Source organism: Nocardiopsis sinuspersici, assembly GCF_001998325.1.
GTDB classification, from domain to species: Bacteria; Actinomycetota; Actinomycetes; order Streptosporangiales; family Streptosporangiaceae; genus Nocardiopsis; species Nocardiopsis sinuspersici.
Genome location: NZ_MCOK01000001.1, coordinates 4,864,319 through 4,918,649, shown reverse-complemented (window position 1 = coordinate 4,918,649; position 54,331 = coordinate 4,864,319). Strand labels below are relative to the sequence as shown.

Below are 54,331 nucleotides of genomic sequence, written 5' to 3'. Positions count from 1 at the left end.
GGTCGACGCAGCGTACACACCCTCCTGGAGGCTGAGCCATGAACACCGCCCCGGAAACCACACCGGAGGAACTCGACTCCGTCCTGGAACGCGCCGCAGCGGCGGCCCCGCTCCTGGCCGCCCTCGCCCCGGCCGAGCGCGCCCGGCTGCTGCGTACCGTCGCCGACGCCCTGGACTCAGCGGCCGACGCCCTCGTGCCGATCGCGATGGAGGAGGCGCACTACCCCGAGGCGCGCTGCCGCGGCGAGCTGGGCCGCACCACCTTCCAGTTGCGCCTGTTCGCCGAGACCCTGGAGGACGGCTCCTACCTGGAGGCGGCCGTGGACCCCGCCGACCCCGGCTGGGGCACCCCGCGCCCGGACGTGCGCCGCCTGCTGGTCCCGCTCGGACCGGTGGTGGTGTTCGGGGCGAGCAACTTCCCGTTCGCCTTCGCCACGGCCGGAGGGGACACCGCCTCCGCCCTGGCCGCCGGATGCCCGGTGGTCGTCAAGGCCCACCCCGGACACCCCCGGCTGGCCCGGCGCACCACCGAGACCGTGGTCGCCGCGCTCGCCGACGCCGGGGCGCCCGAGGGCGCCTTCGCCCTGGTCGAGGGGTTGGAGGCCGGCAAGCGCGCGGTCACACACCCGCTCACCCGGGCCGTGGGCTTCACCGGTTCCATCCCCGGCGGACGTGCCCTGTTCGACCTCGCGGCCTCCCGGCCCGACCCCATCCCCTTCTACGGGGAGCTGGGCAGCGTGAACCCGGTGTTCGTCACCCGCGGGGCCGTCGCGGCGCGCGGCGACGAGATCCTCGGCGGCTACGCGGAGTCGGCCGCCATGGGCTCGGGCCAGTTCTGCACCAAGCCCGGGGTGGTGTTCCTGCCCGAGGAGGCCAAGCTCGACGCCCTCGTCGAGGACTTCTCCGGACGGGCGGCCACGCCCCTGCTCAACGAGCGGGTCGCCGAGGGCTTCGTCCGGAACCTGGACACCCTGAGCGCCCACCCGGCCACCGAGGTCCTGGTCCAGGGGAAGCGGACCGGTGACGACTGGACGCCGTCCCTGCTGCGCACCGACCTGGACTCCCTGCTGGAGAACGCCGACACCCTCCTGGAGGAGTGCTTCGGCCCGGCGACCCTCGTGGTGACCTACGCCGACGAGCGGCGCCTGCTGGAGGCGGCCGGGGTGTTCGGGGGCCAGCTCACCGTCACGGTGCAGGGCGAGGAGGACGACGAGATCGCGCCCGCCCTGCTGGCCCTGGGCGCGTCCCTGGCCGGACGGGTGCTCTGGAACGGGTGGCCGACCGGGGTGGCGGTCACCTACGCGATGACCCACGGTGGCCCCTACCCCGCGACCACCGCGCCGCTGCACACCTCGGTGGGCACCACCGCGATCCGGCGCTTCCTGCGCCCGGTCACCTACCAGTCGGTCCCGCAGTCGCTGCTGCCCCCGGAGCTGCGCGACGACAACCCGCTCGGCGTGCCGCGCAGGGTGAACGGCGGGGCGCCCTCCGCCTGACCATCATGGGGCCGGGCGCGCCGGTGCGCGTGCCCGGCCCTCCCGCCGTGGGGCCCGTGGGCCGTCCGGAACCGTTGAGTGTGCGGTGCCGGAGGTTCGGTCCGCGGTGCTCCCGTGCTCATCGCGGAACTCCGTCGGACGGCCGCCGGCGCCCGTCGCGACGATCCTGTTCCCCAGGGGCGGCGTAGGTCCGGTGGAAGCCGTGCCGAGGTCCGGTGGCGTAGTGGTCGTAGGCCGCACGCAGCGCCTCGGCGCAGCGCCTGTCGCGCGCCGCCACGGGCGGGTGCAGGAGCGCGGCCAGCGCGTTGCCGAGGAGGGTGAAGAAGAGGAACACGGAGTCCACCGAGACACCCTCCGTCACCAGCCACCACGTGAGCAGGACGGCCTGCACGCACGCGACCGAGGCCAGGAAGGCCGATGTGCGGCCGGGGAACCGGATCCCGTACTCCCTCAGCTTCTGGCCGGCCAGGATCCGCGCCAGCCGGTTGGTCTCGGGATCCCAGCCGAGCACTCCCTTCTTCACCGACTCCTCGGCCGTCAAGAGCCGGACCGGGTCGGTGCCGGGAGGCAGGGGATCACCGCCGACGACGGTGCGTGTGCTCCGGGCGGTGGTCTCGGCTGCGAGCACCGTCAGGCCGACGGCCGCGAGCAGGCCGAGACCGGCGTAGACGAGGGTTTCCCCGTGGGATTCGGTGAGCGCGACGGCCGCGACCAGGAAGAGCAGCCACCCGATGAGCACAAGGAGGCCGAAGACCAGGTAGGCGGAGGCGCGCGGGCCGTTCTGCGCGCGGATCACGTTCCGTGCGCGGAACACGGCGAAACCCGACGGGGGGTACGGGTAGTACGGGGAGTCCTGCGGAGGCTGGGGGACCATACTCATCACCGTATGCACGCCCGCTTCTGACGGACAGGCGTGAGCTTGTCCGGGAGGGGCTTTGGGGCGGTGCGCGTGCGCGCGTAGCCTCACGCCATGGACATCCACGCCATCCCCGCCGACGTCGAGGCCCTCGTCAGGGATCTGCCCAAGGTCGAACTGCACGTCCACCTCGAAGGCTCGATGCCCGCCGAAACCCTGTTCGAGCTGGCCCGCAGGCACGGGGTGCGGGACGTCCCCGGCAGCCTGGAGGAGCTCCGGGACTGGTACGCCTTCACCGACTTCCCGCACTTCGTCGAGGTCTACCTGGCCTCGGTGCGGACCCTGTGCGAGGAGGGGGACTTCGCCCTCCTGGTGTCGGCGGTCGCCGAGCGCCTGGCCGCGCAGAACGTGCGCTACGCCGAGGTACACGTCAGCCTCTACACCCACCTGATGCGCGGGGTGCCCGCCCGCGTGGTCTTCGACGGCATCGAGGAGGCGCGCCGCGCGGCCGAGGGCGAGCACGGCATCCAGTTGCGGTGGATCCCCGACTTCCCCGCCGACTTCGGGCTGGAGAGCGCCGAGGCGACCGTGGACGCGGTCCTGCGCGAGGCGCCGCCCAGCGTGGTCGGCTTCGGTGTCGGCGGGGTGGAGACCCCGCTGGAGCAGTACGCCGGGGTGTTCGGCCGGGCCCGCGCCGCCGGGCTGGCCAGCCTGCCGCACGCCGGTGAGCACGGCGGTCCGGAGCGGGTGCGCGAGGCCCTGGACGCCCTCGGCGCCGAACGCATCGGCCACGGCATCGACTCCATGCGGGACCGGGCACTGGTCGAACGCCTCGCGGAAGGGCGGATCCCCGTGGACGTCAGCCCCACCTCCAACCTGCGCACGCGCGCGGTGCGGCGGCTGGAGGAGCACCCGCTGCCCCGCATGCTGGAGGCCGGGCTGCTGGTCACCCTCAACAGCGACGACCCCACCATGTTCGGCACCGACCTGACCAACGAGTACCGCGCCGCCCACCGGCTGGGCCTGGACGCCGCCGACCTGGTCCGGCTCGCCGCGAACGGCGTGCACGCCTCCTACCTGGGCGCGGCCCGCCGCCACAGGCTGCTGGCCGAGATCGGGGAGGTCGCCGCGCGCCACGGGGTCGCCGCGGCGGGGATCCCCTCGCCGCTGTAGGGGCCGAATGTCCGCGGGCTCCTCCCCTTCCGGTGGAGGAGCCCGGCGAAGCCGTGTGTCCGGAAGGACCGCCTACGCGGGCGAGTCGGTCAGCGGGAGCCCGCACTCGGCGCGCATGTCCAGCCAGGTCTGCTCGGCCTTCTCGGCCGCGGCGCCCTCGTAGGGAACGGGGACACCGCCCTGGATCTGCGCGGGGGCCCAGTCGGCCTGGGTCACGCCGCCCTGGTCGAAGGTGAGGGTGAGCACGCCCGTCTCGGCGGTGGGGCCGTCGAAGTTGTAGAAGACGAAGTTGCCCAGCCCGTAGTGCACGTAGGAGTCGTCCATGAATCCGCCCGGGGACAGCACGTGCGCGTGGCCGCCGACGACGGCGGACGCGCCCGCCGCGACCAGCTCCTCGGCGAGGGTGGGCGCGTGCGGGAGCGGGCAGTGCGCGCCCTCCAGGCCCCAGTGCAGGAAGACCACCACGTTGTCGTACTCGGCGGCGGCCTCGGAGACCGCGGTGATCATCCGCTGCTTCATCTCGCCCTTGGTGGAGGCCATGCCGGGCTTGCCCTCGCCCGCCGTCCAGGCGTCGATGAGGTGGTCGTCCAGGACGTCGGCGGCACCGAACATGGCGACGCTCTGGCCGTTGACCTCGGCGACGTGGGGCTTGTACGCCTCCTCGATGTCGAGCCCGGCGCCGACCAGTTGGACGGGGGAGGCCTCGCCGTTCTCCAGGGTGTCCTTCAGGCCCTCCACGCCGTAGTCCATGCCGTGGTTGTTGGCGACGGTGGCCACGTCCACGCCGGCGGCCTCCAGGGCCTCCAGGGAGCTCGCGGGCGCGCGGAACGTGTACGCCTTGCCGGGGGCGGGGGTGCCGCCCTCGGTCACGGCCGTCTCCAGGTTGACCATGGCCAGGTCGGCGGCCGAGAGCTGCTCGGCGACCGGGCCGAGCGCGGTCTGGGGGTCGGCCAGGCGCGGTTCGAGCACGCCCTCGAACATCACGTCGCCGCCGAAGGCGACGGTGAAGGGCTCACCGGCCGGCTCGGGCTCGGTGCTGGGCGAGGGCGAGGCCGGGGTGGTGGCCTCGTCGCTGGGAGCGGCCGCACCCTCGTTCTGGGACGGGGCCTCCTCGCCCGCGGAACACGCGGCGAGGAGAAGGATCAGGGTCGCGGCGCCGACGGAGAGTGTCGTGCGCGTGCGGGGGCGCGGGGATACGGGGTGCATGCATGCTCCAGTAGGGCGGGGGAAACGGGGGGCATGTCCTGGTGTTAGGACGCAAGCCATACGTTTCCGGTTGGCCGTCGTGACTGGATGGATGCCGGTTGGCATCCTGAGCCGTCACCGGAAAGGGACACGGGCGTTCGACGCGGTGCCGGGAGTCCTGGTACCGGGGCACCGGGCCTCGGCCCCGGCCTCGGGCCTCGACACCGCCGGAACGCCGGCTGGGACGGCCCACCGGTTCGGCTGGGGACGGCCCACCGGCTCCAGGGTACGCGCACATGACCAGCGCTTTTGCTGCTTTTGGCGTGAGCGGTGATGTGCGTGGCGTGAGCAAGCGCCTGTGGCCGAGGGGATCCGTGTACACCCGGAGGGGGTACACGGGCGCCGGGACCCGGTGGAAGAGGTGCCCGTCGGACCGATGCCGCGGCGGGGCCATGCGGCATCCCCCCGTCATCTCCGTTCATCACGCGGAAGGTACGAGGAGTGAGCGCTTCCTACAGCACGGACGACGCCGGCATCCCGATGCCGCACGACGGTCTCTCCCGGTCGGTGGGCCCCAACGGTCCGCTGCTCCTCCAGGACCACTTCCTGCTCCAGAAGATGGCGCACTCCAACCGCGAGCGCGTGCCCGAGCGTGTGGTGCACGCCAAGGGCGGCGGTGTCGCACGCGGCCTGGGCGTCCGGTCCCGGAGGCGCCCGCCTCCCACGTGTGCCCGCCACGGAGACGGGGCACGGCCCGGTGACCCCCCGGCCGGATTCCCTCGGAGCCGGCCGGGGTCTTCTCTTATCGGCCTTTGACCGCATTCCTGGCATAAAGGACGTTCTCCGCATGTGGGGAAAGTCCGGCATGAAGGTCAAAGTGTCCGCGCAAGGCCGTGAAGTGAATATACGAACCTGCTTAGTTGGCTCGTTTGGCTGGTTTACCCGGAAATTTTTCTTTTCGTATTTCCACCTCCTGTGTTCAAGTGGTCGCCCTGTGTTGCGAGTGTCACTTCTGTGAACTGTGATCATTACGGTATGTGTCTGTATGCTCTCCAAGAGTATTTGCACGGGAGAAGAGCATTTTCCGAAAACGCCTGCGGGCCCACGGTGGCTTGCTAACGTTCGGTTCGTCGGCGGTTCCACGGAACGCACTCCGAACGGGACCGCGACTTCACACACGCGGGTCACCCCGCCGTCGCACCGTTTTCTCCGGTGCCGGACCCGCCCCGCCCGTGGTCCACGGGACCGCGTCCACGTGACGTGGGCACCGGTCCCGCCATGGCACAGCGTCACAACCGACGCGATCCCCAGGCCGTATCCGCGAAAGGTCACATCCGCACATGCGCAACACACTCCGTTACTCCTTCGCCACCGTCATGACGGCGGGGCTGGTCATCGCCCCCGTCACGGCGGCCTTCGCCGACACCTCCACCGGCGGCTCCGGCGGCATCGGCAGCGGAAACCAGGTCGTGGTGCCCGTGGACGTCGAGGCCGACCTGTGCGGCAACTCGATCGCCGTCCTCGGCATCTCCAAGGCCACGTGCACGCAGGTCTCGGAGGTCCTCTACGAGGCCAGCGGCAAGGGCGGCGACACCACCACCGACGGTTCGGGCGGTGTGGCCAGCGGGAACCAGATCATCGTTCCCGTGGACGCCGCCATCGACGCCTGCGGCAACGCGGCCTCCGTCGGCGGTGTCTCCAAGTCCGAGTGCGTCGAGGTGGTCGAGGCCCTGGAGGAGGAGAGCGCCGACGCGCCCAGGACCACCACCGACGGTTCGGGCGGTGTGGCCAGCGGGAACCAGATCATCGTTCCCGTGGACGCCGCCATCAACGTCTGCGGCAACTCGGTGGCGATCCTGGGCGCCGCCAGCTCCAAGTGCACCACCATCATCAACATCATCCAGTCCTCCCCCGAGAACGAGGGCGGCGGCGACACCTCCACCGACGGCTCCGGCGGCATCGGCAGCGGGAACCAGGTCGTGGTCCCGGTCGACGCGGCCGTCGACATCTGCGGCAACGCCGTGTCCGTGCTCGGCCTGTCCGAGGCCTCCTGCCTGGAGGTCATCTCCGAGGAGAAGCCGGACGAGCCGGAGGGTGAGAACCCCGACGAGCCCAAGGAGCCCGAGGAGCCCAAGAACCCCGAGGAGTCCGAGGAGCCCGAGGACGAGAACCCCGAGGAGCCCAAGAAGCCGGAGGAGGAGAAGCCCGAGGAGGACGACTCCAGCACCGGTGACGACAAGCCCGCTCCCGACCAGCAGGCCGACGAGCAGCTCGCCGTGACCGGTGGCGCACTGACCGGCCTGGTCGCCGCGGGCATCGCCGCGGTCGGCGCCGGCGGCGCGGGCCTGTACTTCGCCCGCAAGCGCAAGGCCGCCGCCACGGTGGGCGACGAGGAGTAACGGCAGGGGTTTCACCCGGATCCACGCGGGGCCGCCGGACCGGCGGCCCCGCACGCGTGTGCGGGAGTGGTGGAGAGCCACGAGGGACGTGCGGGAGCCGGGAGTGATGTCGGCCGGGATGGGGGCGGGGCGGTGCGAGGTGGCCGAAAGCGTCTCCTAACCTCGAAGACGTGCTCAAAGTCCTGCTCTCGCAACGCATGCTGGCCTTCCACGCGCTGGTGCTGGTGATCGTGCCCGGCTTCGTCTGGCTGGGCTTTTGGCAACTGGACCGGTGGGAACAGCGCAGCGCCTCGGTCGAGCTCCAACAGGGCAACCTCGCCGCCGACCCCGTGCCGGTCGCCGAACTGGCGGACGTCGGCGAGGACGTCGATCCCACTGACCGGTGGCGCACCGTCGAGGCCACCGGCACCTGGGACGCCGAACACGAACTCCTGCTGCGCAACCGCGACGGGTCCGGGGGCGTGGGCTTCCACGTGCTGACCCCGCTGGTCACCGAGGAGGGGCCCGCCGTCCTGGTCAACCGCGGGTGGGTCGAGCGGGGTGCGACCGCCCTCGACCAGCCCGAGGTGCCGCCCGCGCCCGGGGGCACCGTGGAGGTGACCGGGCGCATCCACTACTCCGAGACCGAGGAGAACACCGGGCTGAGCAACCGCGACGGCCTGCCCGAGGGGCAGATCATGATGGTCGACGTGGGCATGATCGCCGAGGGGCTGCCGTACCCGGTCTACGGCGGGTACGTCGATCTCACCGGCCAGGAGCCGGCGCCGGACGCGGCGCCCGAGCCGGTCGACGTGCATGAGCTGGACTCCGGCATGAGCCTGTCCTACGCCGTGCAGTGGTGGGTGTTCACGCTCGTGGCCGTCGGCGGGTGGATCTTCCTCGTCCGCCGCGAGATCAGTGACGCCCGCGAGGCCGAAGCCGGAGCGCGGTCGGCCGGGGACACCGGCGGGCCCGGGAGCACGGGGATGTCCGGGGGCGCCGGCAACCCGGAGGACACTGGTACCCCGGAGAACACCGGGAAAACGGTCTAGGTTCTGTTCGGCGGATCCGGTCCTGTGCCGCTGCGGGGGGTGGCGAGGGCGCCGACGGGGTCGCCGCAGGGACCGAGGCCGCCGTACCTCCGGCGTCCGAGCACGAGGCGAGGCGCGGCGGAGCCTCAAGGAAAACGGTCTGGGGGCGGGCGATGCACGACGAGAACGGCTATCCGGATCCCGGGTACGTCGAGCGCCGCGCGGTGGACGCCCGGGAGAGCGCCCGCGCCGGACGTATGTGGTGGGACGGTGCCGCCGACGCCTACCAGGAGGAGCACGGCGCCTTCCTCGGCGACGCCGAGTTCGTGTGGTGTCCGGAGGGGCTGACCGAGGCCGGGGCGCGGCTGCTCGGGGACCCGGAGGAGCTCCGGCGGGCCCGGGTCCTGGAGGTCGGCTGCGGCGCGGGCCAGTGCGGCCGGTGGCTGCGCGCCCAGGGTGTGCGGGAGGTGGTCGGGTTCGACCTGTCGCACCGCCAGCTCCAGCACTCGCGCCGGATCGACGAGCGGACCGGGCACGCGCTGGCCGTCGTGCAGGCCGACGCCCAGAGGCTGCCGTTCGCCGACGCCTCCTTCGACGTGGTGTTCTCGTCGTTCGGGGCCTTCCCCTTCGTTCCCTCCGCCGAGGACGCCCTGGCCGAGGCCGCGCGGGTGCTGCGGCCGGGAGGGCGGCTGGCGTTCTCGGTGACGCATCCGATCCGGTGGAGCTTCCCGGACGACCCGAGCGAGTACGGGCTCACCGTGGACCAGTCCTACTTCGACCGCCGCGCCTACGTGGAGGAGGACGAGGACGGCAACGCGGTCTACGTGGAGCACCACCACACGGTGGGTGACTGGGTGCGCGGGATCGCCCGCGCGGGCCTGGTGCTGCGGGACCTGGTCGAGCCGGAGTGGCCCGAGGGGCTGGACCGGGTGTGGGGCGGCTGGGGGCCGGTGCGCGGCCGGATGCTCCCCGGTACCGCGGTCTTCTCGGCGGACAGGCCCTGAGCGCCCCGGCCGGGTGGGGCGCCTGGTCACGGGCCGCCCGGTGGGGAGGTGCTGTTCGGGGCGGTCCCGGTAGCCCGGTAGTCCCGGCGGCACGGCCCGCGCGCACGCTACCGGCTGCCGCCGCGGCCTTCGGTCCCGCGGTGCCCGACGGGCTCGCCCAGGTACTCCGGGGGCACGGCGGCCACCAGCCACACGCCGTTGCCGGTCATCCGGAAGACGTGGCCGTCGTCGTGCATGCGTCCGGCCGCGACGGTGAGGACCACCGGTGTACCGCGCCGGGCGCCCACCGCGCGGGCGGTCTCCACGTCCGGGGACAGGTGCACGTCGTGCCGCTTCATCGGCCGCAGCCCTTCGGTGGCGATGGCGGGCAGGAAGCGGCCCACGGTGCCGTGGTGGAGCAGGGCCGGGGGCGTTCGGGGCTCCAGCCCCAGGTCGACGTCGACGGAGTGCCCCTGTCGGGCACGGACGCGGTCGCCGTCCGCGCTGAGGACGAAGCGCTTCTTGTCGTTGGTGTCGACGATTTCCTGAAGGGCCGCGCGGTCGAGGCGCGTCCCGCTCCGCCGACAGCCGGCGAGGAGTTCGTCCACCCCGACCCAGCCCTGCGGATCGAGGCGTATCCCGGCCCTGCCGGGGTCGTGGCGGAGCACGCGCGACAGGAACCGGGAGGCGCGTACGAGTTCTCTCTGGTTCATGGCTTCGATGGTCCCGCGCGGGAGCACCGGCGGGCCAGGGGTTTTCGGTCGGAGGCCGGTTCCCGGCACCGGACGGGAAAACACCTCGGCACGTCAGGTGCGGTCGTCGGCCCGCGTTCCCGGCGGGCCCGCTGCGTCTGCGGGGATTCGGCGGTGTCCGACCGGGTATCGCGCATCAGGCGCCGCACCGGTGCCCCCAGACCGAAGGAGTACCAGCGTGGCCGACGTCCGTGTCCGAACCGCCTTCCCCTCCGACCACCCGCGCGTCGTGGCGGTCTGCGACGACTGGTGGGGGCGTCCCGTGGCGCACATCCTCCCCCGGCTCTTCCTGGATCACTTCCACACCACCAGCCTCATCGCCGAGGTGGAGGGGGAACTGGCGGGCTTCCTCGTCGGCTTTCCCTCGCCGTCCGTGCCCGGGGAGGCCTACGTGCACTTCGCGGGAGTGGCTCCGGAGCACCGCGGAGCGGGGTTGGCGAGCAGGCTGTACGACCGTTTCACCGGGGGAGCGCGGGCCGAGGGGCGCACGGTGGTCCGGGCGGTCACGTCACCGGCCAACGAGTGCTCGATCGCCTTCCACCGCTCCTACGGATTCGAGGTCACCGGCCCGCACACCGACTACGACGGCCCGGGGACGGACCGGATGGTCTTCACGCTGCGCCTCGGGGAGTGAGCCCCGGGCCCCGCGTATGATCCGGGCTATCGGACGCGGAGGAGGCACGGTGCGGCTCAAACTCGACCTGCACGACATCTTCAACAAGGGCCGCGACATCGACCGGGCCCTCAACGACATCATGGACGAGGCCGAGCGCACCAAGGCCAAGACCATCGAGGTCATCCCCGGCAAGGGGTCCGGACAGCTCAAGAAGCGGGTCCTGCGCTTCCTCGACCGCAAGGACGTCAAGGCCCGCTACCACCGGGTCGAGAAGGACTCCAAGAACTTCGGCCGCCTGTTCATCCACTTCCGGCACTGATCCGGCGGGTCGGTCAGTCCCGCCACCCGGCCAGGGTCGCTTCGGCCCAGGAGCGGACACGCCCGGGGTGGCCGTCGGCGGGGAAGCCGCCGTCCACGGCGACCCCGGCGACGGTGACCGCGAACCCGGTGGGGACTCCGGTGCGCAGGGCGGGGGCCGTGCGTTTCGGTCGGCGGACCCTGTGGGAGTTGGCGCGGCGGGCGTGTTCGGTCATCTTGCGTGCCGCTTCGGCCCCGCCCTCGACGTAGGTCTGGAGCAGTTCCAGCAGAAGGACGTGCGAGCCCTCGGTGAGGGACGCCGGGTGCTGGAGGCGGTAGCACGCGACGGCGACGCCGTGGAGCGGCCCCCACGGCTCCTGGCGGGAGTGGTCCAGTGACAGCAGCCGCTGGAACAGCTCACCACACGCCGGGCCGCTCGCCGCTCCGCACTCCGAGCACGTGTCCATGCCGTGATACTCCCACCCGCGGGAGCGGAGGACCACACCTTTTCGTGCAGGCGGAACACGCTCCCGCGAGTGGACGTGCGCGCATGCTCCGACCGCCGGTTCGCCCGCTTCCGGCACCGAGTCCTCCCGAACCCCTCCCCGTCCTCCCGAGCCCCTCCTCGCCCTGCCTCCCCGGTGCCGGCGGGCACGGGTTCCGGCCCCGCCGCATCCACAGGGGGAAGGCCCCGACCCGTTCGAGGGCCGGGGCCCGGCACCGCCCGTGGCGTGGGCCTACCACCAGGGATAGTCCGTCCGCAGCGCGGCCCCGCGGGAGTCGCGGGCGTCCTCGGACAGGAGGTAGCCGTCGTGCCGCGCCCGGTTCACGGCCCGGTTCACCTGCGAGACGTACCCGCCGCGCCGCGGGTACAGCTCCTCAAGGGTCTCCTCGCCGAAGGGGACGTGGGTGCCCTGGAGGAAGCAGAACGGGTCGCCGGTGTTGTCTCCGTGGTTGAGCGCCGTGGCGACCTCGTGCTCGGCCAGGCGGATCCCGCCGAGCTGGTTGCCGTGCTCGTCGCGGCTCGCCGTCGTGGCGTCGTCCCACTCCAGCCGCGGCGCCTCGGGGGGCGCGTCACCGTCCTCGACCCAGTCCACCATGTGGTCGTAGGCCGCGTTCAGTACGTGGTGGAACGGGATCCGGCTGAGCGGGGGCCGGTCGCACCGCTGCGGCTCGGTGCCCGGGTTCTCGCGGGCGATGAGCGGGGCGAAGGCGAGGTACTCGGTGAGGCCGACGTGCGCGGTTCCGGCCACCTCCCAGCGGCGGAAGTACTCCGAGTCCGGTTCCTCGCTCTGGGACCGCAGGCGGACGTCGGTCTCCGCCATGAGCCGCATGACGGGCGTGGTGCCCTCGTCCAGCGCGGTGGGGGCGCCGTGGATCATGAAGGCGTCGACGACCCCGTGGTCGGGGTGGACGGAGTTGTGGTAGGCGGAGAGGTACCTGGCCGACTGGGAGTGGCCGGTGGCGATGACCGTGTCGACGTCGAAGCCGGGCAGCGGGTCGACGCCCTCGGGTGAGCGCAGCGTCCGCGCGGTCTGGGAGTAGATGTCGAACGCCGGGGCGTCGGCCAGCGCGGGACCGCCGACGGTCAGGTCGCCGTACCGCCCGGGGTCCCAGTCGCGCAGCGCGTCGACCCCGACCCGCTGGGCGGAGAGCCCGACCCAGACGTGGCCCTCGCGCATGAGGTAGTCGTGGGACAGGAACCAGTCGATCTCGATGTCCTGGCCGAAGCTGACGTTGTTCCACTCAAGGAAGGCCGTGCCGCTGAAGTCGCGGGTACGGGCCGGCCGCCGGACCACCATCCGGGTGGTGTAGGGGGAGGCGCCGGTCACCTCGCCGGTGCCGAGGTCGCGGTGCTCGGCGGTGCCCTGGAGGAGGAACTCCTCCTCCACGTAGCCGTGTTCGCCGAGGTCGGCCTCGATGGGCTCGCCCGCCTCGATCGGGGGCACGTCGGGGCCGTCGGCGGACATGAAGGGGTAGGAGTCGCCGGTGACGGGGACCGGCCCGGAAACGGTGGCGGCGGGCCCGTCGGTGGGCTCCGCCTGGGAGGGTGCCGCGCCGATCAGACCGGAGAGAACGGCCAGCCCGGTGGCGGCCACGCCGCAGCGCAGGGGGGTTCGAGAGCGCATCCGCACCTATGACCTCTGAGTAGCCCAGTGTTGCGGGAATGCTAGGGCGGGCGAACCGGTGCGACAAGGAGTCCTGGCCCCTGTTCGCCGCCGCGGACGGAGAACACGTGAATCCACCGATGGGTGCGGTGCGGTGAGGGGCCGCGTGGCGGGACGTGTGCGCGGTGGCTCCGGCGGACGCCCTTTGCCATGCTCTGCGACATGAGCCAACGGCAGAAGCGGATCAGGACCGGGCGCCTGGCCCTGCACCCCCTCGAACCCGGGCACGCCGACGCGGTCGCCGACCTGTTCGCCGCACCGGAGATGAGCGCCCACTTCGGAGTGGACCTCTCGGACCGGTCCCTGGCCGAGGCCATGGTCGGGAACCGGCTGGCGTACGCGGGGCCGCCCGAACTCGGCCACTGGGTCCTCCTCCTCGGCGGACGGGTCGTCGGACTGGCCCACCTGCGGCCCTCGCACGAGCTTCCGGGCGGCCTCGCGGAGATCGGCTGGTACCTGGACCCCCGGCGCTGGGGCGCCGGTCTGGCGACCGAGGGCGCGCGGGCCCTGCTGCGCCACGGGCTGGACGAGCTGCGGCTCGACTCCGTCTGGGCCCTGGTCCACGTCGACAACACCCCCAGCCTCCGGGTGGCCGAGCGCCTGGGGTTCCTCGACGTGGGGGAGGGCCGCCACTACGGCGGCCCGCACCGGGTCCACGTGGCCCTTCCGGGGCGCGCCTGAAGGCGGGGCGGACACAGAGCGTGCACGGCCCGTGCGCGTGGCAGGCGCGGTGCGGAGGCGGGGTGGCCGTATCCCGCCGCCCTGGCCGTGCGCTCCGAACTTCGTTTTCCGAGGTCATGGCAATGGTGAGTTGTGTGAGACTTTGCCGCGCCGATCCCCGAAGGGCCCTCAGGAGGGGAAGGACTCCGTAACGGTGTGTGCACCTACGGAGGAGGACAGTGATGATCACCACCGACTTCTTGCCCGGATCGCCCTGCTGGATCGAGGTGTCCTCACCCGACATCGAGGCCTCGGCGGCCTTCTACCGCCGGCTGTTCGGATGGGAGGCGGTCTCCCCGGGCCCCGACAGCGGCGGATACATGATCCTGCGCCTGGACGGCTCGGCGGCCGGAGGGCTGGGGCCGGTCCTGGGCGAGAGCGAGCGCCCCGGGTGGACGGTCCACTTCGCCACCACCGACGTGGAGGACGTCGTCCTCACCGTCGAACGACTCGGCGGAACCCTTCTGGTGGAGCCGTTCGACGTGTGGGACTTCGGACGCACCGCACAGTTCTTCGATCCCCAGGGCGGCCACTTCGGCGTCTGGCAGGCCATCAACATCCGGGGCCTGGAGGTCACGGACCGCCCGGGCAGCCTGTGCTGGGTCGAGATGTGGACCCCCGACGGGGACGGGTCGCGCGAGTTCTACACCAACCTCTTCAAGTGGGGCCTCACCGCCTTCGACCTGCCGGACGGGTCCGGGACGTACACGATCCTCACGCCGGCCGGGGAGAGCCAGGAGCGCGCGCACGGCGGGCTCATGGCGGTCGATCCCGCGCGCCTGACCGACACCGACGGGTCGGCGGAGTGGCATCCGGTGTTCGCGGTCGCCGACTGCGACACCTCCGTGGAGACGGTGAGGGAGGAGGGCGGCCAGGTGTACATGGGACCGGAGGACGCTCTGGGCGTGGGACGGCTCGCCGTGTGCTCCGATCCCTTCGGGGCCGGTTTCGTCCTGCTCCGGCCGTCCCCGGAGTGATCCGGCGGGCATGCGCGGTCCGGACAGGTCGGGGAGGGGCCTTCGCGGACTGAGCACCGCGGGGGACGGGGCCTTCGCGACCCGGCCGCCGGGGGAAGGGGCCTCCGCCCCTGGGGAAGAGGGGCGGAGGCCGATGTCACCGCCGGAACACGGCTGGGACCGACGCTACTGCCGTGACACGGCGGACGCGCCGCCGCGCAGCACGAACTTCTGGATCTTTCCGGTGGCCGTCTTCGGCAGTTGGTCCACGAACTCCACCTGGGTGGGCGCCTTGAAGTGCGCCAGGTTCTCCCGGGCGAAGGCGATGAGCTCCTCCTCCGTGGTCTCCGCCCCCTCGCGCAGGACCACGGACGCCTTCGGGGTCTCGCCCCAGCGCTCGTGCGGAACGCCCACGATGGCCGCCTCCAGGACGGCCGGGTGCCGCAGCAGCACCCCCTCCACCTCGACGGAGGAGATGTTCTCGCCGCCGGAGATGATGACGTCCTTGATCCGGTCCTGGATCTCGACGTACCCGTCCGGGTGGGTGACCGCCGCGTCGCCGGTGTGGAACCAGCCGTCGCCCATGGCCCTCTCCGTGGCCTCGGAGTCGTTGTAGTAGCCCTTCATCACCACGTTGCCGCGCACGGTGATCTCCCCGACGGTCCTTCCGTCCCAGGGCACCTCGGCGCCGTCGGCGTCCACCACGCGCAGCTCGCCGGAGGTGATCAGCTCGACCCCCTGGCGGGCCTTGACGGCGGCGCGCTCACGCGGGGGCAGGCCGTCGTGCTCGGCGCGCGGTTCGCACACGGTGATGAACGGCGTGGTCTCGGTCAGCCCGTAGACGTGGGTTACGGTCCAGCCGAAACCATCCTCCAGGCGTTCGATCGTGTCGGCGGCGGGCGAGGCCCCCGCAGTGACCACGTGCACGCCGGACGGAACCTCGCCACGCACCTCCTCGGGGGCGTTGGACAGCATGATCAGCACGGTGGGCGCCGCGCACAGCCAGGTGACGTCCTCGGTGCGGATCAGCTCGTACACGGTGGACGGGTCCATCGCGGGCAGGCACACGTGGGTGGCGGCCGCGGCGGTCACCGTCCACGTGTAGGTCCAGCCGTTGGCGTGGAACATCGGCAGCGTCCACAGGTACCGCTCGCCGATGCCGATCCTCAGGTGGAGCAGGGTGCCCACCGAGTTCATGTAGGCGTTGCGGTGGGTGATCATCACACCTTTGGGGCGCGCGGTGGTGCCGCTGGTGTAGTTGATGGTCAGCAGGTCGCCCTCCGCGATCTCGGGCCGGGTGAAGTCCGGGCCGGCCTCCGCGAGGAGCGCCTCGTAGTCCTCCCATCCCGGGCGCGCGCCCTCCAGGGCGACGAACCGCTCCACGTCCGGCATCCGGTCGCGGACCCCGTCCACGGTGTCGAGCTGGTCGGCGTGCACGCACAGCACCTTCGCCCCGGAGTGGTTGACGATGTAGACGAAGTCGTCCGCCGAGAGCCGGAAGTTGACCGGTACCAGCACCGCGCCCAGTTGCGGCACCGCGTAGAAGGACTCCAGTTGGGCGTGGGTGTTGGGGGCGATGTAGGCGACGCGGTCGCCCTTGGCCACCCCCATGCTCTGTAGGACCGACGACCAGCGGTCGCAGCGGTCGAAGAACTCCTCGTAGGTCAGCCGCAGGTCCCGGTCGACCACCGCCTCGCGCTGCGGGTGCAGCCTGCGTGTGCGGCGGGCGAACTCCAGTGGGGTCAGGGCGAGGTCCATGGTGCCGTGGTGCCTTTCTGCGTCGGCGGAGTCGGGGCGGTGTCAGAGGCCGAACAGCCGGGCGGCGTTGCCGTACAGGACGGCGCGCAGCCAGTCCGCGCCCAAGTCCAGGCCGGCCAGGGCCTGGAGCTGTTCGAGGTAGGGGTAGGGGATGTTCGGGAAGTCCGTGCCGAGCAGGACGCGTTCGGCGACGTCCTTGAGCCGGGGCAGTTCCTCGTCGGGGAAGGGCGCCCAGAGTTCGGTGAAGGCGGTGAACACCATCGTGGTGTCCAGGTGGACGCGTTCGTGGCGCTCGGCCAGGTCCAGGAACGCGCCGTACTCGGGCGCCCCGGCGTGCGCGATGACGGCGGTGAGGCGGGGGTGCTCGCGCATGACCTCGGTGAAGGGCCCCGGGCCCGTGAAGGGGCCCGCCTCGGGGCCCGAACCGCAGTGGACGACCACGGGGGTGCCCGCGTCGGCGAGGGTGCCCCACACGTCGGAGAGCAGGGGGTCGCGCGGATCGTAGCGGCCGACCTGGAGGTGGGCCTTGAACACGCGGGTTCCCGCGTCGACCGCGGCGGCCACGTAGTCGCGGGCCCCGGGCTCGGGGTAGAAGGTGGCGCTGCGCAGGCAGTCGGGGTTGCGGTCGGCGAAACCGCACGCCCACTCGTTGAGCCAGGCGGCCATGCCGGGACGGTGGGGGTAGGAGAGGGCGGTGAAGTGCCGGACCCCGAACCCGCGCAGGAGGGCCAGGCGCTCGTCCCCGTCCCCCCGGTAGGTGATCGGCCACAGGCCGCCGAGGGCGTCGAAGTGGTCCCACACCTTGTTCAGCACGTTGTCGGGCATGAAGTGCGTGTGCACGTCGATGAGCCCCGGGAGCCCGAGGTCCCGCCAGACCGCGCGGACGGCGGCGGACTCGGAATCGGCGTCGGTTGAGACTCGTGTCACATCGGACACGATACGGGCAGGTCCGGCCGCGGGCCACGGGCGGCCCCGGGTGTGTGCCGTGCGGGCTCAGGCCCGGCGGCGGGTGCGTCCGTTGGCCGGGGCGATGCGGTGGTTGTGCAGGTGCTCGTAGACGATCGACGCGCGCACGTCGGCGACCTCGGGGCGCTCGGTCAGCTTGTCGATGACGAACGCGTACAGGCTGTTGTTGTCGGGCAGGGCCACGTGGACGAGGAAGTCCTCGCTGCCCGAGGTCACGAACACCGACAGGGTGTCGGGCAGCGAGCGCACCCAGTCGCGGAAGGCCTCGATGTTGTGGCGTGAGGGCTTCACCACGCTCACGGTGATGAGCGCCTGGACCGGACGGCCGATCTTCTCCAGGTCCACGTCCAGGAGTGAGCCCCGAATCACACCCCTTTCCCGCAGCGCACGGGTCCGATCCAGGGTCGTCGTGGGCGAGGCGCCGACCGCGGCGGCCACATCGCGGTTGGTTTTCCGTGCGTCTGACTGGAGTTCGGCCAGGATCGCCGTATCAAGTTCGTCAAGATCAGGCATGCGGCCATTGTACCCGTATTAAGTACGGAATGTTGTTTATTCGTCCGCTATATGCATAGGATTTGAGAGAAAAGGTCGTATTTGGCTCGCCTGGAAGCGATCCTTCCGAGGCAGGCAGTGTCGCCCCGCCGTTCGGCCCCGCTCAGGTGCGATGACGCACCACCGCAGAACACAAGGGACGTCCTGATCATGAGACCTTCCCCTGTCGCGGCCGCCACCGACCGACCGTCGGTCCGCCCGCGCCTCAGAGGCCGCACCCTGGCCTTGGCCGCCGTCGTCTGCGCGGCCCTGAACCTGCGCCTGGTGGTCACCTCCCTGTCGCCCCTGCTGACCACGATCGGAGGGGAGTTCGGGTTCACCGCCACCGTCGTCGGCGTCCTCGGCACCCTGCCCCTGGTCGCCTTCGCCGTCTTCGGCCTGGTCACTCCCGCGATCATGCGCCGCCTGGGGGCCGAGTCCACCGCCGTGCTCAGCATGCTGCTGGCCGGCGTCGGCCAGGCCCTGCGCGCCTTCGCACCGGACACCGGCACCCTGCTGGTGCTCACCGGCGTCGCCCTCACCGGCGCGGCGCTCGGCAACGTGGTGATCCCGCCGCTGATCAAGCAGTACTTCCCCGACCGCCTGGCCTCCCTGAGCACCGTCCAGATGGTGGCCATCCACGTGGGCGCCCTGTTCCCGCCGCTGGTCGCGGTGCCCCTCGCCCAGGTGGCGGGGTGGCGCTTCGCCCTGGGCTGCTGGTCGGTGATCGCACTGGCCGCCTCCCTGCTGTGGGCGCTCCAGCGCGGCCGTCCGCACCCGGCGGCCGCCGCCCTCCCGAACGGCGGCCCCGCCCTGGCCCGCCCGATCTGGCGGGTCGGCATGGCCTGGCGGACGGCCCTGCTCTTCGGCATGGTCACCTGGAACGTCTTCACCCTGTTCACCTGGCTGCCCACCCTGATCACCGACGCCGGACACAGCCCCGCCATGGCCGGGAGCATGGTCTCCCTGATGGTCGGCACCAGCCTGCTGTTCGGCCTGGTCGCGCCCACGCTCACGCTGCGGTCCTCGAACACCTTCCCGATCATGGCGACCGGCCTGACCGGGTACGCGGTCGGCTACGCGGGCATCGCCCTGGCTCCCCAGTTGACGCCGCTGTGGGTGGTCTTCCTGGGGCTGGGCACCAGCCTGTTCGTGGTGACCATGACGATGATCAACGCGCGCAGCACCACCTCGCGGGGCGCCGCGGACCTGTCCGGGTTCGTGCAGGGCGTGGGCAGCGGTTTCGCCCTCGGCGGCCCACTGCTGTTCGGCCTGCTCAGCGAGCTGACAGGGACCTGGACCGCCTCCTACCTCCTGGTGGCCGGCGGTTCGCTGGCGGTCGCGTTCGTCGTGGCCTACATCGAGCGCGTTCCGTGGAGCATCGAGGCCGCCGCCGCTGGCCGCCGTCCCGCCTAGCGCGGCGACCGCCGGGACCGGCCGGGTCGGGCTCCAGGCAGCGGTCGCCGGGGTCCCTCCCGGCACCGGAGGAGGCGGGGAGCCCTCCGGCGGGCCTCGTGGCCGGACCCGGCCATCCCCGCCAGGTGTGCGGAGCCGGCCTCCCGGACCTCCTCCGCCGTCGTTCCTGGCAGTCGCCTTCCCTTCTCGCGGGCACCATCGCTCCCACCGGTCTCGGCAGGACCGTGGCGTCCGGCCTTCCACATGCGGCCAGCACAGGCTCTTTCGCACCGTCGTGCCTGCTCAGAGTGCCTGTGAATTCCCGTGGGCGGCGACGGCCCGCCCGTTCCCACCCCTGGGAAGAGCAGCCGTCTACACCACGTCCGGAGCGGATTTTCCAGTCGATCTCCGCCGTGCGGAGCACAGAACCATCAAAGCCTCGCCAATACGGGCAAGAAGCGCATAATGACGACATGACCCCTCGACAGGCCACCCGTCCGGGTATTCGGACGGGTCAGCCGGTCGTGACGACGGCACAGACGGCACAGCAGTCCAGCCCATCACGGCCCTCCCAGGAGCCCCCGGTCGACAGTGCGGAGCAGTTCGTTCCCCTCATCCGCAACCGCGACTTCCAACTCCTCTGGACCAGCCGGTTCCTCGCAGGGCTCGGCAAGGAGAGCGGTGAGGTCGCCTACCCCCTCCTCGCCCTCCTCCTCGCGGGGTCGGCCACGCAGGCGGGGATCATCGGCGCGTCCCAGGTCACCGTCGCCATGGTCACCGCCGTCATCGGCGGATCGCTCGCCGACCGGGTCGACCGCAGAACCGTCCTGCTGTGCTGCGACCTCGGACGCCTCACGCTGCTGTCCCTCTTCGTCGCCCTCCTGGTCACCGAGAACGTCACGTTCCCCCTCATCGTGGCCGTCGCGGTCGGCTCCGCGGCGATGATGGGCGTCTCCAACCCCGTCGCGATGGCCTCCATCAAACAACTGGTCCCCGCCCCGCAGGTGGCCGAGGCCTCCGCGCAGAACCAGATCCGCTTCTTCACCACCACGGCCCTCGGCGCGCCCGTCACCGGGACCCTCTTCAGCCTGGGCCGGGCCTTCCCCTTCGCGGCCGAGGCCTTCAGCTACCTGGCGTCCGCGGTGCTGGTGCTGTTCATCCGCCGCCCCATGCAGAGCCGCGAGTGCGAGCCGCCGGACCGGTGGACCCTGCGCGACATGGTCAGCGGGTTCACCGTGCTGGCCAGGAACCCGATCCTGCGCCCGATGATCCTGTGGATCGTCGGATTCAATCTCACCTTTACTCAGACGGGCGCCTCACTGGCCCTCATCGCGACCGCCGAGAGCCAGGGCGCCAGCAACTTCCAGATCGGGCTGACCGTCTCCCTGGCCGGGACCGGCGGCCTGGTCGGAGCCCTGTTCGCCGGGGTGGTCGTCAGGTGGGTACGCCCGTCGGCCACCTTCCTCGCCGCCGCGTGGTCCGCCCCCGTGTGCGCGCTGGCGCTGCTGGCCGCGCCCAACGTGATGACACTCGGTGTGCTGATGGGCTGCGTGTTCGCCATCGTGCCGTGCGTGAACGCCGTGTTCCACGGCTACGTCGCCGCGTCGGTCACTGACGGCTACCAGGGACGCGTGCTGGGCGCGGTCACGTTCATGGCGCTGGTCTCGCAGCCGATCGGCATCCTCGGGATCGGGGTGATCTTCGACCTGGCCGGACCCACCTGGGTCTTCCTGACGATGGCCCTGGTGTCGGCGCTCGCCGCCCTGTTCAGCCTCTCGCCGGTCATGCGGGACCTTCCCCGGCCGGAGGACGTGTCCGTGTCCTGACCGGGGATCCTCCCGGGCCCGGCGTCCGCGACGCGGGTCGGCCGCCGCGGACGCCGGAGCGGTCAGCTCTCGAAGGGCACCGCCACGAGCGGATCGGAGGTGGGCTGTTCGGAACCGCCCTCGGGCTCGACGGTGACGGCCACGCCCTCGGTCGCCTCGTCCTCGGGATCGGCCAGCACCGGGAGTACGAGACCGGACTCGTCCACGGCGAGCACCCCGGCCGAGTACACGCTGCCGTCGTCGCGGGTCAGCCAGAGCTGGTAGTCCTCGCCCTCCAGTTGCTCCAGGCCGTGTGCGCTGAACACCAGTCGTCCGGCGCGCTCGGAGTGCACGACGGTCACGGACACGCCCTCCACGGGCTCGGCCGAGACGTGGTCGGCGTCGGGCGCGGAGAGCACGGCCGCGATCTGCCGTTCGTTCTCCCGCAGCTCTCGCACCTGGCGGACCTGGTCCAGGACGACCACGCCCAGGGCGACCACGACGGCCAGGCAGGCGGCCAGCACCAGGCCCAGGCCCCGGGTCCAGAGGCTTTCGCGCGCAGCGGGCAGGCGTTCGGGCGCGGGGGCGAGCTGCCGGGTCCGCGCCACCTCCTCCAGCACACGCCCGCGCAGGTCCGACGGGGGCGTGGTCGCCGCGGCGGAGCCCAGCAGGGCGGCGGTCTCGTTGAAGCCGCGGATCTCCTGTACGCAGGAGTCGCAGTCGGCCAGGTGGTCCTCGAAGCGCACGCTCTCGCCCGGTGGCAGGGCGCCGAGGGCGTAGGCCCCCGAGAGGATGTGCGGGTCCTGGTTCAGTCTCCTCCTCACCACTCCACCCCCAGGCAGTCGCGCAGACGGATCAGACCGTCGCGCATCCGCGTCTTCACGGTGCCCAACGGCGTGGAAAGCAGGCGGGCCACCTCACGATAGGTGTATCCGCCGTAGTAGGCCAGGCGTACGGACTGGCACTGGAGTTCCGTCAGGGTGTCGAGGCAGCGGCGCACCCGTTGCGCCTCCAGCCGGTCGGTGGCCTCCTCGGCCACCTCGTCGTAGGGACGCCGGGTGTCCGAGGCCGCCGCTCGCGCCTCACGGTCGGTGGCCGCCTGTTCGGAGCGCACCCGGTCCACCGCCCTGCGGTGCGCGAGCGTCATCACCCACGCCTGGGGGCTGCCCCGCCTCTCGTCGTAGCGGCAGGCGGTGCGCCACACCTCCACCATCACCTCCTGCGCGACCTCCTCGGACTGGGCGGGGTCGCGCAGCACGCGCCGGACCAGCCCGTACACCGACGGACTGGTCAGGTCGTAGACCTCCGCGAACGCGTTCTCGTCCCCGCGCGCCACCAGGCGGAGCAGGCCGGTGAGCCGCTGGGCGGGCGGCGTCGGCGGTTGCGCCCCGACCCCGCGGGGACCACGGGGTATCGCGGCTTGCTCGTCCATCCCGCTCCTCTTCCTGGTGTTCCCGCACTGCCTTGTGCGTCCCGTGAGGTCCCGCGCGCACGGACGGCGGGACGGTGGTCCCGGACGGCCCGGCGTCAGCGCTCGGGCCGCCCGGGGGTCGAACCGCCCTCGGGCGCTCCTAGGAGGGCATCAGCACACCGTCGATGATGTAGACGGTGGCGTTGGCCGTCTGCACGTTGCCGCAGATGACGCCCGCCTCGCCGTTGACCGTGAACTCCTCGCCGGAGCCCTCGGTGGTGACCTCCCCGCCCTGGAGCGAGGTGAACGTGCCGTTCTCCAGGTCGGACGGGGTCTGGCGCCCCTCCACCACGTGGTAGGTCAGCACCTCGGTCAGTTGCTCCTGGTCGGCCAGGAGGGCGTTGAGGTCCTCTTCGGGGATCTCCGCGAAGGCGGGGTCGGCCGGCGCGAAGACGGTGACGTCCTCGGCCGAGTTGAGGGTATCGACCAGGTCGGCCTCCTGTACGGCCGTCACGAGGGTGGACAGCACCGGGTTGTTGGACGCCGCGGTGGCGACCGGGTCGTCCGCCATGCCCTGGAAGCTGCCCTCGCCGTCGGCGGGCACCTCGGCGCAGCCGGAGCCGAAGTTCTCGCCCGCGGTCTCGGTCGTGGCCTCGCCGCCGTCCGTGTTCGCGCCGCTCTCGCTCTCACCGGTGGTGGGCGTCTCCTCCGTGTTCTCGGCGCTGTCTCCCGCACCGCCGCCACAGGCGGTGAGTCCGAAGGCGAGCGCGGCCGCGGCGGCTGTGGCGGTGAGGGTGGTCTTGCGGATCATGTCTTTCTCCTTCAACTTGAATAACTTCGTTTAACTTGTGTCACCGCGCTTTCGCGGGTGAGGGCTTTACCGGGGGCCTCGTCCCTACTCGGCGATGAACTGGACCTTGTGCCGGCCGGTCGCGCCGTCGGGGATCGGTTCGACCCGCTCCGAGGGCTGGGCGAATCCGGTGGCGTCGGTGGCCCGGACCTCGACCGAGTGCCGGCCCGGTTCGACGGCGGTCTCGGCCACCCACTGCACCCAGGTGTCGATCCCGGGCACCGCGGCCAGCTCGGCGAGCCGCCACTCGCCCTCGTCCACGCGCACCTCGACGGCGTCGATCCCCCGGCGTTGCGCCCAGGCCACCCCCGCCAGGACGACGTCGCCGGAGCCGACCCTGCCGAGGGGAGCGGGTACGTCCACGCGGGACATGGTCTTGACGGGAGCGCGCACCGCCCAGCCGCGCTGTGCCCAGTAGGGCTGCTCGTCCTCGAAACGGGTGAGCTTGATGTCGGTGACCCACTTGGTGGCACTGACGAACCCGTAGAGGCCGGGGACGACCATGCGCGCCGGGTAACCGTGTGCGTGGGGGAGGGGCTCGCCGCCCATGCCGACGGCCAGGAGCGCGTCGCGCCCGTCCATGACGACCTCGGTCGGTGTCCCGCAGGTCCAGCCGTCGTCGGAGGTGCTGAGGACCTGGTCGGCACCGGACCGCACACCCGCGCGCCGCAGCAGTGCGGCCAGCGGAAAGCCCAGCCAGCGGGTGTTGCCCACCAGATCACCGCCCACCTGGTTGGACACGCAGGTCATGGTGATGTCGGCCTCCACCAACTCCATGGCGAGCAGCTCGTCCATGTCGATCTCGAACGGGCGGTCCACCATCCCGTGCACCCTCAACGTCCACCTGGTGGAGTCCAGCCGTGGAACGGTGAGGGCGGTGTCGATCCGGTAGAACTCCCGGTTGGGCGTGGTGAAGGGGGGCAGTCCGGGAATCCCGAGGTCGGTCGCCGCGGGCAGCGGGGGCAGGGGGTCGGCCGCTGGAGGCAGCGCGAGGGAGGACCGGGAGCCCGCGCCGCCCAGTGACGGCAGCACGCGCCCGAGGGCACCGGCGGATCCGGACACGGCCAGGACTCCTGCGGCGGTGAGCACGAAGCCGCGCCTGCCCGGGCCCCGGTCCGGTCCGGTCGCGAGAGGGGCGTCCTTCTCAGCGTCCGCCGGTGTCCGCGGGTCCCCCATCCTCCCCGGCTGGAAGGTCCTACGGGCACTCCACAGCAGGAGCGCCAGAGCCAGGGCCCCCGCCACCGCTCCGACGACCACGGGCACCGGGGTTCCCGGGTCGTCGGAGCGGTGCGGAAGCACGGCGGCCAGCCCGACCGCCGCGAACACCGCCAGCCCCGCGTACCCGGCGATCGGACGTCGCAGCGCCGCCACGCCGAGTACGGTCCCCGCACCCAGGAGGACGGCGACGATTCCGGAGACGAGCACGACCTTGTCGGCTCTGCCCAGCAGATCGATCGCCGCCTCCACGAGGGCCGGCGGTGAGGCGTCGACGACCGTGTCGCCGACGGCGACCACCGGTGAAGCGGTGCGGAGGAGTCCTGCGGCCAGCTCCGCGGCGCCCAGTGAGGCGGCCACGGTGAGCAGCCCCACGACTGATCCGACGACGACCCGTCGCCTGTCGCGTGGCGGGGTGTTCCCGCGTGTCTCGGTGGTCACGTCGGTTATTCGGGACCGGTGCGGGAGCGGATGGGTCTCTTGGAGGAATTCTTTTCCGTGCGGCCACGAGAGGGGCGCGAACCGTGTGGAGGCGGTGGGTCGGCCGGACCTTCGGGTGCGGATCCTCCTCCCATGCCGGGACACGGCCTCCCGAAGGGTGCCGTATCCAGCCAACAGGGGACGGGGCGGTCGGTTCGACCCCGTGAGTGCAGGAGGATGTTGCCCGTACGTCTTCTCAACGATCGGAGTTCCCCCACATGGCGCGGAAGACGCCCCTCACCGTGGTCGCGCTGATGGTTTCGGGCAGCCTCCTACTCAGCGGCTGCACGGTCACCGCGGACGTGTCCGACTGGTGGTCGGAGACGTTCGGAGACGCCTCGGGACCGCCCGAGGTCAAGGAGGAGTTCCCCTACGTACGCGAGGGCCGCATCTTCCAGGACACCGGCCAGGACACCGAGATGCGCTTCGCCGTCACCGGCCTGGAGCGCACCGACGAGTACACCGTCATGTACTACGAGATCACCTATCCCGGCGAGTTCTCCGGACCCAACCGGAACCTGAGCATGGCCCACACCCTCGTGGACCCGCTCACCGGCCGGGTCTACCGGCAGTTCCTGGACGAGGAGGGCCTCAAGTACGGCTCGGAGAGCCCCAACCAGGACGGCCTGTACCCGGTCCACGACGGGGTCACCAACGAGTACGTGCGCTACTTCCCGCGCCTTCCCGACGAGGTCGCGCAGGTCACCTTCGTCGGCAGCGGCCTCGGCGCCATGACGGGCATCCCCGTCCAAGACGTGGAGGAGGAGCGTCCGGCTCCGGATGACCCCAACGGCGCCGACCACCTCACCCCGGACGACCCCCCGCCGAGCGGCGAGAACCTCACCTTCGCCAATCGCCGCCCCGACGAGGAGGCCGTGGCCGACGAGGGCTGGGTGCAGAGCTTCGTCGACTCCGAGATCGCCTCCACCACCCGTGACGGCGACCGCGAGATCATCTCCCTGCACTCCGACGTCATGTTCGAGTTCGACCGCTCGGACCTGACCGCCGAGGCCGAGGACGTGGTACGCCGCGCGGCCACCACCCTGGCCGACAACGTCGACCCCGACGAGCCCGTCATCACCGTCATCGGCCACACCGACGGCGTCGGCGAGGAGGCCTACAACGACAACCTGTCGGTGAAGCGCGCCGAGACCGTGCGCGACCTGCTCGCCGAGGAGCTCGGCACCGACTACACCCTGGAGGTGGAGGGCCGCGGCGAGGACGAGCCGATCGCCCGCGAGGGCGGCCCCGACGACGACGCGGCCCGGGCCCGCAACCGGCGTGTGGAGTTCTCCTACGTCTTCGACACCACCACGGAGGCCACCGAGGAGGAGGAGTACGACGACGACGGCCTGGGCGCCGCCCAGCGCAGCGCCACCTGGCCCGCGCCCTACAGCGACGACCCGGGGTCCGTGGTGGCCGAGGGCGAGCTGGAGGGGGTGCGCCTGGAGGTCTACCCGCTGCGCCGCGACGGCGCGTACGTCATCGGGACCGTGTCGCTGACCAACACCACCGACGAGCCGACCATCCCCGGACTGGGCGGCCAGGAGGCCGTCCAGGCCGGTGCCCCGGAGCAGTTCAGCAAGGGCACGCTCGGCGGCTTCCAGCTCCTGGAGCCGGAGAGCGGCCTCGTGCGGTACGTGGCGCGGATGGACTTCGGCGAGGGACGCCAGAGCAGCTTCGCCGACGAGGTGCACATGCTCCAGCCCGGCAACACCTACAACCTGGTCGCGGTGTTCCCCGCGCCGCCGGTGGACGTCGAGGCGCTGACGCTGAGGGCCGGTCCGTTCGGCGAGTTCGAGGAGATCCCGGTGGAGTACTAGGCAGCGCTTGCTCTGGGGCTCCGCTCCGCACGCCCGTCACCCTCAACGGACGCCTGCGGCGCGGAGCCCTCCTTGTCCAGGCGCCCTGTGGGCGGGAACCCTCGGATCCTCCGGTGTGAGGGTTCGGCCCGCGCCGGCGCCCGCCACCGCCCTCGAACGACGGCCTCCGGCCGCAGTACCTGTCGTCCCGCTCACGCATCCTCCAGAACCCCGCCGGCGCCCGAACGACACCCCCAGGGGTTGACCAAGCACTCATCCGGCAAGTGAGGGGGCCACCGCCCGGTGGCCCCCTCCGCCGTCCGTGGAGGACCCGCCGTCCGCGGGAGGCTCCTCAGCCGCGGATCTGCTCGGCGGCCAGCATGACCACCCGCTCCAGGTCCTCGCGCGGCACCTCTTCGGACTGGGCGATCGCCGTGACGTACAGCTCTCCGGGCAGCGACAGGTACAGGTGGCGGCTGGAGCCGTCCACCGTGCCCACGTACTCCAGTTCGCCGCCCAGGGAGTCGGCCTTGTCGGTGTGGTAGTTGTCCACGTCCACGTCGATGTCCACCTCCCAGCCCATCTCCTTCTGCTCGCCGGGCACCCGCACCACGTCCGGGTTGACGCTCGGGTCGGCGTTCAGGGTGAACACGAGGGTGAACGAGGGGGTGTCGGGCCCGGTGCCTCCGTCGCTGAACGAGCACACCACCTGCTCGGCGCCGTCGATCCCCTCCACCTCGCCGACCTCCTCGGTGAGGACGGTTCCCGGCGCCAGGTCGCCGACGACCTCGGCGGCACCGGCGTCCGCGCACGACTCGGGCAGGCCGTAGCCCGCCGCGGTCTGCTCCTCCTCCGCCTCCTCCTCGGGGCTCGCACCGGCGGAGGGCTCCTCGCCCGGGGACTCCTCGCCGCCTCCCCAGGAGAAGCCGTCTCCCCAGGAGAAGCCGTCTCCCCAGGAGAGGCTGAGGTCCATGTCGGACTCGTCGATGTCGACCACGTCGAAGCCGACGAGGACGACTCCGCCGACGACGATGACGGCGGCGGCCGTGCCCAGGCACGACAGGGGGGTGGACGGGATCAGTCGCATGGGTGGCTTTCGGGTCGGGGGAGTGCCGGGCGACGGGAGGGACCCCGGCGGGGGACACAGGAAACCTAGCAAGTTCCCGGTGTCCCCATCGCGCGGGCGGCGCTTCCCGGGATCCCGGCCCTCACATGTTGATCATGTGACCGGCGAGGCCGTGCACGGCCTCCTTGACCGCCTCGCTGAGCGTCGGGTGGGCGTGGATGTTGCGCGCGACCTCGTGCACGGTCAGGTCCCACTGCTGGGCCAGGGTCAGCTCGGGCAGCAGCTCGGTGACGTCCGGGCCGATCAGGTGGGCGCCCAGGAACTCCCCGTACTTGCCGTCGGAGAGGATCTTGACGAAACCGCGCGTGTCCCCGAGGCCGTGCGCCTTGCCGTTGGCCATGAACGGGAACTTGGCGACCTGGACGTCGAAACCGGCCTCCCGCGCCTCCTTCTCGGTGTAGCCGAAACTGGCGATCTGCGGCTGGCAGTAGGTGGCGCGCGGGATGAACCTGTAGTCGATCTCCTGCGTCTCCGCGTCCGCGATGGTCTCGGAGGCGACGATGCCCATGGCCTCGGCGGTGTGGGCCAGCATGAGCTTGGCGGTGACGTCGCCGATCGCGAAGATGTGCGGGACGTTGGTGCGGCCCCGGGAGTCGATGGCGATGGCGCCCCGCTCGGTCAGCTCCACGCCGGTCTTCTCCAGGCCGTAGCCCTCCACGTTGGGAGCGAAGCCGATGGCCTGGAGGAGCTTGTCGGCCTCCAGGGTCTGCTCCTTGCCGTCGCTGCTGACGGTGACCCGGACGCCCTGGCCGGTGTCCTCGACCGACTCCACGCGGGTGGAGGTCATGAGCTTGACGCCGAGCTTCTTGTAGGCCCGGGCCAGCTCCTTGGAGACCTCCTCGTCCTCCGTGGGCACGATGCGGTCGAGGAACTCGACGATGGTGACGTCCACGCCGTAGTTGGCCAGGACGTAGGCGAACTCCACGCCGATGGCGCCCGCGCCGGCGACGACGATGCTTTCGGGAAGGGTGTCGGTGAGGATCTGCTCCTCGTAGGTGACGACCCGCTCGGACAGCTCGGTGCCGGGCAGCAGCTTGGTGGAGGAACCCGCCGCGATCACCGCGTGGTCGAAGGTGACGGTCTCGGCGCCGTCCTTGCCGTCGACCTGGATCGTGTGGTCGTCGGTGAAGGTGCCGCGCCCGTCGATCTCGGTGATCTTGTTCTTCTTCATGAGGTAGTGGACGCCCTTGACGCGTCCGTCGGCCACCTCACGGCTGCGGCTGTGGGCCTTGCCGAAGTCGAACTCGACCTTGCCGTCGACCCTGATGCCGAAGAGGTCGGCGTCGTTGTGGAACAGGTGGGCGAGTTCGGCGTTGCGCAGCAGGGCCTTGGAGGGGATGCAGCCCACGTTGAGGCAGACCCCGCCCCAGTACTTCTCCTCGATGACGGCGGTCTCCAGGCCGAGCTGTGCCGCGCGGACGGCGGCGACGTAGCCACCGGGCCCCGCGCCGAGAACCACCAGATCGAAGTGTCGCTGTCCCATGACGGGATCTCCTTGAGTGTGTTTGTGACGCACCCAGCGCAGTCGGCTTGCCCGGGTTGTCGGATTGCCGAACGCCAGCCTAGTCGTGTGCCCGCCGCACGTGGGTGACCAGGCGCTTTCCCGCACTCACTTTCCGCGATGCCGCCCGGTCGCCGCAGGTCACACCCGGTCGGGCGGGCGGCGCGGTCGGGGGGCGTCCCCGTTCCCGGCCCCGGTTTCCCATGGTGCCGGTCCAGCGCGGTCAGCCCCGCGCCGCTGCCTTGGCGGCCCGGTTCTTCTTGATCGCGGGGACGAAGGCCATGAGCAGGATGATGCCGATGGAGACCCAGAGGGCGTACTTGTCGACCATGAGGACGATGTCGACCCCGGTCTGCCCCGCCGCGTAGCCGACGGACGCCACGGTCGCGGTGAGGAGCAGGGCGCCGACGACGTCCAGGGCCATGAAGGCCGCCAGGCGCATCCCGGTCCAGCCCGCGATGACGTGGACGAGGGCGGAGGGGACGCCCGGCACGTAGTTGAGGAGGAGGGCGACCCTGATGATCCAGGGGTTCATGCTCTGCGCCCCGTCGGCGAAGCGCTGGGCCTTCTCGCCCGGGGCGAGGAGGTTCACGATGCCGCGGCCCCAGCGCCGGCCCACCCACCAGAACAGCCAGTCGAGCTTCACCTTGCCGAAGACGCCCGCCACCACGACGAGCCACATCGGTAGGTCACCGACCCGGGAGAAGGCCGCGGCCGCACCGATCGCCGAGGTGCTGCCGGTGACGAACTCCAGCAGAACCGGGTGGTGGGCGATCAGGAAGGGCTTGAACGGCGTCATGGCCATGAAGAAGAGGGGGAGCCCGAAGAAGGCGGCCATCAGGGCCTTGTCCTGCCGTGTGGCCTTCCCCTGCCAGGGCTTCAGGGCACGGAGGGCGGCCTGGGCCTCCTCCTTCTTCCTCTGCTCCCTCTCCCTCTCCCGCTCCTCCTTCGTCGGGAGGTCCCCGGCCTCCCGTGGGGACTCCGGTCCTGTCTGCCGGACCGCCGGGTCCTCGTCCGTGCGGTCGCCGTTCTCTGTCGTCGCCATATGACCGAGTCTCATGGATCGTGCGCTCTGCGCGTAGTCGTGGGAATCAGCGGATCGGTGTGAGAGTCAGCAGCTCGGCGGCATGACACATGTCATGTGGAGGGCGGGGTTTCGGTCAGTGCTCGGAGTCGGGCTGTGCGGGCCGTTTCCAGCCGGGCGCCCACGACCAACTGTCCGAGACGCCCGGGGGCATGGGCGGCAGCAGGTGCGCGCCGGGACGCCGGTCGTCGACGTCCTCCGGCGGTTTCGCGGAGTGCCGTGCCCGGTGCCCCGGCTCCGCGTCCCCCACCGGTCTCGTGGAGTGCCTCGCCTCGTGCCTCGCCTCCGGGGCCTCCACGGGCTCGGGGGGAGGGGCCGACGGCTCGGCCCACGGATGTGGTTCGGGTGCCTCCGGGGACCTCCACGGGCTCAGCCCGGGCTCCTCCGCCGCGGCGAAGTCGTCCCGGTAGCCCAGCGGTGTTCCCGTTCCCCACTGCTCGGGTGCCTCGTGCGTCGCCACAGGCTCGTCCCGGTGCTCCGGCGAGGGCGGATGGACCGGCGGCATGCCCCACGGGCTCGGGCCGGGCTCCTCCTCCAGGGCGGCGGACTGGTCCTGGTGACCCAGCGGTGTTCCCCACGGGCTCGGTCCAGGCCCTTCCTCCGCCGTGGCGGGGTCGTCCCGGTAGCCCAGCGGTGTTCCCGTTCCCCACTGCTCGGGTGCCTCGTGCGTCGCCACAGGCTCGTCCCGGTGCTCCGGCGAGGGCGGATGGACCGGCGGCCACTCCGGAGCGGCGCCGGCCTCGGCCAGGGGGTCCTCCTCGGATTCCGCGTCCAGGGCCTTGAACGCCGCCGACATCGGCCCCGAGTCCACCTCGGCGAAGTGTGCGGCCACCCCGAAGTGGCGGGGCGCCCGGTGGGTTCCGGTCTCGTCGTGCTCGATCGGCGGCGCCATCGGGTGCCGCACCGCACCGGCCGGGTGGATCCGCGACCACCAGGCGGCCACCTCCCCGTGGCTCAGCTCCTCCACGACCTCCAGCGACCCCGTGATGTGCGGGTGCCTGCGGCCGGCGCGCCAGGAGTGGGTCAGCGACTGCGGCTCCAGCACCAGCACGCGCTCGCCGTCCACCACCGGGATGTCCCCGGGGTAGGCCTCGTTGCCCACCCACGTGCCGTCGCCGCCGACCAGGTCCCACTCGCCGCGCACCACGTCGGCCAGCGGGTCGGCGGGGGCGTCCAGGCACGCGGCGGTCCACCGGGGGTCGGGCCGGGTGCCCGGCACCATCCGGCCCTCCTTGCCGATCAGCGCGTCCGCGAGCAGCGTGTGCAACTGGAAGTTGTCGCCGATCCCGTCGAAGCGCACACGGAACCCCCGCCACGAGGCCCGTTCCATCACCAGGAGGGTGTCCGCCTCCGCCATCCGCAGCAGTTCGTTCAGCTCGACGAACTCGCTGAGCTGCGTGGAGAGGGCGTGCACGATCTGGGTGAGCCCCTCCAGCGCGCTGGAGTCGGCGCGCACGGCGGCGCGCATTCCGGGGTCGCCCAGCATGGCCTTGGCGGCCAGCCCGTAGCGCAGCGACGTCCACCAGCCCGCTGTGGCCAGGGGAGCGTTGTCCCCGAGGACCTCCTCGACCCGCTGCTCGTCGGCTTCGGACACGTCGTTGGGCGAGGGCGGCGGTCCGCCGCCCGTCTTGTCCCACGCGTGCATGAACGCCGCCGCGGCCTGGCCGTAGCTGCCGAGCTGGCGCAGCACCTCCAGCCCCACCTGCCCTGCGGGCGCCCCGGACTCCACCAGGGCGCCGGCGAGGACGGCGAGATCGGCCGCGATTCCCGCGAGGGGTTCGGTGTCGCTCAGAACCGGCGCCAGCGCCTCCAGGGCGGTGGCGAGTTCTTCCACGGGCACCTGGGAGGACAGCCGGAACACGTCGTGCACGGCCGCCGGAAAGTCGGGTGCCTGGTTGGCTGCGGTGTCGAGCACACGTTGGAACGCGGCGCGGAACTCTTCGGTCACTCGTGAATCCTTCCATACCCACACGTAGTGTCCGAGGTCTGGCTACATGCCTCCATGGTGGACACCGGAAAAAAGGGTATAAACCGGGCTTGTTTCAGTGGGTGGGCGCGACCCGGGCCGGTCCGTGAAAGCCCGACGGGGACGGCCGGGGGCATTCCGGGGCGCGGCCTGAGACGTCCCGGGACGATCCGGGTGAGAGGGCCCGGGTGAGAACGGCCCGGGACGCCGGCCGAGGGGCACGAGGCGCTTCGAGAGCGGCGGGCGGGGGCGGTCCGGGGCGGCTCCCGTGAAGGTGGACCCGGGAGTGCGCGAGCCGACCCGTGAGCCGGCCCGTGAGTCGGTCCGAGCCGATCTGAGACGGGCCTCGGACGACCGGGGGAAGCGGCGCGGCCCCAGGGGTCAGGCGGGCCGGGCGAACCGGACCTCGTGCCCCTCGTGGTCGGGCACCAGGAACCCCAGCAGCCCCAGGCCCTCCGACTCCGCCTCCTCGCGGCCGGCGCTCCCGAACGGCGCGAAGGGGGTCACCTCCAGCGCGGCCCTCCCCCTCTCCCGGACCACCTTCCACGCGCCGCGCACCTCGCCGTCGACGAGCACCGTGGCGGGCGGCATCCCGTTGCGCGAGGTGAGCCGCCTCAGGTTCTCGGCGGAGACGACCCGGCTACGGTCGGCGTGGCCGCGCAGCAGGTTGTCGAAGTCGTAGAGGAAGCGCACGGGCGCACGAACGTCCGGCCCCGGGCGCGGGGCGCCGGGGAGGTCGAACAGTTCGGCGCCGTCCTCACCGCGCAGGACCACGAGCCTCTCGCGCAGGCGGTCCACCACCCCGCGCAGCCGGGTCAGCCCCGACCACGCCTGCACGTCCCTCACGGTGGCGGGGCCGAACGCGGCCAGGTAGCGGAGCACGAGCGTGTCCGGGTCCGGCTCGGCGTCCATGGGCAGCCCGGTCCAGACGTCGGCGGGCGCGAGCGCGGGCGCCCCGGAGGCGCCCCACACCCCGCGCGGGGGCACCTGGACGGCCGGGAGCAGGCAGCGGACCACGTACGCGAGGTCGTTCGCGGGCGTGTCCGTCCACCGCTCGGCCAGGCGGGCGCCCAGCTCGGAGGGGGTGAGCGGCGCCTTCTCCAGGAGGGCGCGGCCGGCGTCCACGACGGCGTCCAGGTCGACTCCCGCGGTGGCCTTCCCGTGGCTGCTGCGCGCGAGGTCCCCGGCGATGGCGTCCTGGACCGTGGAGCGCAGACGGCGGCAGTCCTGCGGCGTGACCAGGTGGAGGGTGGAGCGCATCAGCGGGAGACGGACGAGCTCGCCGTCGGTGAGCAGGCCCCCGACCGTGTGGGGGTCGAGGTCCTCGATCCGGCTCTGGAGGCCGACGTACCAGGTGTGCGTGGTCTGCGCCTGGAGGCCGACCAGGTGGTCGACGACCTCGGTGACCGGCCGGTCCACCCGCCGGAGGAGGAACTGGCGTGCGAGGGTGGCGCGGTTCAGCGCACGCCGTGAGAGGACGGTGTCGGTGGCGGCCATCGCTCGGTTCCTCCAGGGCTACCGGTCAGTGGGGGAACACTACCGACCGGGTCCGACAGGACGGACCGCGGCGCCCGACCGGGACGGGACGCCCCCGCGAGCTCCGCTCCGGTGCGCTTCTCCGACCGGCTTCGACCGGCTTCGACCGGCTCCGACCGGCTCCGACCGGCGGCGGGCCGGGACAGGCCGGACTGGTCGGATCATGTGAGGTGCCCCACCTGCCTACCGGTTCGTTGCTCGACACTACAATCCACAACGGACATAACGACGTATACCGGAGGAGTGCCCATGTCGTGGTCCGAGCAGTCGCGAGTCCAGTTGGAGACCGAGCACGTGATGCTCACCCCACTGGTGGAGACGGACCGCGAGGGGTGGCGGGAACAGGCCATGGACCCCGACATCTGGACGCACTTCGTCACCCGTGTGGAGGACGAGGCGAGCTTCGTCCGGTTCTTCTACTCCTACCTGGCCGCCAGTGACGGCGGGAAACGCACGACGTTCACCATCACGGACAAGGCGAGTGGGCGCGTCGCGGGCAGCACGAGCTACAGCAACATGGCCGAGGAGGACCTGCGCCTGGAGATCGGCAGCTCCTGGCTGGGACGCGAGTTCCGCGGGCGCGGGATCAACCACTGGTCGAAGTACCTGCTGATGCGGCACGCCTTCGAGGAGATGGGCGTCGAACGGGTCGAGTTCAAGACCGACGTGCTCAACGAGCGCGCCCGCCGGGGCCTGCGCGCCATCGGCGCCACGGAGGAGGGCGTGCTGCGCGGCTACAACCCCATGCCCGACGGGCACCGCCGGGACGCGGTGTACTACTCGGTGCTCAAGGCCGAGTGGCCCGACGTGCGGGAGATCCTGGAGGAGGGTCCGAGCTTCCGCTGAGGTTCGGCGCCGGGCCCTCGGGCGGGCTCCACACGCGGCCTGGTGCCGCTCGTGGCCGTCCGCGGGTCACGGCCGCCCAGGCACCGGGAACCCGGATGCGCGCTCATCCGCCGGGACGCCCGTGAGGAGTCCGGGGAGGCGGGCGCGGTCCACGGGGGCTCGGAGCCGGTGTCCCGCCGTGCGCTCCGCGCCGTCCGCGGGACTGGTGCGGTCCGCGCTGCCGTGCGCGGCGCCGCTTCGCGGGGAGGCGGGCCGTACACGTGGATGGCGGGGGTAAAAATACTCCCCGCCACTCTTAACTTATAGCGCACCCCGGGGCTTGCGGCAAGACCCGGGTCGTGCCGCAGAATCGTCGATCACAGCCAGGAACCACTGACGTGTGAACCGCGGACCGCGGGTGCCGCCGTCGACGTGCGGTGCGCACGGGGACGGCGGACCATCCGTGGGACTCGTGGTGCGGCCGCGGGCGTTCGGCGCGAAGGCGCGGGCGGGTGCGCGCGGCCGGCCGCGGGGAGCGGCTGGCCCGAACTCAGCCTTTGTGAACGGGGAATCCCATGATCGACGTGATCATCGCCGGCGGCGGGCCGACCGGCCTGATGCTGGCCTGCGAGCTGCGGCTGCACGACGTGCGCGTGGTCGTGCTGGAGAGGCTGGCCGAGCCGACCGAGCAGTCCCGCGGGCAGGGACTGCACGCGCGCAGCGTCGAGGTGATGGACCAGCGCGGCCTGCTGGACCGGTTCCTCGCGGTCAGTGAGAAGTTCCAGGTCGGCGGCTTCTTCGGCGGCATCGTCAAGCCGTGGCCGGAGCGGTTGGACACGGCCCACCCGTACGGCGTCGCCACCCCGCAGCCGGTCACCGAGAAGCTGCTCAACGAGCGCGCCCTCGAACTCGGCACCGAGATCCGGCGCGGCCGCGAGGTGGTCGGGCTGAGCCAGGACGGGGACGGGGTGACCGTCGAGCTGGCGGACGGCACGCGGTTGCGCTCGCGCTACCTCGTCGGGTGCGACGGCGGACGCAGCGTGGTGCGCAAGCGGCTCGGGGTCGGTTTCCCCGGCGAGCCCTCCACGGTCGAGACGCTGCTGGGCGAGATGGAGGTGACCGAGGACCCGGAGACGATCGCCGCCGTCGTCGAGGAGGTCCGCAAGACCCAGTTGCGGTTCGGTCTCGCCCCCTCCGGGGACGAGGGGCTGTACCGCGTCGTCGTGCCCGCCGAGGGGGTGGCCGAGGACCGCACGGCCGAGCCGGCCCTCGACGAGTTCAAGCAGCGGTTGCGGGCCTTCGCGGGCACCGACTTCGGCGTGCACTCGCCGCGCTGGCTGTCCCGGTTCGGCGACGCCACCCGGCAGGCCGAGCACTACCGGGTCGGCCGGGTGCTGCTGGCGGGCGACGCGGCGCACACCCACCCGCCGACCGGCGGGCAGGGGCTCAACCTCGGCGTGCAGGACGCGTTCAACCTCGGGTGGAAGCTGGCCGCGGCGGTCGACGGCTGGGCGCCGGAGGGGCTGCTGGACAGCTACCACACGGAACGGCACCCGGTGGGCGCCCGCGTGCTGGACAACACCCGCGCGCAGATCACGCTGCTGGGGTCCGAGCCGGGTCCGACCGCGCTGCGGGAGCTGTTCTCGAAGCTGATGGACTTCGAGGAGGTGAACCGGTACGTGACCGGGCTCATCACCGCGGTCGACGTCCGCTACGACTTCGGCGAGGGGCACGAGCTGCTCGGCGGGCGGATGCGCGACGTCGGCCTGAAGCGGGGCGGCCGCCTCTACGAACTGACGCACGGCGGCCGCGGGCTGCTGCTCGACCAGACCGGCCGGCTCTCGGTGGAGGGCTGGGCGGACCGGGTCGACCACGTCGTCGACGTCAGCGGGGAACTGGACGCGCCCGCCGTGCTGCTGCGGCCGGACGGCCACGTGGCGTGGGCCGGTGAGGAGCAGGGGGACCTGCTCGATCACCTGCCCAGGTGGTTCGGCGCCGCCGTCAACTGAGCGAGCGGCCGTGGCCGCCGACGGACTCGGCCGGGTCGCGCGCGGGAGGCACCCGGACCGGGCACGGATGGGGCATGGGGTTGATCGAGGACCACAGGCATCCCGGGTTCGGACAGCTCCAGAAGCCCTCGGGAGCACGGGTGGCGGAAGCCGCGGCCAGTTCCCGCTCCACCTGTTCCAGCCGCTCCGACAGGCCCTCGGAGGTGGGTGCGCTCTGCCACGGCACCGCCTCCGGGCCCAGGTAGAAACCGACGTAGGCGCGCAGCGCCGGAGCCCACATCACCATCCAGAGCCGTCCGCGGCGGCTGCTGAGCCTGCGTGCGGCCTGATACCGCTCGTGGTCGTCCGCGTAGTCCCAGCCCATCGCCGCCTCACCCACCGACGGCGGAGCCGGGAAGGGAGCCGCGACCGCGGGCGGGCCGCCGGTCCAGCTCGAACCACACCGTCGTTCGGCCGTCCTCGTGCAGTGTCCCCCACCTGCTGGCCTGCGCCGCCACCAGCCGCAGCCCCCTGCCGCCCTCGGAAGAGGCGTCCAGGGGCCGCAGGTGCGGCGTGGCCGCCCCGGGAGTGTGCGGCCCCTGGTCGGTGACCCTCACCTGTACCCGCCCCCGTAGACGGTGCAGCGTGACGGCCACTTCGCCATCCTTGCACCCGCTGCGCGAGTGTGTGACCGCATTGTTGAAAAGTTCGCTGACGAGTTCCTGGACCAGCTCGGCCGACCGGGGCGGGAGCGAGGCGGCCGAGGCGATCCGGCGCCGGAGCACGGCGGCCTGCCCGGGAACCCCGGCGAGGGTCAGGGAGTGGCCCGGGTCTGCGGGGGCCGGTTCCACCAGGATCGCCGCGCGGTCGCGGGGGTCGGTCGTGCGGCGGGGCAACCTGGTGGCCTGGTTCTCCTCCGGCGAACTCCCCTCCGGGATATCTTTGCGCTGCTGCATACGGATCACTGATCCCACCCGAACCCCTCTTTCCCGGATCGCCCGTCCTCGCGGGAGGAGAGCGCCTCGCTGGCCTCGGACGCGCTCTGAGCAGCACGGACGCCTCCGAGAGCGGTTGCCGTCCGGTCGTCGCGTGTCCATGGACAACACCATGGACGCTCCGGGGGTCGAACTCCAGGAAAGCAACCAGGTTGGTGAGCAACTGGTGAATTGGTTGTTGCCGGTTGTTTGCCTGTAGGAGAGTGGGCGAACTGGTTTTCCTCCGGTTGAGCGGGTGGACGAGTGGAACGACGCGGCAAGCCGAAATGGCGCAGGTTGGGAACCGAGTTGAGGGTGCTCCGCCGGAGGGCCCAGATGACGCAGGCGGGGCTGGCGCCGTACGCCAGAGTCGTTCCCGCCCAGATATCGGCCTGGGAGAACGGCAAGCGCGGGATGACCCATGCCCAGGCCCGCCGACTCGACCAGGCACTCAACGCCAACGGGTGGTTCGAACGCGCTTATGAAAAGGCCAATACGCCTGATTCGCTGCCAATCTGGTACGAACAGGTCCCCGAAATTGAACAGCGGGTTTCCGAGCTGCGGGAGTACCAGTGCCAGCTCGTTCCCGGCCTGATCCAGACCGCCGAGTACGCCAAGGCCACCATTCGGGACGCCCTGCCGTGGGCCTCGGACGACGAGGTGGACCAGATGGTCGACGCCCGGATGGCGCGTCAGGACATCCTGGAGAAGGGACACTCGCCGCTGGTGTCTATGGTGGTGGAGGAGTTCGTCCTGAGCCGCGTCATCGGTGACGAACGCACCCAGGCGGCGCAGTTGGACTGCGTACTCGACCTCGTGCAGCGGGGCAAGATCCGGTTTCAGGTCGTGCCCTCGGACGTTCGACACCATCACGGGACGGCGGGCCCATTCCGGATCTACACTTTCCCCGACAATCCGCCGCTGGCATCCGCTGAATACGCGGCCGGTGAGGTGCTGATGGAGGATCAGGAAGTGGTGCAGAGGTGCATGACCACCTTCGGCTTCCTCCAGGCCGAGGCGCTGTCGATGGAGGCCAGCGTGGAACTGCTCAGGAAGGTCAGGAAGAGCATTGATGGATAGACACGGTCACGACGGACCCCTGTGGCACAAGAGCAGCTACAGCTCGGGGCAGGGAAGCTGTGTCGAGGTGGCGGAGGGGGAGAGCACGCTGGTGCGTGACACCCAGAACCGCGGTCTCGGCCATGTGGCGTACTCCGCCGGCGCCTGGGCGTCCTTCCTCCGGGGCGTGAAGCTCCAGCATCTCTAGACCCAGTCCTCCTGAAGCAGGTGTAGGACCGCGCCCGACCGCTGGGAACCCGCTGCGGCCGGGCCTCCCCACTCAGTCCCCGCAACGGATCAATCGTTGCGGGGGCTTCTTCGCTCGGAGTCAGCGGACCCGCGCGACCGCACGTGTTCCGGGATCGATCTCGTGGTCACACGTCGAACGGTCTCGCTCGTTCGTCAGCGTCCATCCCCACGAGATCCGTCAGACCCATGTGGGAAGGCAAAAAAGTAAGCCAACCACGCCAGGTTGGCGCGCTGTTGGGGCATGATAGAGGGCATGAGCACCGAGTACGCCGAAGCAGCCGAACCCCATGAGCTGTCCGTGACCGAGGCCCGCGACCACTTCTCCGAGCGCATCAACCGCGCCCACTACGGCGGTGAGGTCACTTTCGTCACCCGTGGCCGCCGTCATCAGCGAGCTGCCGCAATCGTTCCGGCCGACATGGTCGACCACTACGAAGAACTGCTGGACGAGCGCGATGCCCGCATCGCCGCCGAGCGCTTGGCCGACATCAAAGCTGGCCGTTCCACGACGGTGCCCTTCGACGAGGCGATGCGCCAGATCGGTCTGGACGAAGAAGAGCTGGGCCGGTGAGCGACCTCTATACCGTGTCCTTCGCCGACCAGGCGCTCAAGCAACTCGGCGAACTCGACAAGCCCATCCGGCTCCGCATCGCCCGCAAGGTCCAGGAACTGGCGGCCGACCCACGCCCGCCCGGGAGCATCCCACTCAAAGGCGACACTGGCGCCTGGCGGGTGAAGGCGGGCGACTACCGGATCATCTACACGATCCACGACGGTCAGCTCGTGGTGCTCGTACTGAGTGTGGCCCACCGGCGAGAGGTCTACCGAGACCTGTGACTCCGGAGCGACGAAAACAGCTTCGACCGACCGAGTGCTGGTGCGTGACACCCAGAACCGCGGTCTCGGCCATGTGGCGTACTCCGCCGGCGCCTGGGCGTCCTTCCTCCGGGGCGTGGAGCTCCAGCGTTCCTAGGACCCACTGACACGCAGCGGCTGGCCGTTTTTCCGGCCAGCCGTTTTCTGTTGCCCGAAAAGAATCGGCAACCCTATCAATTCGGGCAAACGCAGAACAATAACCCCGGGTGTGCGGGTTAGGTGTCATCGCTCTGGCCAGCGACGACGATCTTTTTTGAAATATCCGGCATTACTTACCGGTACCGTCTCCACCACCCACCCCCGCCCCCTAACATGTTTTCCGAACACACAACTGAACCCACAAAATGACCCCGCAGCGGTCGTAAACCGCTCGGGGCCGTGGCCAGCAAACTCACCACTTCAAGCCAGAAGGATTGCCAGCATGCGCCAGTTTAGCGCTGCCCTCCTCAGCCGTGCCCTCGGCCCGCTGATGGACTTCCTCTCCTCCCCCCGCGGACGCCACTCCGCGGTGGCCGGTCGCCGCCGCCGCTCCACCCGCGTCCGCCGCTACGTTCCCGCGCCCCTCCCCGCGCCCGAGGCCGCGTCCGCCTCCGCGCCCCGCCCGGCGCCTCCGGGCCAGACCGTCCCGGCCGAGGACGTGGCCCTGATCCGGCCCTACGCTTCGCCGGGGCACGAACGTGAGCGGGAGCGTGGCCGAAAGCCCCAGGCCAAGGTCCCCCGGCCGCGTGGCCACCAGCCTTCGCGGGTGCCGGCACCGGCACCGGCACCGGCACCGGTGTCGGCCGAGGCCGAGGTGGCACGCGAGTTCGCCCGGGTCCAGGCCCGCGCCAGGGCGCTGGCCCGGGAGTGGGCGGCCACGCCCGTCCCGGCCGGTGACCTGCTCTCCGGCCCCTCCGAGTGGGACGAACTCGCCGGACTCACCCGCACCTGGCTCGACCGGCAGCGCCAGGCGGTGCCCGCATGAGCCTCCTGTACTGGGAGCCCCGCTCCTACGGGCGCGGCCTGGCCGACCTGTCAGCCGCCCGCCGTGACCTGGCCGGGGACCTGTCCGGCTTCGCCCCCGATCTGGTGGACACCGCCCGGCTGTGCCTGCACGAGCTGCACGCCAACGCCTGCAAGTACGGCCGCCCCGGCGGCGAGGTCACCCGCCACCTGGTCCTGAACGAGGGCCACGTCCTGAGGCTGACCGTGCACAACGACCACGGAACCGGCTCGGTCCCGCGCGTCCCGGTCGAGCGCACCGGCGACGAGTGGGACCGGGCCGAGGGCCAGCGCGGGCTGTTGCTGGTGGACGGCCTCGCCGACGGGTGGGGCCACTACGCCTGGCCGGTCCGGTCGGGCCTGGGCGTCCTGGTGTGGGCCTCCTTCGCCCTGGACCCGGCCGCCGTCCCCCGGGAGGAGGTCGGCTTCGGGATCCCCGTCCGCTGAGCTCCTCCGGGCCGTGGGACCGGTTCCCACGGCCCCTCCCTCCACCATCGGCAAGGACCCGTATGCCCAGCCAGAAGCACCAGGTCCCACTACGGATCATCCAGAATCAGCCCGCCCTGGCTCCGTTCCTGCTCAAGAAGGTCCTGGGCTATGAGCTGCCCGCGCATACCGAGACGACCTTCACCTCGTCCCACCTGGGCAACTGCACGCCCAAGGAGTGGACCAGCGACGAGGCTGTGGTGCTGCGCGATGGCACCCAGGCGGTCCTGGCCATCGCGGTGGAGCGCCAGGACGGCCGGGACAAGGACAAACGCCTGAGCTGGCCCGCCTATTTGTCGGTTCTGCACGGGCGTCTGGAATGCCCGGCGGTGCTGATCGTGCTGTGTCCGGACCGAGCGCTGGCGAGTTGGTGCGCCCAGCCCATGAGAAGCACCGTCCGTTCTACTATGACTATGTACTGGCCGGTCTCAACGAGGCCGCCCGGAAGGAGTTGGAGGGCTTGATGTCCGTGGACACCTACAACTGGCAGAGCGACTTCGCCCGCAAGTACGTTGGCCTCGGCCGCGAAGAGGGCCGCGAAGAGGGAGTGGCCCATAGCGTGGTCGCGGTCCTCACCGCACGCGGCCTCACCGTCTCCGACCAGGTCCGCCGACGCATCGAGTCCTGCACCGACCTGGAGACCCTGGAGGCGTGGGTTCCCAAGGCCGTCACCGTCGACCGCCCCGAGGACCTCTTCGACTGACCTCTTCCGGCGGTCCCGCTGCCCGGTGGGGTGGCCGTGGGCACGCCCCCACGGTCACCGGAGACCCTCTGGAACGAGGCGGCCGTGGTTACCATGGCGCATGGCCAGCGAATCCCCCGCGGCGGCGCGGAACCGCCGCGAGCAGCTCCGCGACTTCCTGCGCACCCGCCGGGCACGGCTCACACCCCGTGACGTCGGCATGGCCGAGGGAGGCGGCAGGCGCCGGACACCGGGCCTGCGGCGCGAGGAGGTCGCCGTGCTGGCCGGGGTGGGCGTCTCCTGGTACACCTGGCTCGAACAGGGACGCGACATCAACGTCTCGGGCGAGGTGCTCGACGCGATCAGCCGGGCGCTGCGCCTGACCGGACCCGAGCGCGCGCACCTGTACGCGCTGGCCGGTCTCAACCCGCCACGGGCCGGCGGGGCACGGGAGACCTCGGTCACCCCGGAGCTGCGGAACCTGATCGACGCGTGGACGCCGCGGCCCGCGATGCTGCGGGACCGGCACTGGAACCTGCTCGCGGTCAACGACGCGGCGCGGACGGTGTTCGGCTACGGCGACACCGACCACAACTGCCTCGTCACGTTCTTCACCAACGCCCGGTACCGCGACATGCACGTCCACTGGGCGTCGGTCGCGCCGGACGTCGTCGCCTCCTTCCGCGCCGACGCGGCGCACTTCCCCGACGACCCGGAGTTCGCCCGGCTGGTCGACGACCTCAGCGCCGTGAGCCCCGAGTTCACCGACCTGTGGTCCCGCCACGACGTGGGCGACCACGTCCAGGCGGTGAAGGCAGTCCTCCACCCCGAAGCCGGTGACCTGGTCTTCGACAAGACGACCCTGACGGTGGCCGACCGCCCGGACTGGCACCTGGAGCTGTACAACCCGCGTCCCGGCACCGGGACCGGGGACCGGCTCGAACGGCTGACGCGGGTCAGGACCGGCGCCCCGGCCTGACCGGCCGCCGAACCTGGTGGTGTCACTCCCCGGACGAACGAGCCCTGTCGGTGCCGCGCTCCGGCTGGAACGTTGAGTCCCATGACACACGACACTTCCCGATTCGACGACAGGACCGCGCTCATCACCGGCGGTACGAGCGGCATGGGGCTGGCCACCGCGCGAAGGCTGCTCTCCGAGGGCGCGCGGGTGGTCATCACCGGGCGCGACAAGAACCGGCTGGACGCCGCGGTCGAGGACCTGGACGGCGGGGACCGCGTCCTCGCGGTCCGCGGTGACGCGGCGAGCCTCGACGACCTCGACGCACTGGCGGACCGGATCCGGGGCCGGTACGGGCGGCTGGACGTGGTCTTCGCCAACGCGGGCGTCGCCTCGTTCCAGCCCAACGGCGACGTCACGGAGGCCGAGTTCGACCGCCTCGTGGACGTCAACTTCAAGGGGGTGTTCTTCACCGTCCAGAAGGCCGTCCCGCTGCTGTCCGACCACGCGGCGATCGTGATCAACGCTTCGTGGACGCTGCACCGCGGCATGCCCGGCGCCACCCTCTACGCGGCGACCAAGGCCGCCGTGCACAACCTGGCGCACACCCTCGCGGCGGAACTGGGGCCGAGGGGGATCCGGGTCAACTCCGTGAGCCCCGGCTACATCGAGACCGCGATGTTCCACGCCGCCGTCCCCGCCGGGCAGAAGGACACCGTCGTCGCCGGGGTGGTGTCGGGCCGCCTCGGTACCGCCGACGACGTCGCGGGCGCGGTCGCCTTCCTCGCCTCAGATGACGCGGCCTACGTCAACGGACAGGACCTGGTCATCGACGGCGGCCTGGTCGCCGCCATCCCCGGGGCGGCGGTGTAGCCGTGGCCGCCGGGCCGGCGCCGAGCTGACGAACTGACAGGGACGTCCCCGGTCCCCGGCGGGCCTGGTCCTCGGCGGGCCCGGTCCCCGGCGGGCCCCGGTCCGCTCCTTCGCGGGCCGGGGCCCTCGCACGGGGCCGGGACGGCGGCCCCGTGCGGTGGTGCCCGCTCGGCCCCCGAGACGGCGTGCGGGCGGCGCGGAGCAGCGGAGTCCGGCGCGCGTCAGACGGTGCGCTCGTCGACGCCGATGGCGCCGACACCGCTGCTGAACCAGGCGCACTCGCCCTGGGACTGGCCGGACCTCCCCGGCCTCAGCGTGACCCAGTGGCCGTTCACGTCCGGAGCCCGGCCGCAGACGACGACGGCCCGGAACTTCATGGCGCGGTCGGTGCGGTTGACGCAGAAGGCGATTCCCACGTCGGGGTCGTTGTTGTGCCTGAAGGTGTCGCAGTCCAGCACCAGGGCGGACGCCGGGACGGGAGTGAGGACCGTGCCGAGGACGACGGCCGCGGCACCGGTCGCGAGAACGCGCTTCAGGCCAGAGAAACCGGACATGCGTTTCCTTTCGGGAGGAATGAAACACAGGGTGCCTCCATCGCTACGGATGGTGGCCAACTCTGGTGTTTCCTCGCCGCGACCCCCGGAATCCTTTCGCACGATCTTTTCCCGTACCTGGCCGGCCAGGTTCTTCCGCTCCGGCCCGTCCGGGGCGGTGGCGCGTCCAAAGGGAGCGCCCGGTTCGGGAGTCCCTCGGGCCGAGCACCCCGGAAGCATGGCGTAACACAGCGTTGAACACTAGTTGCCGTTGGTGCGGGCGGGGTAGTCGCCACAGGAACGTCCGGGGAACGGACACCGGAGAGGAGAGAGGGATGCGGATGTCGATCGACCGGTTGAAGCTCTGGTTGGGCGCGGTTCCGGCCGCGGTGGTCGCTTCCTCGGTGCTGGCTCTCAGCGCCTGCGGGGACGGGGGCACCGCCGGGGGCGAGGAGGGCCCCGACGTCGAGGACGTGCAGGAGGACGGCGAGGGCGACGAGGAGGGGGACGGGGACGACGAGAACGTCGAGCTGGGCAGCACGGTGACGGTCTCCTCCGAGGTCACGGAGGTGCTGTCCAACCAGTCGTTCCGGCTGGAGGGAACCGACGACTGGGAGAACGACCCGCTGCTCGTGGTCTCGGCGCGGCAGGCGGACGTCGCCGCGGGCGATGTCGTCGAGGTGACCGGCACGGTCGAGGAGTTCGAGTACACCACCTACAGCGAGGACTACTCGCTCGCGGAGGAGGGCGACTACGAGCACTTCGAGGAGCAGCGGTTCATCGTGGCCGACCAGGTGAGCCAGGTCGCCTCGCCTTCGCCCGGCACCGAGTAGCGGTGGGGCGTGTCGGCAGGGCCCGCTCGGCGCCGCTGGTGCCGACACCGCCGCTGTGGGCCGCGCACCGGCCCCGGGGCCGGCCGGAGGCCTTGGCGAGGGAGGGGCCGTCCGGTCCGGGAATCCCTCAGACCAGGCGCTCCGGAACCACGATGTAACACATTGTTAAATCCTCGTTGCCGCTGGTTCGTAAGGGGTAGTCGCCGTCAGGAATGTCTGAAGGACAGGCGTCAGAGAGGAGAGAGGGATACAGATGTCGATCGACCAGTTGAAGTTCTGGATGCGCGCGCTCTCGGCCGCGGCGGTCGCTTCCTCGGTGCTGGCTCTCAGCGCCTGCGGGGAGGACACCGCCGGGGGCGAGCAGGGAACCGACGTCGAGGACGTGCAGGAGGACGGCGGCGAAGGCGCTGACGTGGGCAGCACGGTGACGGTCTCCTCCGAGGTCACGGAGGTGCTGTCCAGCCAGTCGTTCCGGCTGGAGGGAGCCGACGACTGGGAGAACGACCCGCTGCTCGTGGTCTCCGCGGAGCAGGCGAACGTCAGTGAGGGCGACGTCGTCGAGGTGACCGGCACGGTCGAGGACTTCGACTACACCACCTACAGCGAGGACTACGAGCTCGGGGACGAGGGCGTCTACGAGGACTTCGACGACCAGAGGTTCATCGTGGCCGACCAGGTGAGCCCGGTCGCCTCGCCCTCGCCCGACGAGTAGCGGCTGGCGCATCGGCGGAAGGCGGCGGTCGGCGTAGTCCGCTCGGCTGCGCGACCGGGTCCGTGGGGCGGGAGCGGCCGGAATCGGCCGGGCTCGCCGCCCCCGGGCCCGGTCGGCCACGGTCGCGCTGGTTCATCCGCCAGCAGGCCCGAAAAGTGGGGGTTTCGTATGCCGCCGAACCCGGGGAGCGCGGTTTTGTGCGCTGCGGTGTTCTGATGCGTGAGATTCGTGTGCGCTCAGAGGGTTTGGAGAGAAGATCACGGGCAGGTAACAACTACGGCGTTCTCCTGGCGTCGAAGCGGTTCCCGCGAGGAACCGCGGCTCCCACCCGGTCCCGGGCTCTCCTCCCGGGACCATCCCTTCCATCGGAAGGGTCGTTGCGGAGTAACTGTGTGCCGGACGAGGTTCCCGGGTTTCCCGGTCCAGGGGGGCGATCGGGAAACCCGGGAACCTCGACGGAGTCAGCCGGAGCGGATCCTAGAAGCGGTCGAGCAACTGGGCGCAGCGGATCAGGCCCAGGTGCGAGTACGCCTGCGGGTGGTTGCCCAGGGCCCGCTCGGTCACCGGATCGAACTCCTCCGGGATGAGCCCGGTCGGCCCGGCGCAGTCCACCAGGTGCTTGAACAGCTCCTCGGCCTCCGCGCGGCGCCCGGTCAGCAGGTAGGCCTCGATCAGCCACGTGGTGCACAGGTGGAAACCACCCTCACCACCGGGCAGGCCGTCGTCGCGGTGGTACCGGTAGACCGTCGGGCCGTTGCGCAGCTCCGCCTCCACGGCCGTCACGGTGGCCTGGAAGCGCTCGTCGGTCGGGTCGATCAGCCCGGACAGGCCGATGTGCAGCGACGCCGCGTCCAGGTCGGTGCCGTCGTAGGCGGTCGTGAAGGCCTGCGCCTCCTCGTTCCAGCCCTTCTCCAGCACCTCGGCGGCGATGTCGTCGCGCAGCCCCGGCCAGGACGGGTCCACCTCGCGGCCGTACCGCCCGGCCAGGTCGACGGCGCGGTCCAGGGTCACCCAGCACATCACCTTGGAGTAGACGCGCTGACGGGGCTCGTCGCGCTCCTCCCAGATGCCGTGGTCGGGCTCGTGCCAGCGCCGGGCGACGGCCTCGGCCATCGACCGCACCAGGTGCCAGTCGCGGTCGGCGAGCGTGCCGCGCACCGACGACAGCTTCGCGATCAGCTCCACGACGGGGCCGAACACGTCCATCTGCACCTGGTGGTCGGCCAGGTTGCCGATCCGGACCGGCCGCGACCCCGCGTACCCCGACAGCGACTCCACGACCTCCTCCGGACCCAGGTTGGTGCCCCGCAGCGAGTACAGCGGGCGCAGCAGCTCCGGTCCGGGCAGCGACTCCACGACCCGGTGCACCCAGTCCAGGAACTCCTCGGCCTCGGCCGTGGAACCCAGGGAGACCAGCGACTGCACGGTCAGGGCGCCGTCGCGCAGCCAGCAGTACCGGTAGTCCCAGTTGCGGACGCCGCCGATCTCCTCGGGCAGCGACGTGGTCGCGGCGGCCATCACGCCGCCGGTCGAGGTACACAGCCCGCGCAGGGTGAGTGCGCTGCGCGCCGCGAGCTGCTGGGCGGTGTCGGGCAGGGTGAGGCCGTCGAGCCAGGTCGACCAGTGCTCGTCGGCCATCCGCTGGCGCTCGGACTCGGGCAGCGTCGCGCGCACGAGGGAGTCGGTGCCGCAGCGCAGCTCCAGCACCACCGGGTGGTCCGAGGACGGGTGGACGACCGCGCGGGCGACGTCGGCGACGCCGTCGTGCTCGACCTCCCAGTCCACACCGGGCGAGTACAGCGCCATCGGGAAGTCGGCGCCCTCCACGAGCAGGCCGTTCTCCTGGCGGGTGATGCGCACGGGCGCGCGGCCGAAGTCGGGGCGGGGCGCGAACTCGACGGTCGCCGGGGTGACGCCGCTGATCACCCGGACGAGGTCGCTGCGGCCCTGCGGGTTGCCGTGGGCGAGGTAGTCGGTGACGTCCATGCGCGACCAGCGGGTGCGCACGGTCATGGTGCCGGGCAGGTAGCGCTGGCCCAGCGGCCGGCCGCCGTGGGCGGGGGCGATGGCGAACACGCCTGCCTGCCGGCCGCCCAGGACCTCGGCGAACAGGGCGCCCGAGTCGGGCTCGGGGTGGCAGAACCAGAGCAGGCGCGCGTCCGGGCCGACGAGGGCGACCGAGTTCTGGTTGGAGAGCATCGACATGCGCTCGATGGGGGTCGGGCGCTCGCCGAACACCCAGGAGCGGCGCTCGGTGGCCAGCACGGACAGCAGGGACGCGGCGCTCGGGGTGTCGGGCACGCGGTGGGGGGCCACGGTGGGCTCCTCACCGACCCGCACACCGGCGTCGGCGCCGTTCAGCCGCATGAAGACGGGCTCCTCGCCGTCGCCGCCGCCGATGTAGAGGGTGGCGTTGGCCCCGACCTGCTCGCGGAGCAGCTCCAGTGCGGCGGCCTTGTCGGCGGGCGAGGTGTCGGGACCGGCCGCGGCGCCGGGACCGATGGTCAGGTCGGTGTCGAACTCGGTTCCGTGCGCGCCGACAAGGCGCACCTCGGCGGGCAGGCGCGAGAGCGCGGCCAGGTCCCGCAGAGGACGGGAGGAGATGACCGCGCACACGGTGCCGGGCAGGTCGGCCAGGTCGCGCAGCGCTCGCAGGGCCTCGGGCAGCGGTCGCCCGTGTGCCGGGTCGACCGGGGCGAGGGCGCCGTCGTAGTCACAGGCGACGAGTAGTCGCGAGGTTCTGGCCAGAGCGGAGACACGCTGCCGGACGTCCACGGGCATGCCCGTGGAGACGGTGCTCTCCGGGAATCCCGGAACCGCCTCGACCGCTTGGGTGAGCGTCACGTTGCCTCCTCCATCGGTCCATATGACCTGGGGAAATGGGTGATCTGTAGGACTCCGCGCGCATGATGCCGGTTCACGCTGATACGGGTGTGGGAAAAGGTGAGCCCAGGGCTTGTGGCGCGGGACGGGACTTCAGGGGATAGTTGGGGAGAGTCCCTCAGGAGCTTTTTTACGTATATGCGGGCAAAGTGGGTCGTGCCAGACGCAAAGAGCCGGTCCACAAGAAGTCAACGCGAGACTACCCCCGCCTCACCCGTACCTGCGACATCAGATTCCGGTGATGCAGGTCACGAATCGGCCGCAAAAGGGCAGGAAAGCCGTGTCTCCCGGCTCGCGCGAGCCCGCGATCACCCGCTGTCATGGAGGATCGGCCGCGCCCGGCCCCGGAGACGGCCGCGGACCGCCGACCGGCCTCGGGGACGTGCCGTGAAGCACACCGGCGGCGCCGGCCGGGCACGTCCCGGTGAGCCGGCCGGGAAACGGGACCCGGGACCACCGCGGGTGCGAGGTGAGGGGCCTCCTCGCTGATGATCTTGCTCCTGGTGGCACTGTCGGCGTTCCGCAGTGTCACCAGGAGCAAGATCACCGTGGGCGGGCGGGCCCTGACGAACGGAGGGCCCGCCACGTGGAGTGGCGGGCCCCGTGGCTGTGGGATCCGTCGGCCGGACGGCCGGAGGGCTCAGGCGGTCGGACGCCCGGGCGCCCGAACGGTCGGGCGGTCGGGCGTCCGCACGCTCAGGAGGTCTTCCCGGGCTTGCGGAGGTGGTGCACCCACGCGGGCGGGATGTTGGCGAACACCTTCTCGGAGCCGATGCCGTACCGGTCGATCCACTCCTGCACCAGCCAGCTCGTACGCGCCTGGCGCAGGTAGTCCTCGCGGCGGGCGATGACCGCCTTGACCTCCTTGGTGTAGAGGTAGCCGTAGAAGGACATCGTCCCGCCCGGTTCGAGCACCTCGAAGTAGTAGTCGAGGATCTCCCGGACGGTGTCGACGTCGAAGTTCGCGAACGGCAGGCCCGACACGATCACGTCGTAGGAGCGGTCGGTGCCCATGTCGTTGACGAGCTTGGCGTGCACCTCGACGCTGTCGGAGACCTTGGACATGACCGGGTCGGTCTCCAGCAGGTCCTCGACGTGGGCGGCGAACTCGGGGTTGGACTCCACGAGGTCGGCGGTGTCCCCGGGGCGCATCGCCGCGGCGATCCCGCGGCTGATCGCGCCGGTCCCCGCGCCCGCCTCCAGGATGCGCAGCGGCCGGTCGGGTTCGGGTCGTTGTCGGACGTACTCGGCCATCGCGTGGGCCAGGGCGGTGCTGCTGGGAACGATGGAACCGGTGGCGTGGAAGGTTCGTAGCGCCTGGCTGAAGAACAGCCGGGTGTCACGCAGGCGCTCGTCCAACCTCAGGGAGGAGAAGGGTCCGGTAGGACTGTGGGTCTCGGACATACCCGAACGCTAACGCCTCGGCCCCGTCCGAGGGGAGGCGGCACGACCGGTGAACCGGGAAAAGACGCTCCGGGACGGCCGCGGCCAGGCCTCCGCCCGTGTCGGACCAGGGTTCGTTCCGGCACCGGGCCGGGTTCCCCCGGCGCCGGTCCAGACCTCTTCCGGCACCGGGCCGGGTTCCCCAGCACTGGTCCAGACCTCTTCCGGCACCGGGCCGGGTTCCCCCGACCCCGGTCCAGACCTCTTCCGGCACCGGGCCGGGTTCCCCAGCACTGGTCCAGACCTCTTCCGGCACCGGGCCGGGTTCCCCCGACCCCGGGCCGGCCCCCTTCCGGCACCGGGACCTCCGGGGACCCGCCCCGCGACGTCCTATTCTGGGGATATGAGCGAAGCGGCCGGCACCTCCGAGACTCCCGACCACACCCGGACCGCGATGGTCACCGGAGCCTCCAGCGGGATCGGCGAGGAGTTCGCACGCAGGCTCGCCGAGCGCGGTTACTCCCTGATCCTCGTGGCCCGCCGGGTCGAGGAGCTCGAAGCCCTCGCCGCGGAGCTCCGCGTCCGCTACGGGTCCGCCGCCCAGCCCCTGCCCGCCGACCTCGGCACCGAGGAGGGCCTCTCCCAGGTCGCCAAGCGGCTGTCGGCCGACGGAAGCGGCGCCGACGCACCCGTCGACCTGCTCGTCAACAACGCCGGACGCGGCGACGGCGGTCCCTTCGCCGAGCAGGACCCCGCCGAGATCGACTCCATGCTCGACCTCAACGTGCGCGCGGTCGTCCAGTTGGCCCGCGCCGTCCTGCCGGTGCAGATCGCCCGCAAGAGGGAGGGGCGGACCCGGGGCGGGGTCGGCGTCATCAACGTCTCCTCCGTCGCGGGCGAGGTCACCGCCAACCCCGGCGGCTCGGTGTACGGGGCGGGCAAGAAGTTCGTCAGCCTGTGGAGCGAGAGCGTCGCCGCCGAGGTCTCCGAGCACGGCGTGAGCGTCACCGCGGTCCTGCCCGGCTTCGTACGCACCGACATGACCCGCAGGGTCCAGGAGAGCGGGCTGCCCGCGTTCGCGTTCGTCCCCAAGGAGCGGGTCGTCCGCGATTCCCTCACCGCCTGGGCCGCCGGACGCCCCAGGATCGTCCCCGGGGCCCAGTACAAGGCCGCCACGGGCATCCTGCGCCTCCTGCCCAAGCCGCTCGTGCGCGCCGTCGCGCGCAGGGTCCAGTGAGGCGGGGTTCCACCGGGCCCCGGTGCGGGCGCGGGCGGGATGTGGCCTATTCCGCGACCACATGCTGAGACACCCTCGATCCGGTGCGGCATCGGGACGCCGGACCGCCTACGCTGGTAGCGCATCTGCCGGTCGAGGAAAGACGCCATGAAGACCTTCGAAGAGCTGTTCGCCGAGCTGTCCGAGAAGGCGCGCTCCCGCCCCGAGGGGTCAGGGACCGTCGCCCAGCTCGACGCCGGTGTCCATGCCATCGGCAAGAAGGTCGTCGAGGAGGCCGCCGAGGTCTGGATGGCCGCCGAGTACGAGTCGGACGAACAGGCGGCCGAAGAGATCTCCCAGCTCCTCTACCACCTCCAGGTCCTGATGCTGGCGCGCGGGCTGCGCCTTGAGGACGTCTACAAGCATCTGTAGGTCGGCGCGCACCCTTCGCGCGTACCGGCCCCTGACGGACGTCCCCGTAACCGCAGCCACAGAAAGCCGTGAACATGCCCGACATGCTGAGAATCGCCGTGCCCAACAAGGGCCAGCTCTCCGAACCCGCCGTGGAGATGCTGCGCGAGGCCGGCTACCGCCAGCGCAAGAGCAGCCGCGACCTGGTCATGGTCGACCCCGACAACGACACCGAGTTCTTCTTCCTGCGCCCCAAGGACATCGCCGTCTACGTCGGTGAGGGCATCCTCCAGGCCGGGATCACCGGACGCGACATGCTGCTCGACTCCGGCGCTCCCGTGGACGAGGTCCTCCCGCTGGGCTTCGGCGGGTCCACCTTCCGCTTCGCCGCCCCCGGCGGCGCGGACATGAAGGTGTCCGACCTCAACGGCAAGCGGATCGCCACGTCCTTCGACGGGCTCCTGCGCTCCTACCTGGACAAGCAGGGCGTCGACGCCCGCGTCATCCACCTGGACGGCGCGGTCGAGAGCTCCGTCAAGCTCGGCGTCGCCGACGCCGTCGCCGACGTGGTCTCCACCGGGACCACCCTGCGCCAGGCGGGCATGGAGACCTTCGGCGACCCGATCCTGGTCTCCGAGGCGGTCGTCATCCGGCCCACCGGTGCGGGGGAGGACCCCCAGATCGAGACGATGCTGCGCCGTCTGCGCGGCGTCCTGGTCGCCCGCGACTACGTGATGATGGACTACGACGTGCACGCCGAGCGCCTGGAGGCGGCGGTCGCGCTCACTCCGGGCATGGAGGGGCCGACGGTCTCCCCGCTGCACCGCGAGGGCTGGGTCGCGGTCCGGTCGATGGTGCGGCGCAAGGACGCCCAGCGCATCATGGACGACCTGTGGCAGCTCGGCGCCCGCGCCATCCTGGTCACCGACATCTACGCCTGCCGCCTGTGACGTACCGGCCGCAGGTGCTGCCCGTGTGAGGGGTGGGCCCCGCCTCCCGTCGGTCCTTTGCCCACGGCGCGGTTCGACCGCCGAGAGTCCGTGAGTACGGGACCACGGCGGGCGGGGCCCCTCCGTGTCCTCGCCGGCCCGCGCCGCCTCCGGCCGGTGCGCCGGCGCACCGGCGCGCCGGTTCCCGCGGTCAGCCGTCCAGGACGGACCGGTCCGTCTCCAGGGGGCGCAGCCCGACGGCGAACTCCACACCACTGTCGTAGTCGACCTGCCGCAGTGTTCCCACGTCGGCGAACATCCCGTCGACCCGGTGGCCGAACAGGTGGGACAGCGCGAGGGTGAGGCCGCCGAGGGTCTCGGGGCCCGGCACCAGCAGGTAGGACTCGGTTCCCTCCCCGTACTCCACGAGCCCGACACCCCCGGGAAGCGGCGGCGACGGTGCGCCCGCCGCCGCGACCGGTACGCACACCCGCACGCACATCCGGGACGCCCCGCTCCCCGCCACCGGCTCCGGGGACCTCCACCACCGGCCGTCGACGTCCCAGCCGCGCTCGTGGGCCACACCGCCGAGCACGTCCGCCAGCGCCGAGGTGTCGGCGCGCATGCGGTCCGTGTCGTAGTCCTCGCCGTACTCGGCGGTCACCGCCGTGACCGCGGTGCGCGCCCGCCTGGCGCGGACCCCGACCTCCGGCTCCCACGCCAGGGCGGCGGACGCCTCCGCCAGCGCACGGTCCTGCTCGCTCCGCTCCCGCCGGAGGTCCTCGGCGTGCCGGCGCAGGACCTCCGGCGCGAGGCCGGGGTCGTCGACCAGCCGGCGGATCCGGGGCAGGTCCAGGCCGGCGCGGCGCAGGGCGAGGATCCGTCCGGCGCGCCCGATCTGGTCGACGGTGTACCAGCGGAACTGCGTGTCCGCGTCCACCCGGGCCGGCACCAGCAGGCCCTGGGAGTGGTAGTGGCGCAGCGCCTTGGCCGAGAGGCCGGTGAGTTGGCTGAACGTGCCGATGGGAAGCATGGTTCCACTCTGGGCCTTCCCCCGAGGGGAAGGTCAAGCCGGTGTTCGCACCACCGCGGAGCGTGGCACGGGCACAATGTGAGGATGAACCAGCGAACCCCAGACGTTGCCCGAACCGACCTCCACGAGCACGGGGAAGACCTCCACGAGCCCGAGGGGGAGACGGTCACGCTGGCCAGGGTGACCGGGGAGACCGGTGGCGACCTCGTGCTGCGCCGGGCGGGCGCGCACTACGAGATCTACTCCAACGGCCTGTTCCTCATGGACACCCGCGACGGGACCTCCGAGCGGGAGATGGTGCGCGCCGGCCTCGCCGCGCTCCCCGCGGGCCGCTCCCGTTCCCGCGTGCTCATCGGCGGGCTGGGTGTGGGCTTCTCCGCCCGCGAGGCGCTGGACCACTCCAAGGTGTC

54 protein-coding genes and 1 pseudogene (1 of these 55 only partly in view) are annotated in these 54,331 nt (G+C 71.6%); 32 read left to right on the top strand and 23 right to left on the bottom strand.

What is annotated here, in order from left to right; all coding sequences use genetic code 11:
• Positions 1-38: 38 nt before the first annotated feature.
• A complete protein-coding gene (locus NOSIN_RS21310) occupies positions 39-1,496 on the top strand; it encodes an aldehyde dehydrogenase (NADP(+)) (RefSeq protein ID WP_077692450.1) in 1,458 nt (485 codons plus the stop codon).
• Between the two features lie 118 nt (positions 1,497-1,614).
• Here the strand turns inward: NOSIN_RS21310 and NOSIN_RS21305 are convergent, their stop codons facing one another.
• The gene (locus tag NOSIN_RS21305) at positions 1,615-2,370 is read right to left on the bottom strand and encodes a hypothetical protein (RefSeq protein ID WP_193371930.1); all 756 of its coding nucleotides are present in this window, start codon (positions 2,368-2,370) and stop codon (positions 1,615-1,617) included.
• A gap of 96 nt (positions 2,371-2,466) precedes the next feature.
• On the opposite strand from NOSIN_RS21305, the gene add reads away from it, so the two are divergent.
• Entirely contained in the window at positions 2,467-3,525 is a 1,059-nt protein-coding gene (gene add / locus NOSIN_RS21300) for an adenosine deaminase (protein ID WP_077692449.1), read from the top strand.
• A gap of 72 nt (positions 3,526-3,597) precedes the next feature.
• On the opposite strand, the gene NOSIN_RS21295 is transcribed toward add, so the two are convergent.
• Positions 3,598-4,731 (bottom strand): CapA family protein, encoded by a 1,134-nt coding sequence (locus NOSIN_RS21295; protein WP_077692448.1) that lies wholly within the window; start codon positions 4,729-4,731, stop codon positions 3,598-3,600.
• Positions 4,732-5,211: 480 nt separating this feature from the next.
• Between NOSIN_RS21295 and NOSIN_RS21290 the strand changes: the two are divergent.
• The 4 genes and pseudogenes from NOSIN_RS21290 to NOSIN_RS21275 all read left to right on the top strand — a co-directional run.
• Positions 5,212-5,388: pseudogene (locus NOSIN_RS21290) on the top strand (catalase); the annotation flags it as partial.
• Between the two features lie 662 nt (positions 5,389-6,050).
• Positions 6,051-7,109, top strand: a complete 1,059-nt coding sequence (locus NOSIN_RS21285) for a chaplin (protein ID WP_077692447.1) — start codon at positions 6,051-6,053, stop codon at positions 7,107-7,109.
• Between the two features lie 170 nt (positions 7,110-7,279).
• A complete protein-coding gene (locus tag NOSIN_RS21280) occupies positions 7,280-8,140 on the top strand; it encodes an SURF1 family cytochrome oxidase biogenesis protein (protein ID WP_171986616.1) in 861 nt (286 codons plus the stop codon).
• A gap of 152 nt (positions 8,141-8,292) precedes the next feature.
• Positions 8,293-9,123, top strand: a complete 831-nt coding sequence (locus NOSIN_RS21275; RefSeq protein WP_077692445.1) for a class I SAM-dependent methyltransferase — start codon at positions 8,293-8,295, stop codon at positions 9,121-9,123.
• 107 nt (positions 9,124-9,230) lie between these two features.
• On the opposite strand, the gene NOSIN_RS21270 is transcribed toward NOSIN_RS21275, so the two are convergent.
• Positions 9,231-9,815 (bottom strand): RNA 2'-phosphotransferase, encoded by a 585-nt coding sequence (locus tag NOSIN_RS21270; RefSeq protein ID WP_077693697.1) that lies wholly within the window; start codon positions 9,813-9,815, stop codon positions 9,231-9,233.
• 217 nt (positions 9,816-10,032) lie between these two features.
• On the opposite strand from NOSIN_RS21270, the gene NOSIN_RS21265 reads away from it, so the two are divergent.
• Both NOSIN_RS21265 and NOSIN_RS21260 read left to right on the top strand, forming a co-directional pair.
• Complete coding sequence (locus tag NOSIN_RS21265) at positions 10,033-10,488, top strand: GNAT family N-acetyltransferase (RefSeq protein WP_077692444.1); 456 nt, start codon at positions 10,033-10,035, stop codon at positions 10,486-10,488.
• Positions 10,489-10,537: 49 nt separating this feature from the next.
• Positions 10,538-10,789 carry a Smr/MutS family protein gene (locus NOSIN_RS21260; protein WP_077692443.1) on the top strand — a complete coding sequence of 84 codons (252 nt, stop codon included), beginning with the start codon at positions 10,538-10,540 and terminating at the stop codon, positions 10,787-10,789.
• Positions 10,790-10,802: 13 nt separating this feature from the next.
• Here the strand turns inward: NOSIN_RS21260 and NOSIN_RS21255 are convergent, their stop codons facing one another.
• Together NOSIN_RS21255 and NOSIN_RS21250 are read right to left on the bottom strand one after the other, a co-directional pair.
• On the bottom strand, positions 10,803-11,234 hold the full coding sequence (locus NOSIN_RS21255) for a DUF5946 family protein (RefSeq protein WP_170293673.1): 432 nt from the start codon (positions 11,232-11,234) through the stop codon (positions 10,803-10,805).
• Positions 11,235-11,504: 270 nt separating this feature from the next.
• On the bottom strand, positions 11,505-12,896 hold the full coding sequence (locus NOSIN_RS21250) for an alpha/beta hydrolase domain-containing protein (RefSeq protein WP_077692442.1): 1,392 nt from the start codon (positions 12,894-12,896) through the stop codon (positions 11,505-11,507).
• Positions 12,897-13,097: 201 nt separating this feature from the next.
• On the opposite strand from NOSIN_RS21250, the gene NOSIN_RS21245 reads away from it, so the two are divergent.
• Together NOSIN_RS21245 and NOSIN_RS21240 are read left to right on the top strand one after the other, a co-directional pair.
• Positions 13,098-13,616, top strand: a complete 519-nt coding sequence (locus NOSIN_RS21245; RefSeq protein ID WP_077693695.1) for a GNAT family N-acetyltransferase — start codon at positions 13,098-13,100, stop codon at positions 13,614-13,616.
• A 221-nt stretch (positions 13,617-13,837) separates the two neighbouring features.
• Positions 13,838-14,632 carry a VOC family protein gene (locus NOSIN_RS21240; protein ID WP_077692441.1) on the top strand — a complete coding sequence of 265 codons (795 nt, stop codon included), beginning with the start codon at positions 13,838-13,840 and terminating at the stop codon, positions 14,630-14,632.
• Between the two features lie 165 nt (positions 14,633-14,797).
• Here the strand turns inward: NOSIN_RS21240 and NOSIN_RS21235 are convergent, their stop codons facing one another.
• The 3 genes from NOSIN_RS21235 to NOSIN_RS21225 form a co-directional block, all read right to left on the bottom strand.
• On the bottom strand, positions 14,798-16,369 hold the full coding sequence (locus NOSIN_RS21235) for a long-chain-fatty-acid--CoA ligase (protein ID WP_077692440.1): 1,572 nt from the start codon (positions 16,367-16,369) through the stop codon (positions 14,798-14,800).
• Between the two features lie 42 nt (positions 16,370-16,411).
• Positions 16,412-17,296, bottom strand: a complete 885-nt coding sequence (locus NOSIN_RS21230) for an amidohydrolase family protein (RefSeq protein ID WP_077692439.1) — start codon at positions 17,294-17,296, stop codon at positions 16,412-16,414.
• Between the two features lie 66 nt (positions 17,297-17,362).
• Positions 17,363-17,848: an Lrp/AsnC family transcriptional regulator gene (locus NOSIN_RS21225; RefSeq protein ID WP_077692438.1), complete on the bottom strand. Its 486-nt coding sequence runs from the start codon at positions 17,846-17,848 to the stop codon at positions 17,363-17,365.
• A gap of 189 nt (positions 17,849-18,037) precedes the next feature.
• On the opposite strand from NOSIN_RS21225, the gene NOSIN_RS21220 reads away from it, so the two are divergent.
• Positions 18,038-19,282 (top strand): MFS transporter, encoded by a 1,245-nt coding sequence (locus NOSIN_RS21220; RefSeq protein ID WP_077692437.1) that lies wholly within the window; start codon positions 18,038-18,040, stop codon positions 19,280-19,282.
• A 452-nt stretch (positions 19,283-19,734) separates the two neighbouring features.
• Complete coding sequence (locus NOSIN_RS21215; protein ID WP_077692436.1) at positions 19,735-21,087, top strand: MFS transporter; 1,353 nt, start codon at positions 19,735-19,737, stop codon at positions 21,085-21,087.
• A 62-nt stretch (positions 21,088-21,149) separates the two neighbouring features.
• Here NOSIN_RS21215 and NOSIN_RS21210 read toward each other — a convergent pair whose 3' ends face one another.
• The 4 genes from NOSIN_RS21210 to NOSIN_RS21195 form a co-directional block, all read right to left on the bottom strand.
• A complete protein-coding gene (locus NOSIN_RS21210) occupies positions 21,150-21,890 on the bottom strand; it encodes an anti-sigma factor (RefSeq protein ID WP_077692435.1) in 741 nt (246 codons plus the stop codon).
• On the bottom strand, positions 21,887-22,498 hold the full coding sequence (locus tag NOSIN_RS21205) for a sigma-70 family RNA polymerase sigma factor (RefSeq protein WP_077692434.1): 612 nt from the start codon (positions 22,496-22,498) through the stop codon (positions 21,887-21,889). The genes NOSIN_RS21210 and NOSIN_RS21205 overlap by 4 nt, the downstream gene beginning before the upstream one ends.
• Before the next feature lie 139 nt (positions 22,499-22,637).
• Positions 22,638-23,288, bottom strand: coding sequence for a fasciclin domain-containing protein (locus tag NOSIN_RS21200; protein ID WP_077692433.1), 651 nt, complete (start codon positions 23,286-23,288; stop codon positions 22,638-22,640).
• An 84-nt stretch (positions 23,289-23,372) separates the two neighbouring features.
• The gene (locus NOSIN_RS21195; RefSeq protein ID WP_077693694.1) at positions 23,373-24,992 is read right to left on the bottom strand and encodes a molybdopterin-dependent oxidoreductase; all 1,620 of its coding nucleotides are present in this window, start codon (positions 24,990-24,992) and stop codon (positions 23,373-23,375) included.
• A gap of 248 nt (positions 24,993-25,240) precedes the next feature.
• On the opposite strand from NOSIN_RS21195, the gene NOSIN_RS21190 reads away from it, so the two are divergent.
• Positions 25,241-26,845: an OmpA family protein gene (locus tag NOSIN_RS21190; RefSeq protein WP_077692432.1), complete on the top strand. Its 1,605-nt coding sequence runs from the start codon at positions 25,241-25,243 to the stop codon at positions 26,843-26,845.
• Between the two features lie 331 nt (positions 26,846-27,176).
• Here NOSIN_RS21190 and NOSIN_RS21185 read toward each other — a convergent pair whose 3' ends face one another.
• The 5 genes from NOSIN_RS21185 to NOSIN_RS21165 form a co-directional block, all read right to left on the bottom strand.
• The gene (locus tag NOSIN_RS21185) at positions 27,177-27,911 is read right to left on the bottom strand and encodes a hypothetical protein (protein ID WP_077692431.1); all 735 of its coding nucleotides are present in this window, start codon (positions 27,909-27,911) and stop codon (positions 27,177-27,179) included.
• Positions 27,912-28,032: 121 nt separating this feature from the next.
• Positions 28,033-29,433, bottom strand: a complete 1,401-nt coding sequence (gene lpdA / locus NOSIN_RS21180; protein WP_077692430.1) for a dihydrolipoyl dehydrogenase — start codon at positions 29,431-29,433, stop codon at positions 28,033-28,035.
• A gap of 241 nt (positions 29,434-29,674) precedes the next feature.
• Positions 29,675-30,496, bottom strand: a complete 822-nt coding sequence (locus NOSIN_RS21175) for a DedA family protein (protein WP_077692429.1) — start codon at positions 30,494-30,496, stop codon at positions 29,675-29,677.
• Between the two features lie 115 nt (positions 30,497-30,611).
• Positions 30,612-32,483, bottom strand: coding sequence for a hypothetical protein (locus tag NOSIN_RS21170; RefSeq protein WP_077692428.1), 1,872 nt, complete (start codon positions 32,481-32,483; stop codon positions 30,612-30,614).
• A 399-nt stretch (positions 32,484-32,882) separates the two neighbouring features.
• Positions 32,883-33,998, bottom strand: coding sequence for a winged helix DNA-binding domain-containing protein (locus NOSIN_RS21165; RefSeq protein ID WP_077692427.1), 1,116 nt, complete (start codon positions 33,996-33,998; stop codon positions 32,883-32,885).
• A 288-nt stretch (positions 33,999-34,286) separates the two neighbouring features.
• Here NOSIN_RS21165 and NOSIN_RS21160 point away from each other — a divergent pair, with 288 nt between their 5' ends.
• Together NOSIN_RS21160 and rox are read left to right on the top strand one after the other, a co-directional pair.
• Positions 34,287-34,883: a GNAT family N-acetyltransferase gene (locus tag NOSIN_RS21160; RefSeq protein WP_077692426.1), complete on the top strand. Its 597-nt coding sequence runs from the start codon at positions 34,287-34,289 to the stop codon at positions 34,881-34,883.
• Positions 34,884-35,437: 554 nt separating this feature from the next.
• Positions 35,438-36,871, top strand: coding sequence for a rifampin monooxygenase (rox, locus tag NOSIN_RS21155; RefSeq protein WP_077692425.1), 1,434 nt, complete (start codon positions 35,438-35,440; stop codon positions 36,869-36,871).
• On the opposite strand, the gene NOSIN_RS21150 is transcribed toward rox, so the two are convergent.
• Positions 36,864-37,235, bottom strand: a complete 372-nt coding sequence (locus NOSIN_RS21150) for a hypothetical protein (RefSeq protein WP_077692424.1) — start codon at positions 37,233-37,235, stop codon at positions 36,864-36,866. The genes rox and NOSIN_RS21150 overlap by 8 nt on opposite strands.
• 7 nt (positions 37,236-37,242) lie before the next feature.
• Complete coding sequence (locus tag NOSIN_RS21145) at positions 37,243-37,824, bottom strand: ATP-binding protein (protein ID WP_236743409.1); 582 nt, start codon at positions 37,822-37,824, stop codon at positions 37,243-37,245.
• A 264-nt stretch (positions 37,825-38,088) separates the two neighbouring features.
• Here NOSIN_RS21145 and NOSIN_RS21140 point away from each other — a divergent pair, with 264 nt between their 5' ends.
• The 11 genes from NOSIN_RS21140 (at position 38,089) to NOSIN_RS21095 (ending at position 43,988) form a co-directional block, all read left to right on the top strand.
• A complete protein-coding gene (locus NOSIN_RS21140) occupies positions 38,089-38,904 on the top strand; it encodes a helix-turn-helix domain-containing protein (protein ID WP_170293672.1) in 816 nt (271 codons plus the stop codon).
• Positions 38,897-39,091, top strand: coding sequence for a DUF397 domain-containing protein (locus NOSIN_RS21135; RefSeq protein WP_077692421.1), 195 nt, complete (start codon positions 38,897-38,899; stop codon positions 39,089-39,091). Before NOSIN_RS21140 ends, NOSIN_RS21135 begins: the two co-directional genes overlap by 8 nt.
• 294 nt (positions 39,092-39,385) lie before the next feature.
• Positions 39,386-39,703, top strand: coding sequence for a type II toxin-antitoxin system prevent-host-death family antitoxin (locus tag NOSIN_RS21130; RefSeq protein ID WP_227014959.1), 318 nt, complete (start codon positions 39,386-39,388; stop codon positions 39,701-39,703).
• Positions 39,700-39,969, top strand: a complete 270-nt coding sequence (locus NOSIN_RS21125) for a type II toxin-antitoxin system RelE family toxin (protein WP_077692419.1) — start codon at positions 39,700-39,702, stop codon at positions 39,967-39,969. Before NOSIN_RS21130 ends, NOSIN_RS21125 begins: the two co-directional genes overlap by 4 nt.
• Entirely contained in the window at positions 39,932-40,105 is a 174-nt protein-coding gene (locus tag NOSIN_RS28050; RefSeq protein ID WP_077692418.1) for a DUF397 domain-containing protein, read from the top strand. Before NOSIN_RS21125 ends, NOSIN_RS28050 begins: the two co-directional genes overlap by 38 nt.
• Before the next feature lie 324 nt (positions 40,106-40,429).
• The gene (locus NOSIN_RS21115; RefSeq protein ID WP_077692417.1) at positions 40,430-40,972 is read left to right on the top strand and encodes a hypothetical protein; all 543 of its coding nucleotides are present in this window, start codon (positions 40,430-40,432) and stop codon (positions 40,970-40,972) included.
• The gene (locus tag NOSIN_RS21110; protein ID WP_077692416.1) at positions 40,969-41,436 is read left to right on the top strand and encodes an ATP-binding protein; all 468 of its coding nucleotides are present in this window, start codon (positions 40,969-40,971) and stop codon (positions 41,434-41,436) included. The genes NOSIN_RS21115 and NOSIN_RS21110 overlap by 4 nt, the downstream gene beginning before the upstream one ends.
• 62 nt (positions 41,437-41,498) lie before the next feature.
• A complete protein-coding gene (locus NOSIN_RS28135) occupies positions 41,499-41,939 on the top strand; it encodes a hypothetical protein (RefSeq protein WP_309232766.1) in 441 nt (146 codons plus the stop codon).
• The gene (locus NOSIN_RS28130) at positions 41,939-42,178 is read left to right on the top strand and encodes a hypothetical protein (RefSeq protein WP_309232767.1); all 240 of its coding nucleotides are present in this window, start codon (positions 41,939-41,941) and stop codon (positions 42,176-42,178) included. The genes NOSIN_RS28135 and NOSIN_RS28130 overlap by 1 nt, the downstream gene beginning before the upstream one ends.
• Before the next feature lie 100 nt (positions 42,179-42,278).
• Positions 42,279-43,136: a helix-turn-helix transcriptional regulator gene (locus NOSIN_RS21100; RefSeq protein WP_077692415.1), complete on the top strand. Its 858-nt coding sequence runs from the start codon at positions 42,279-42,281 to the stop codon at positions 43,134-43,136.
• Positions 43,137-43,217: 81 nt separating this feature from the next.
• Complete coding sequence (locus tag NOSIN_RS21095; protein ID WP_077692414.1) at positions 43,218-43,988, top strand: glucose 1-dehydrogenase; 771 nt, start codon at positions 43,218-43,220, stop codon at positions 43,986-43,988.
• A gap of 221 nt (positions 43,989-44,209) precedes the next feature.
• Here NOSIN_RS21095 and NOSIN_RS21090 read toward each other — a convergent pair whose 3' ends face one another.
• Complete coding sequence (locus NOSIN_RS21090) at positions 44,210-44,542, bottom strand: hypothetical protein (protein WP_077692413.1); 333 nt, start codon at positions 44,540-44,542, stop codon at positions 44,210-44,212.
• Between the two features lie 314 nt (positions 44,543-44,856).
• On the opposite strand from NOSIN_RS21090, the gene NOSIN_RS27330 reads away from it, so the two are divergent.
• Positions 44,857-45,354: a hypothetical protein gene (locus NOSIN_RS27330; protein WP_077692412.1), complete on the top strand. Its 498-nt coding sequence runs from the start codon at positions 44,857-44,859 to the stop codon at positions 45,352-45,354.
• 253 nt (positions 45,355-45,607) lie between these two features.
• Positions 45,608-46,066 (top strand): hypothetical protein, encoded by a 459-nt coding sequence (locus tag NOSIN_RS21080; protein ID WP_077692411.1) that lies wholly within the window; start codon positions 45,608-45,610, stop codon positions 46,064-46,066.
• Positions 46,067-46,543: 477 nt separating this feature from the next.
• On the opposite strand, the gene NOSIN_RS21075 is transcribed toward NOSIN_RS21080, so the two are convergent.
• Entirely contained in the window at positions 46,544-48,910 is a 2,367-nt protein-coding gene (locus tag NOSIN_RS21075; RefSeq protein WP_077692410.1) for a trehalase-like domain-containing protein, read from the bottom strand.
• A gap of 735 nt (positions 48,911-49,645) precedes the next feature.
• Positions 49,646-50,353 carry a class I SAM-dependent methyltransferase gene (locus tag NOSIN_RS21070; protein WP_077692409.1) on the bottom strand — a complete coding sequence of 236 codons (708 nt, stop codon included), beginning with the start codon at positions 50,351-50,353 and terminating at the stop codon, positions 49,646-49,648.
• A gap of 382 nt (positions 50,354-50,735) precedes the next feature.
• Here NOSIN_RS21070 and NOSIN_RS21065 point away from each other — a divergent pair, with 382 nt between their 5' ends.
• The 3 genes from NOSIN_RS21065 to hisG all read left to right on the top strand — a co-directional run bounded on the left by NOSIN_RS21065 (position 50,736) and on the right by hisG (position 52,909).
• Positions 50,736-51,569 carry an SDR family NAD(P)-dependent oxidoreductase gene (locus NOSIN_RS21065; RefSeq protein WP_077692408.1) on the top strand — a complete coding sequence of 278 codons (834 nt, stop codon included), beginning with the start codon at positions 50,736-50,738 and terminating at the stop codon, positions 51,567-51,569.
• Between the two features lie 147 nt (positions 51,570-51,716).
• Complete coding sequence (locus tag NOSIN_RS21060) at positions 51,717-51,980, top strand: phosphoribosyl-ATP diphosphatase (RefSeq protein WP_014913038.1); 264 nt, start codon at positions 51,717-51,719, stop codon at positions 51,978-51,980.
• Positions 51,981-52,054: 74 nt separating this feature from the next.
• Complete coding sequence (hisG, locus tag NOSIN_RS21055) at positions 52,055-52,909, top strand: ATP phosphoribosyltransferase (RefSeq protein WP_077693693.1); 855 nt, start codon at positions 52,055-52,057, stop codon at positions 52,907-52,909.
• Positions 52,910-53,099: 190 nt separating this feature from the next.
• On the opposite strand, the gene NOSIN_RS21050 is transcribed toward hisG, so the two are convergent.
• Entirely contained in the window at positions 53,100-53,921 is an 822-nt protein-coding gene (locus NOSIN_RS21050) for a MerR family transcriptional regulator (RefSeq protein WP_077692407.1), read from the bottom strand.
• A gap of 84 nt (positions 53,922-54,005) precedes the next feature.
• On the opposite strand from NOSIN_RS21050, the gene NOSIN_RS21045 reads away from it, so the two are divergent.
• Positions 54,006-54,331, top strand: partial view of a spermine/spermidine synthase domain-containing protein gene (locus tag NOSIN_RS21045; protein WP_077692406.1) — the start only. Its footprint extends 427 nt past the window's final position; 326 of the gene's 753 nt are visible here — the first part of the coding sequence; its start codon is at positions 54,006-54,008; its stop codon lies beyond the right edge, outside the window.

What these genes read in the sequence shown, in the direction of transcription:
- NOSIN_RS21310 (WP_077692450.1), top strand. Translation starts at nt 39, where the DNA reads ATGAACACCGCCCCGGAAACCACACCGGAGGAACTCGACTCCGTCCTG.
- NOSIN_RS21305 (WP_193371930.1), bottom strand. Translation starts at nt 2,370, where the DNA reads ATGGTCCCCCAGCCTCCGCAGGACTCCCCGTACTACCCGTACCCCCCG.
- add (WP_077692449.1), top strand. Translation starts at nt 2,467, where the DNA reads ATGGACATCCACGCCATCCCCGCCGACGTCGAGGCCCTCGTCAGGGAT.
- NOSIN_RS21295 (WP_077692448.1), bottom strand. Translation starts at nt 4,731, where the DNA reads ATGCACCCCGTATCCCCGCGCCCCCGCACGCGCACGACACTCTCCGTC.
- NOSIN_RS21285 (WP_077692447.1), top strand. Translation starts at nt 6,051, where the DNA reads ATGCGCAACACACTCCGTTACTCCTTCGCCACCGTCATGACGGCGGGG.
- NOSIN_RS21275 (WP_077692445.1), top strand. Translation starts at nt 8,293, where the DNA reads ATGCACGACGAGAACGGCTATCCGGATCCCGGGTACGTCGAGCGCCGC.
- NOSIN_RS21270 (WP_077693697.1), bottom strand. Translation starts at nt 9,815, where the DNA reads ATGAACCAGAGAGAACTCGTACGCGCCTCCCGGTTCCTGTCGCGCGTG.
- NOSIN_RS21255 (WP_170293673.1), bottom strand. Translation starts at nt 11,234, where the DNA reads ATGGACACGTGCTCGGAGTGCGGAGCGGCGAGCGGCCCGGCGTGTGGT.
- NOSIN_RS21250 (WP_077692442.1), bottom strand. Translation starts at nt 12,896, where the DNA reads ATGCGCTCTCGAACCCCCCTGCGCTGCGGCGTGGCCGCCACCGGGCTG.
- NOSIN_RS21245 (WP_077693695.1), top strand. Translation starts at nt 13,098, where the DNA reads ATGAGCCAACGGCAGAAGCGGATCAGGACCGGGCGCCTGGCCCTGCAC.
- NOSIN_RS21240 (WP_077692441.1), top strand. Translation starts at nt 13,838, where the DNA reads ATGATCACCACCGACTTCTTGCCCGGATCGCCCTGCTGGATCGAGGTG.
- NOSIN_RS21235 (WP_077692440.1), bottom strand. Translation starts at nt 16,369, where the DNA reads ATGGACCTCGCCCTGACCCCACTGGAGTTCGCCCGCCGCACACGCAGG.
- NOSIN_RS21225 (WP_077692438.1), bottom strand. Translation starts at nt 17,848, where the DNA reads ATGCCTGATCTTGACGAACTTGATACGGCGATCCTGGCCGAACTCCAG.
- NOSIN_RS21220 (WP_077692437.1), top strand. Translation starts at nt 18,038, where the DNA reads ATGAGACCTTCCCCTGTCGCGGCCGCCACCGACCGACCGTCGGTCCGC.
- NOSIN_RS21215 (WP_077692436.1), top strand. Translation starts at nt 19,735, where the DNA reads ATGACCCCTCGACAGGCCACCCGTCCGGGTATTCGGACGGGTCAGCCG.
- NOSIN_RS21205 (WP_077692434.1), bottom strand. Translation starts at nt 22,498, where the DNA reads ATGGACGAGCAAGCCGCGATACCCCGTGGTCCCCGCGGGGTCGGGGCG.
- NOSIN_RS21200 (WP_077692433.1), bottom strand. Translation starts at nt 23,288, where the DNA reads ATGATCCGCAAGACCACCCTCACCGCCACAGCCGCCGCGGCCGCGCTC.
- NOSIN_RS21190 (WP_077692432.1), top strand. Translation starts at nt 25,241, where the DNA reads ATGGCGCGGAAGACGCCCCTCACCGTGGTCGCGCTGATGGTTTCGGGC.
- NOSIN_RS21185 (WP_077692431.1), bottom strand. Translation starts at nt 27,911, where the DNA reads ATGCGACTGATCCCGTCCACCCCCCTGTCGTGCCTGGGCACGGCCGCC.
- lpdA (WP_077692430.1), bottom strand. Translation starts at nt 29,433, where the DNA reads ATGGGACAGCGACACTTCGATCTGGTGGTTCTCGGCGCGGGGCCCGGT.
- NOSIN_RS21175 (WP_077692429.1), bottom strand. Translation starts at nt 30,496, where the DNA reads ATGGCGACGACAGAGAACGGCGACCGCACGGACGAGGACCCGGCGGTC.
- NOSIN_RS21165 (WP_077692427.1), bottom strand. Translation starts at nt 33,998, where the DNA reads ATGGCCGCCACCGACACCGTCCTCTCACGGCGTGCGCTGAACCGCGCC.
- NOSIN_RS21160 (WP_077692426.1), top strand. Translation starts at nt 34,287, where the DNA reads ATGTCGTGGTCCGAGCAGTCGCGAGTCCAGTTGGAGACCGAGCACGTG.
- rox (WP_077692425.1), top strand. Translation starts at nt 35,438, where the DNA reads ATGATCGACGTGATCATCGCCGGCGGCGGGCCGACCGGCCTGATGCTG.
- NOSIN_RS21150 (WP_077692424.1), bottom strand. Translation starts at nt 37,235, where the DNA reads ATGGGCTGGGACTACGCGGACGACCACGAGCGGTATCAGGCCGCACGC.
- NOSIN_RS21135 (WP_077692421.1), top strand. Translation starts at nt 38,897, where the DNA reads ATGGATAGACACGGTCACGACGGACCCCTGTGGCACAAGAGCAGCTAC.
- NOSIN_RS21130 (WP_227014959.1), top strand. Translation starts at nt 39,386, where the DNA reads ATGAGCACCGAGTACGCCGAAGCAGCCGAACCCCATGAGCTGTCCGTG.
- NOSIN_RS21115 (WP_077692417.1), top strand. Translation starts at nt 40,430, where the DNA reads ATGCGCCAGTTTAGCGCTGCCCTCCTCAGCCGTGCCCTCGGCCCGCTG.
- NOSIN_RS21110 (WP_077692416.1), top strand. Translation starts at nt 40,969, where the DNA reads ATGAGCCTCCTGTACTGGGAGCCCCGCTCCTACGGGCGCGGCCTGGCC.
- NOSIN_RS28135 (WP_309232766.1), top strand. Translation starts at nt 41,499, where the DNA reads ATGCCCAGCCAGAAGCACCAGGTCCCACTACGGATCATCCAGAATCAG.
- NOSIN_RS28130 (WP_309232767.1), top strand. Translation starts at nt 41,939, where the DNA reads ATGTCCGTGGACACCTACAACTGGCAGAGCGACTTCGCCCGCAAGTAC.
- NOSIN_RS21100 (WP_077692415.1), top strand. Translation starts at nt 42,279, where the DNA reads ATGGCCAGCGAATCCCCCGCGGCGGCGCGGAACCGCCGCGAGCAGCTC.
- NOSIN_RS21095 (WP_077692414.1), top strand. Translation starts at nt 43,218, where the DNA reads ATGACACACGACACTTCCCGATTCGACGACAGGACCGCGCTCATCACC.
- NOSIN_RS21090 (WP_077692413.1), bottom strand. Translation starts at nt 44,542, where the DNA reads ATGTCCGGTTTCTCTGGCCTGAAGCGCGTTCTCGCGACCGGTGCCGCG.
- NOSIN_RS27330 (WP_077692412.1), top strand. Translation starts at nt 44,857, where the DNA reads ATGCGGATGTCGATCGACCGGTTGAAGCTCTGGTTGGGCGCGGTTCCG.
- NOSIN_RS21080 (WP_077692411.1), top strand. Translation starts at nt 45,608, where the DNA reads ATGTCGATCGACCAGTTGAAGTTCTGGATGCGCGCGCTCTCGGCCGCG.
- NOSIN_RS21070 (WP_077692409.1), bottom strand. Translation starts at nt 50,353, where the DNA reads ATGTCCGAGACCCACAGTCCTACCGGACCCTTCTCCTCCCTGAGGTTG.
- NOSIN_RS21065 (WP_077692408.1), top strand. Translation starts at nt 50,736, where the DNA reads ATGAGCGAAGCGGCCGGCACCTCCGAGACTCCCGACCACACCCGGACC.
- NOSIN_RS21060 (WP_014913038.1), top strand. Translation starts at nt 51,717, where the DNA reads ATGAAGACCTTCGAAGAGCTGTTCGCCGAGCTGTCCGAGAAGGCGCGC.
- hisG (WP_077693693.1), top strand. Translation starts at nt 52,055, where the DNA reads ATGCCCGACATGCTGAGAATCGCCGTGCCCAACAAGGGCCAGCTCTCC.
- NOSIN_RS21050 (WP_077692407.1), bottom strand. Translation starts at nt 53,921, where the DNA reads ATGCTTCCCATCGGCACGTTCAGCCAACTCACCGGCCTCTCGGCCAAG.